This is a genomic window from Paraburkholderia sp. SEWSISQ10-3 4, assembly GCF_030464785.1.
Classification (GTDB): domain Bacteria; phylum Pseudomonadota; class Gammaproteobacteria; order Burkholderiales; family Burkholderiaceae; genus Paraburkholderia; species Paraburkholderia aspalathi.
In genome coordinates, this window is the sequence record NZ_JALPRI010000038.1 from 1 (window position 1) to 43,816 (window position 43,816).

Genomic DNA, 43,816 nt, shown 5'->3' on the forward strand with positions numbered 1-43,816 from the left:
GCTAATAGACCACTAACAATTCAAGGAAAGGCCAAAGCCCTAAGAACACAGACAATAAGCGCCGCGTAGGCAAAAAAACCATCAATCTATAGCCCTACCTGCAGTCTCCCTCATAAACGGCAACGGCAACAACGACACCACCCCACACCCAATCAAATACCAGGCAGGCGCCAAATTACTCCCCGACACCTGAATCAACCAGGTAGCAAAAAACTGCGCAAACCCACCAAAAATCGAAACCCCTAAACAATAAACAATCGACATCCCCGTAGCGCGAATCTCGCGCGGAAACATCTCCGGCAACATGACGATATTAGGCACCGCGGTAAACGCGACAAACACAGCCAGCACAGCAACAACAGACAACAAAACCGGCACCGTGGGCAAAGCATTAATAATCATGAAGGCCGGATACACGGCAACAATCAACATCACCCGCGAAATCCACAAAACGCGTTTGCGCCCCACGCGATCAGATAACGATCCCGCAAATGGCGAGCAAATCACCGTCACAATCGCCGCAGTCCAAGCGGCCCACAACGCCGACGACATCGGGAAATGCAAAATCCGAATCGCGTAGGTCGACAGATAAAACAGCACGATGTAGTTCGCGGCCGTGCCGCCAATCGTCGTCAACACACCCGTCGTGATCACGCGCGAATGCTCGCGGAACAACTTGCGAACCGGCTGCGCATCAGGCGCCTGGGCCGCAGAAACCGTACCGTCTTCCACGCCCGGCAAGGTTTCGTCCAGATGCCGCCGGATGTAAATGCCAATCGGACCCATCGCCATGCCGATCACAAACGGCACACGCCAGCCCCAGCTCTCCAACGCAGCAGTGGACAGCGCCGCCGCCAACGCAACACCCAGCAGCGAGCCACAAACCGTGTTCAAGCCTTGGCTCACGAACTGCCAGCTTCCGTAGAACCCCCGCGTCTTATCGCTGCCATATTCAAGCAACAACGATGTCGATGCACCAATCTCGCCGCCCAGCGCGAAGCCCTGAATCAAGCGCGCAAGGATCACCAGTAGCGGCGCGGCGATGCCGATCGCCGCGTACGTCGGTGCGAACGCGATGATCGCCGAGCCGAGTGTCATCAGCCACAGTGTGAGACTCATCGCGGCCTTGCGGCCGGCGCGGTCGGCATAGGCGCCGAGCACAATGCCGCCCACCGGACGCATGATGAATCCCACGCCGAACGTGCCGACCGCCAGCATCAGTTGCGCAAGCTGCCCTTCCACCGGGAAATACAGCTTGCCGATGATCGTCGCGAAGAAACTGTAGATCGTGAAATCGAAAAACTCGAGGCCGTTGCCAAGCGTGATCGCAGCAATCGCCTTGGCGTGACTCGTGCGTTTGGCCGGCGGCGTAGCCGATGCGTCACCGAGGTTCACAGCGTCGGTGCCTGCGGGTTGCGGTGTAGCGGAAATGTCCATCTGTCTCTCCATGGTGTCCTTCCTGCCAATGCGCGGACCTGCGGCCTTGTGCGCCTGAAAGCAATGGACGGTCTGACTGGCTCCAACACGGCCTTGATGGCCCCGCGGGTCTTCGTGACCCTCGGAGCCTTGCATGGCCTCAGTTCAACGCGATGCCGCCTGCCTCAGACGAGGAACGTCTGCGCAAGCCGCACCCAATACGCCGCGCCGGTAGCGAGGCAGTCGTCATTGAAGTCATAGCCCGGGTTGTGGACCATGCAACCGCCCTCGCCGTCGCCATTGCCGATGATCAGGTAGCTGCCAGGGCAACGCTCCAGCAGGAACGCGAAGTCTTCACTGCCGGTCAACGGTTGCATGTCGGCGATCAAGCCGTCTTCGCCGAGCCAGTCGAGCGCGACCTGCCGTGCGAGACCGGTCATCTGCGCATCGTTGACGAGCACCGGATAACGTCGTTGATAGTCGACGTGCGCACGCGCGCCGAACACCGCCGCCTGTCCGCAGGCGACCGCCGTGATGCGCTCCTGCAAATAGTTGCGAACCTCAGGCTTCAGCGCGCGCACGGACAGACGCATCTCCGCGGTTTCAGGAATCACGTTCGGTGCTTCGCCGGCGTGGATCGCGCCGACGGTGATGATCGCCATGTCGAGCGGCGCAATGTTGCGCGATACGATCGACTGCAAGGCCAGCACGATCTGCGCGCACACCACCACGGGATCGACCGCCTTGTGCGGCACCGCGCCATGACCGCCGCGGCCGGTCACCTTGATGATCACCGTATCGGACGAAGCCATGAACGAGCCCGGCAGGAAGCCGAACTTGCCGGTAGGGAAGCCCGGCATGTTGTGCATCGCGAAGACCGCGTCGCACGGGAATTTGTCGAACAGGCCGTCTTCGAGCATTTTCTTCGCGCCGGCCTGACCTTCTTCAGCGGGCTGGAAAATCAGGTTCAACGTGCCGTCGAAATTCTTTTCCTGCGCCAGATGCTTGGCGGCCGCCAGCAGGATCGCCGTGTGGCCGTCATGGCCGCATGCGTGCATCTTGCCGGGGACGGTGCTCGCGTACGGCAGGCCGGTGGTCTCGTGAATCGGCAGTGCGTCCATGTCGGCGCGCAGGCCGAGTTTGCGCGTGCCGCTGCCTACATTCAGTTGCCCTACAACACCGGTCTGACCCAGCCCGCGATGCACGGTGTAGCCCCACTCCTGCAAGCGCTCGGCGACAAGGTCACCAGTGGCGAACTCTTCGTAAGCCAGTTCGGGCTGCGCGTGAATGCGGCGGCGCAGCGCGATCATTTCGTCTTCGAGTTCGGCGATGCCCGCCGGGATGGCCATGGTGTTCACGATGTTGTCTCCGTCGATGAAAGCGTGAACCGAGCATAACCACGCCGATTTTCCAGCGGCAGGCGTAGAATCGTTGCGCCAGCAACCAGTGGTTGCCACCCATGTACGGGTTTTCCAGATGAAACTGCATCAACTCAGCACCTTAGCGGCCATTGCGGATACCGGCAGTATCCGGGCTGCCGCCCGTTCGCTCGACCTTTCGCCGGCCGCCGTGACCAAGGCCATGCGCGAACTGGAGGCCGATCTGCAAGCGCCATTGCTGGTGCGCGGCGCGAGCGGGGTCGCGTTCACGGAGTTCGGCCGCGCGCTGGTCGTGCATGCGCGGCTGGTGCTCGGCCAGTTGCAGCGCGCGGAAGCAGAGATCGAGGCGATGCGCGGCGCGGCGGCCGGCAAACTGTCGATCGGCGTCACGCCGTGGGTGGCGCTGACTTTTCTGCCGCCCACAGTGCAGCGGTTCCGGCAGCACATGCCGGAAGTCCAACTGGAATTTTTTGAGGGGCTGCTGGGCGTCGTGCAACCACGCCTGCGTGACGGCAGCCTCGACTTCTCGATCGGCCGTCCGCCGCCCGCTTCGCCGCAATCGGAGTTTCACAACGTACCGCTGTTTTCAACGCATTCGGCGGTGTGCGCGCGGCGCGATCATCCCAAGGCGGGTTGCCGCACGCTGCTCGAACTGGAAGACGCCGAATGGGTGCTGAACTGGGACCCGGCAAGCCGCGAGTCGATCTCGGACAATCTGTTTCGCAAGCGCGGCATGAAGGTGCCGCACACGATCCATCTTGCGCACTCGCTCTCGGTCGTGCTCGGCCTGCTCGCACGAACGGACATGGTCAGCATTTTCCCGTGGCCGCTCGTCGAAGTGCTCATCGCAAAGGAGAACCTGTGGGCGCTCCCCTTGCGCGAGACGGTGGATGAAACCATCGTCAGTATCACGTCACGCCGCGGCGCGCCGACGAGTCCGGCGGCCACGTGTTTTCTGGAGTGTTTGCGCGAAGTCGTCGACGAAGGCTCGCGCTCGCAAGACCCTGAACTGCGCCGCCTGTTTCATTCGATCGAACTGCTGCTGTAGTGATGTGGTGGGGGTGGCGGACCCGCGGCGCTGTAAGCTGAATCGCATGCATGCCCGCTATGCTTCGAGTGCGCAGCGGCGCGTCGCCCTGCCGTTATCCCGAGCGACCGTGATCCAGAATCCTGACAACGAAGCCGACCGCAAGGCACAGCCTCCGGGCACGTCAGCGGAGTATGCCGACGACAGCGCCTCGCTCGATCCGTCCCATCACCGCGCGCTCGCTGAAGCGCGACGCGCCGACGGCGACGAACTGGCCGCGGTCGCGCATCTGATCGCCGCCCACACGCTGGACGCCTACACCGCTGCGGCACCCAACGCCAGTGCCGCGAATCTCTGCGATGTCGCGACCGGATATTTCATGAAAAGCGATCATGAGATCGCCGAATACTGGTACCGCCTCGTTCTGAAGCTTGATCCGCATGTCGCCGTTGCTTGCCAGAATCTGGCCGCCATCCTCGCAGGCAGCGGACGCGCGAGCGAAGCCGCCGCATATCGGGAACGTGCCTACCGGATCCAGCGTGTCTTTATCGAGGGACGCGGCGCCGGGCAGCGCCGTGTGCTGATCCTCTGCGCGGCACACACCGCCGGCAATGTGCCGTTCGATGCTCTGCTGCCCAGCACGACCTGCTGCCGCATCAAATACGCTATCGACTACGCCGCCGACTCAGAAGACCAGCAGTTGCCGCCCTACGACCTCGTGTTCAACGCGATCGGCGATGCGGATATCGCCGCCCCGCTCTCCGGACGACTCGCGCGCTTCGTCTCGCGCTGTGCGCGGCCCGTGCTCAATCCGCCCGACGCTATCGCTCGGACCCAACGGCATCGTACCGCGAGCCTGTTCGACGGATTGCCGGACGTGCAGGCGGCACCTTGCGTACGCAGCGAAACCGCACCGGCTTCACGCAATGCGCTTGACGCGCTGCTCGCGGCGGCTAGCATCGACTTTCCGGTCCTCGCGCGTCCTGCCGCGACACACGGCGGCGAGGGGCTGACGCTATGCGAGAGTCCCACCGCGCTCGAATCATGGCGCTCGGCACAAACCGACGTTTGCTACCTCGCAGCGTTTCGCGACTATCGCAGCGCCGACGGCTTCTACCGCAAATACCGGATCATTTTTGTCGACCGGGAGCCGTTTCCGTACCATCTGGCGATTTCGCCGCACTGGATGGTGCACTACTACTCCGCCGACATGGAACAGCATCCGTGGAAGCTGGAGGAAGAGCGGCGCTTCCTCGACAATCCGCACGTCGCACTCGGCGAGCGCGTCATGAGTGCGATCGCGGCGATCGGCAGACGGCTCGATCTCGACTACGGCGGAATCGACTTCACGGTGCTGCCCGACGGACAGGTGCTGGTCTTCGAAGCGAACGCGACCATGCTGGCCCACTTCGAGCGCGCAACCGGCACCGTCGCCCACAAGAATCCGTACGTGCAGCGTATCGTCGATGCGTTCGAACGGATGATGTCGCGTCACTCCGCGATCTGAAGGTTCGTCCGAAGGTTAGTCCGTTATTGGCTGGATAGATGCTGCTGCAGATACGGCACGAAGCCGTTTTGCGTCGGCCCAATCTGCTTGACGCAATCATCGTAGTCAGAGCCCATCGCGCGATCCTGGCCGTACATGCCACGGCACTGCGCGTACAGCGTGATCGTCGCCCCGCTGCCCTTGGTCACGCGCGTGGCCGAATAGACCGCATGTCCCGAGCGGCTCGGCACGTCAGTCTCGATCGCCACCGCGTCCGCGCGGACGATCGACGTGTAAGAATGCGCCGCCACGTAGTCCTTCGTGAGCGACCAGGCCTTGTCACACTGCGCCTGATCCGCGCACCCGACAGCGGCGTTACGCTGGGCGCTATCAAGCAGGTTCTCTGAGCGGGTAAAGTCGCGCGCCTGCGCTTCCTGTTTTTCTGTGGATGAACAGCCGCCCAGGGCAAGCGCAGCAAGCGCAATAGCGATAGTCTTTTTCACTGGTTCAAGATCCGATGGCGAATTCCGGCAAAGATTATAGACGCCCGCCAACAGCGTTCGCAGATTGGAACCGCCATCGAAAAACTGCCGGCGCGGTGATGGTCCTCACCGCCCGGCCGTCGCGCAGTGTCAGCTCGCGTAACCCACCACGCCCTTGATCTCCAGAAAATCCTCAAGACCGAACTCGCCGTACTCACGGCCATTGCCCGATTGCTTGAAGCCGCCGAACGGCGCATCGGGGCTGTAGTCCGCGTAGTTCAGATAGATCGTGCCGGTACGCAGGCGCTTTGCCACGGCATGCGCATGCTCGATCGAGGCGGATTGCACATAGCCCGCGAGACCGTAGAGGCTGTCGTTGGCCATCGCGATCGCTTCATCTTCCGAGTCGTAGCCGAGGATCGACAGCACCGGTCCGAAGATCTCTTCGCGCGCGATCGTCATGGTCGGCGTGACATTGCCGAACACCGTCGGGCGCACGAAGTAACCATCCTTCAATCCCTCAGGCCGGCCCGGGCCGCCGGCCACCAGCGTGGCGCCCTCTTCGACGCCCACACCGATCAGCCGCTGGATCTTGTCGAACTGCTGCTCGCTGATGACCGGCCCGAGATCGATGCCCTTCGCATTCGCGGGACCGACGACCAGGGCTTCAGCCGCTTCTTTCGCATAGCCCAATGCCTCGGCGAGGCGTGCGCGCGGCACGAACATGCGCGTGGGCGCATCGCACGACTGGCCGCTGTTGTCGAAACATGCACGGGCGCCGCGCATCACCGCCTGCTTCAGATCGGCATCTTCGAGAATCAGGTTGGCCGATTTGCCGCCCAGCTCCTGGTGCACGCGCTTGACCGTATCCGCCGCGGCCTTCGCGACTTGCACGCCTGCACGCGTCGAGCCGGTGAACGACATCATGTCGATGTCCGGATGACGCGACATCGCCTCGCCCACCGTTGCGCCTTCACCGTTGACGAGGTTGAACACGCCGGCCGGCACACCCGCCTCGTCGAGGATCTCGGCGAAGATGATGCCGGAGAGCGGCGCCAGTTCCGAAGGCTTGAGCACCATCGTGCAGCCGGCCGCGAGCGCGGGCACGACCTTGGTGGCGATCTGCAAGGCCGGCCAGTTCCACGGCGTAATCAGCCCGCACACACCGACCGCTTCCTTGCGAATCAGAATGCTGCTCTTCACGTACTCGAATTCGAACGTGTCGAGCGTGCGGATCATCGTTTCCAGATGCGCGACGCCGGTCCATGCCTGAGCATCGTTCGCATACTGCAGCGGTGCGCCCATCTCGCGGCTGATCGCGTGCACCATGTCGTCGTAGCGCTTGCGGTAGACGTCGAGAATCGCTTGCAGCAAATCGATTCGCTGCGCGATCGTGGTCTCGCTGTAGGCCGGAAAGGCACGCTTCGCCGCAGCCACGGCACGGTCGACATCGGCCGCGCTGCCGAGCGAAATCTGCGCGAACGCGGTAGCCGTGGACGGGTCGATCACGTCGAGCGTGGCAGCGCCTGCCGGGTTTTGCGGATCGACCCATTGTCCGTCGATATAAAACTGTTTGGCGTGTTGCATGGGCTTGTCCTTTACATGAATGGTTGGGTCAGACCTTGGGCCGAGAAAGCGCCCGGGAGCGGTATCGAATGCTTTACATCGACGCCGCTCAATCTGAATGTCTTCAAATCGAAATTCATCGCTACGCAGCTTTGGCTCAGACTCCGGTTCTGCTTCGATTCCGTCTTCGAATCACTTGTTTTCGACCACATAACCAGGAGAGACACATGAGCACCATCACTTTCACCCGCATCGACGCTAAAGGCCCCGGCGCTTCCGGCCTGAACCCCGCCCTGCACGATCCCGCCGACGTCATTCTCGAAGGCGCCAAAGCACCGCACGCCCTCAACGCCTTCTCCGACGCGGGCAACATGCTGTCCGCCGGAGTGTGGCAATGCGATGCGGGCACGCTGAAGCTGGCCGACCTGCCGATCCACGAAGTCTGCGTGCTGATCGAAGGCGAAGTCGTCATTACCAGCGACGACGGCCGCAGCGAACGCTATGCCGCCGGCGACGCCTTCATCCTGCACAAGGGCTTCTCGGGCACGTGGCATATGCCGGTGGCGACCAAGAAGTACAGCATCGTCTACTGCGGTTGATTCATACTGCATCGCAGCGTTGCTTCAACAAGAACCGCACCCCTTAAGGTGCGGTTTTTTTATTCTGGCGGCAATCAAAAAAAACCGCCGGACACATCGACACCTACCGCAGCAACTACATCGGGAAGCCCAGCGCCTTGATCGAATTGATCCAGAGACGCCGCCAGCCACCGCGATCGTCGGCCCCGTCGAATGCGTTGAAGGTAATCTTCGCGGCGATCCAGCGCAATGGTTCCGGCGGAATATACGACGGCCCCTTGCGCGAAATATCCAGCGACGTAATCAACGTCTCGCGATTCCACAGCATGTCGAGCCCCATCTTCGCACCAAAGCGGCTGCCCGCCACGCCGAACCCCGTATAGCCCGCGACGAACACGCTCTTGCCACCGTGATAGCGGCGCGCGAACACGGCGCCACGCGAGCAGTAGTCGATCGGACCACCCCATGCATGGGTGAAGCGCACGTCGTCCAGTTGCGGGAACGTACGGTAGAAGGCTTCGGCGAGCTTGTAGTATGTGCTCTCGTCACGATCCGCGGCCGGATTTGGATCGCCGCCGAAGTGATAGCTCACACGGCCGCCGAAAATGATCCGGTTGTCTTTGGTGAGACGGAAATAATTGAGCTGCGTGCGCGTATCGTAGATGCCCTGGCGATTGTTCCAGCCGATCCGTGCCATCTGCTCGTCGCTCAACGGCGCAGTCGCGATGATGTGATCGCGCACCTGCATCACGCGGCGCTTGATGTCGGTCACGCCCACATCCGCCGTGCCGGTGCCAAGCAGCACGCGTGGCGTTTCGATGCTGCCCGCCTGGGTGTGCACCATCATCGTTGCGCCGCGATCTTCCATGCGCGTGATCGGCGAGTGTTCGTGCAAACGCACACCGAGTTTCAGCGCGGCGGCCTTAAGGCCCCACGCGAGTTTCGCCGGATGAATCGTGCCGCTGCGATTGCGCGACCACATCGCGCCTGCGAACAGCGGTGAATCGAGTTGTTCGCGCGCGCCTTTGCTGTCGAGCAAAACGACATCATGCCCGTGGGCTACGTGCAGTTCGTAATCGCCCTTCAGATGATCGAGGTGGCCCGGATCGACGGCAACCGTCATCTCCCCATTCCATTCGACGTCTGCCTCAATGCCGTAACGCGTCAACGACTCCTTGAAGCCGTCGAGATTCTCCTGGCCCAGCTTTTCCAGCACGTCGAGGTCCTGCGGGAAGACGCGCGTCGCATTCGGCAGACCATGCATCACCGACGTGGAAATGATCCCGCCCGGGCGGCCCGATGCGCCGTAGGCCACCTTCCCTGCTTCGACCAGCACGACGTCGAGTGACGGGTCTGCTTCTTTCGCCTGAATCGCGGCCCACAAACCGGTGAACCCACCGCCGACGATCACCAGATCCGCGGAAGTCGGACCGATCAATTCCCGTTCGACAGCCGGTGCACGCGGATTGTCCAGCCAGAACGGAAACAGCTTTACACCTTCAAACGCGCGCTTTACTGACTCGCTCATTTTGTTTGCCTACTCAACTTGAATACCATTGCATTTACTGCGCGACTGTTGCTTCGGTGCGGTCTTGGTGACACTTGAACGCAGCTTCTAATGCCACCTCGATGCTGCGTTCGGCGCCGTGTCCCTGCGCCTTGCATTGAACACCTCGAACCGCACGATTCAACCCGCGTCCTGCGTGTCCAGCACTTCTTCGCGTTCACGTCGTACGGCGTGCTGCTGCGGTTGCGTCTTCATTTGCGCGCCGCCGGCCTTAAGCCTGGTCACCGGCACCACCGGATGCACCGTCGCATTGGGCTGCGGACCGCTACGCAACCAACGTCGGCCAAGCGGCCCATACACGCCATCCGGTTCAGGAAAGCACTGCAGCAACGCGATGTACAACGCGCAGGCCAGCGTCAGCGAAACCGGCATGCTGATGTCGAGACCACCGGCGAGCTGCCCGAGTGGACCGACGAACTGATCCGGCAAATTGACGAAGCACAGGCCGACCACCGCGCTCGGAATCCACGCGCCCATCGCGCGCCAGTTCCAGCCGTGCGTGAACCAGTAGTGACCGCCACGGCCGCCGCGATTGAATACCTGCAGATCGTCGGACAGATAGAAACCGCGTCGCGTCACGAAGCCGATGATCATGATCACCATCCACGGGCAACTGCAGACGTTGATCAGCACCGAGAACGTCGACACGCTTTCGACCAGATTGAAGGCGAAACGGCCGAGAAAAATGAAGCCGATGGCGAGGCTGCCGATCAGCAGCGTGGCGCGCACGCGGTTCAGAAACTTGGGGAACATGCTCGACATATCGAGCCCGGTGCCGTACAGCGCGGTGGTGCCCGTCGACATCCCGCCGATGATCGCAATCAGACACACCGGCAGAAAGAACCAGTTCGGCGAGATCGCCAGCAACCCGCCCACGTAGTTATTCGAGGCGATAAAATCCGGCGCCTTACTGGCAATGATTGTCGCCGTGGCGAGGCCGAAGAAGAACGGCACGAAGGTGGCCAGTTGCGCGAGCATCACCGCGAGGATCGTGCGCTTCTTCGGCGTGTTCTGCGGAATATAACGAGCCCAGTCGCCGAGCGTGCAGGCGAACGACACCGGATTGCTCATCGCAACCAGCACGGCGCTCACGAACGCCGGCCAGAAACCCACCGAGCCGAGCGCCACCTTGCCGGCGTACGCGCTATTGAACGGCCCGGCGAACGCCACGATGCCGACCACGAACAGCAGACTCGCGGCCCACACGGCGATCTTGTTGACCCACAACATGAAGCGGAAACCGTAGACGCAAACGGTCAGTACCAGCACCGCAAAGAGACCGTACGCGAAGCTCAGCGTCATCCAGTTGACCGGCAGGCCGAGCAGATGATTCGCGCCGCCCACGAGCGCGTCGCCCGAACTCCACACCGCCAGCGAGAAGAACGCGACGGCGGTCAACACCGCCAGAAAGGAGCCGACGATCCGGCCATGAATGCCGAAATGCGCCCCCGACGAAACCGGATCGCTCGTACCGTTGCGCGGACCGAACAGGCCCATCGGCGCAAGAATGCACGAACCGATCACCACGCCAAGCACGATCGAATAAACGCCCGCCTTGAACGACAGACCGAGCAGCACGGGAAAACTGCCGAGCACCGAGGTGGAAAAGGTATTGCAACCGCCGAACAGCAAGCGGAACAGATCGATCGGCCGCGCATAACGCGAGCGATCCGGAATGCGTTCAAAACCGAATGTTTCGACTTGAGTGATGCTGTTGCTGCTCATTGTCTCCAACTCCTGTAACGGCCAGGTCAATCACAATGGCTCGCCACGAGGATGCGGCGTCCACTTTTCTCGGATATCTGGACGTCACTGTAAAGACAATCGGCGCGGGCAAAAATATCGCCCGCCCAACCTTTACTTCGATCGCGGGCGATGTAAGCTGAAATGCCCGTCCTATAAGGCTCTACGAATGCAACTGGAGACCGCGCGAGGACCTCCTCCGGGCTTGCTCTAACGCAAACGTCGAAGCGAATAGCGAGAATCCGCGCCTCAAATCGGGCTCGCTTCGCGCGCATCACGCGCCTGGCGGCGCCGTTTCGCGGCGGCGACAGTCGGCAGCGGGATCGGCACCGCGCCTGACATACCGTGCTCGATCAGAAAATCGCGGAACAGGCCGGCGACATGCGGCAGGCGTTTGTCGGACACATGCATCACGTACCAATCGCGCTCGATTGGATTCGCGGGCAAAGGCAATAACGCCAGCAGACCCGCCTGAAATTCCAGCGAACACGCATGCAGCGACAGAAACGCGATGCCCAGCCCCGCCTCGACCAGTTGCTTGATCGCTTCGTTGCTCGAGAGCTCAGACCCGATATGCAGCTTGTGACCGGCGAGCCGAAACAGATTCTCGACCGTCGAGCGCGTGCCGGAGCCCCGCTCCCGCACGAACAGATTCGCGGTTTGCAGATCGTCCAGCGACAAGCGCTTTTTCTTCATCAACACGTGGGCAGGCGAGGCGACGAACGCCATCGGATGCTTGGCGAACGCCGTGGCCACTGTGCGCAATTCACGCGGCGCGCTACCCATCACCGCAAGATCGATCTCGTGCGTGGCCAGCATGCGGATGATGTCGGCGCGATTGCCGACCTTGAATTGCACCTTCACTTGCGGGCGCGATTCCGTGAAGCGCACCAGAAAAGGCGGGATCAGATATTCGGCGGTGGTGATCGCGCCAATGCGCAGTGTGCCGCCCTGCTCGCCATGCAAGGCGGCGAGATCATCCGCCGCGCCGTTCCACAGATCGAGGATTTCCAGCGCATAGCGCGCGAGGATTTCGCCCGCTGCAGTCAACTGCACGCCACGGCCCACCCGCTGCAATAGCGGCGCACCCGCTGCCTCTTCGAGCAGGCGCACCTGAAGCGACACCGCCGGCTGCGTGAGCTTCAATTCTTCCGCTGCGCGCGACACGCTGCCGAGCTTCGCGACCGTATGCAAGGCTTTCAATTGACGAAACGTGGCGGCTTTTAACATAAGTGAAAACCTATATGTTGTGCAGAAACATTAAATTGTGCTGCGGTTTCAGCCGATTCTATACTGGCCCTGACAGATGAGGCGAACGAATACCGGACATAGCCCCGAGACGCCTTCGCCGGCTCGGCACAGATAACCTCAGGAGGATACGGATCATGGCTGCAATCGATCAGCAGGGAGCCTCTACCGCGCAACGCAGGGAGCAAGGGCAACAAGCGGCGCAAGCGGCAGCGCATCGCGTCGTGATCGTCGGCGGTGGGGTCGGCGGCCTTGGGCTCGCTACGCGACTCTCAGAAACGCTCGGACGCGCCGGTCTCGCACAGATCGTGCTGGTGGATCGTTGGCCGACGCATTTCTGGAAGCCCTTGCTGCACGAAGCCGCGTCGGGCCAACTCGACCCGGCCACGCATCAATTGCAATACGCCGTGCAGGCGCAACGGCACGGCTTCGAATTCGAACAGGGCGAACTCGCCGCGCTCGATCGCACGAACCGGCACATCACACTGAATGCGCTCCACGACGCCGACGGCCGCGAAATCCTGCCATCACGGCAACTTGCATTCGATACGCTGGTGCTGGCCATGGGCAGCGTCACGCAATATTTCGGCGTGCCCGGCGCGGCCGAACACGCGTTGCCGCTCGAATCGGTCGCACATGCGGAAGCGTTTCGCCGCAAGCTGCTCGACGCCTGTCTGCGTGCGAATCATGCGCGACGCGCACGGACCGCGCAGGCGGACACGCCGGTGTCGATCAACATCATCGGTGCTGGAGCAACGGGCGTTGAACTCGCCGCTGCGTTGCGCGATACGGTGCGCCTGCTCAATCGCTATAGCCCCTTTTCGCTCGACCCCGTGCGCGACTTCCGCATCCGTCTGATCGAAAGCAGCGAGCGCGTGCTGCCTGCCCTCTCCGAAACGATCTCGGCGCGTGCACAAAAGATGCTCGGCAATCTCGGTGTCGACGTGTTGAACGCCACGCGTGTCACCGAAGTGCGCGCCGACGCCGTGCTGACGAATGAAGGCGCGCCGCTCGCCAGCGACATCGCGATCTGGACAGCCGGCATCGCCGGGCCGCCGGTGTTGCGCACGCTGGACGGCATCGCGGTAAATCGCAACGCACAGGTGCAGGTGAACCGCACGCTGCAATGCACGAACGACGCGAACATATTTGGACTCGGCGACTGCGCGGCCTGCCCTTCTTCGGAAAACGCGGACGCGTTCCTGGCGCCGCGCGCTCAGGTCGCGCACCAACAGGCGCAGTTTCTGGCGCGTGCGCTGAAGTGCAGAATCGAAGGCGAGCCTTTACCGGAGTTCGTCTATCGCGACGCGGGCACGTTAGTCGGCTTCGGCCGTGAAGGCACGATCGGCAGCCTGAGCAACAGCTTGCTGACGCAGCCGGTGTTCGTCGACGGCTGGCTGGCCACTGCCGTCTACAAGCTCATCTATCGTCGTCACGTGATGACATTGACGGGCTTCGCACGCATGGCGCTCGATTCGGCGAGCCACTGGTTGCGGCGACGCGTGCATCCGGTGATCCGGCTGCATTGAAATTGGCAAGCGCGGGCGGCGTTTTTCAGATTCTCAGATTCAGAAAAACACCGCCCGCGCGACGCTCAATCGAGAAACTCCGTCGCCCGCTTGCGCAGCATCGCGCCGAAATCGTCGAGCCAGCCGATCGACAGGCGCCAGCTCTGCCAGTACAAATCCACATCGAGATGCTTGCCAGGCGCCACCTCGACTAACTCGCCGCTGGCCAGATGCGGTGCAATCATCCGTTCGGGACACATGCCCCAGCCCATTCCCGTCACGCAGGCGCGCAAAAAACCGGCGACGTGCGGAATCCAGTGCAAGGGCGGATCCAGGTCGGCCCGCGTGATGCGGCGCATGAAGCGCTTCTGCAACTGATCCTTCGGGTTGAAATCGACGCACGGCGCGCGCCGTAACGACTCGCGCGTGACACCGTCGGCAAAATGACGCTCGCGAAACGCCGGCGTGCAGACCGCCAGATAGCGCATCCGGCCGAGGCGGGTCGAGCGGCAGCCCTGCACGGGCTCGGCTTGCGTGGTGACCGCGCCTTGCACGCTGCCGTCGCGAATCCGCTCTGCGGTGTGATCCTGATCGTCGATCACCAGATCGAGCAGCATCTCCCGTTCCACGCAGAACTGGGCCACCGCGTCGATGAACCAGGTGCCTACGCTGTCGTCGTTGACAGCCACGCGCAGCGCCGGCCACGGTTCGACCAGCGCGCCGGGCAGCGCCGGCAGCCGGCCGCTCAGCTCCGCTTCCAGCAATAGCACGCGTTCGGTATGGCGGCACAGCAGCGCCCCCGAGGTGGTCGCGATACACGGCTGGCCGCGCTTCACGAGCACGCTCCCCACTCGCTCCTCCAGCAGCTTGACCCGCTGGGAGACCGCCGAGGGCGTCACATTCAGTTCGCTGGCCGCACGGTCGAACGAGCCGTGCCGCACCACGGCGGCTAGCGCATCGAGCAACGCATAGTCGAGCATTAGCGTTCCTTAATCGGCATTAAGTAAATTAGCTTCTCTTATGAGTAGCAAAACCGCAGACTAGCCTTGTTCGCTTTCCCCGTCTACTGGATCGATTATGAATTGGCTGTCTTTTTCCCACGGTGCTGCCCTGTGCGCGTCGCTGATCGTGACGATCGGCGCCCAGAATGCGTTCGTGCTGCGTCAGGGCATCATGCGCTCGCACGTCGGCAAGATCGTCGCTCTGTGTGCGCTGTCGGATTGCATCCTGATCGGCGCGGGTGTCGGTGGTGCATCGGTTCTGGTGGAGCGCTATCCGGTGTTCGTCCACACGATGCTGTATGTCGGGCTCGCTTATCTGGCGTGGTTCGGCATCAACGCGCTGCGCCGTGCGGTGCGCCCGGGCCATGCGGTACTGGACGCCAATGCGGACGGTACGAGCGCAGCAGCACCCGTGCAACGCGCACTGCCGATCATCCTGATGACGCTGGCCTTCACGTGGCTCAATCCGCACGTATATCTCGACACCTTCCTGCTGATCGGCACGGCCGGTGCGCGCGAACCGGACGGCGCACGGGTGGCGTTCGCGCTCGGCGCGATGGCGGTGAGCGGAATCTGGTTTATCGGCTTGGGTTATGGCGCCCGCGCGTTGGCACCGCTGTTTCGCCGTGCGACGGCGTGGCGCGTGCTGGATGGCGCAATCGGCAGCATGGTGCTGCTGCTGGCGGTGACGCAGTTGCGGTGATTGCCGGGGGGCGCCCTATTTCTGCACCTGCTGCATGCCGAGCAGGTCCTGCACGAGTTGCGGCGACACGTAATGCGGCCCGTCGAAGAGATAGGTCCGGTAGCCGCGATACGCGAGCAATTGCGGCGACAGTTCAGCAGCCGTCGCCGCGCGGAATGCACCACTCTGGGCCGGACGAAATGCCTCGGCGATGATTCGCACACGGTCCTTGCCGAGCCGCGCCGCCAACGCATCCGCATACTCACGCGCAGCCGCTGGGCCGCGCGCATAGACACCGCAGCCATCCTGCAGAAACACGCCGACATCGCGCGGCAGCCAGCCGTCCAGCCACGCTGCCAGCGCCGTGCCGCCGATATTCGCGTTGTCGTAGACACTGATCCACAGCGGCCGTGGCAGCTTGTTTAGCAAGGGCGCGAGCGCGGCGGCATCCTTCCAGGTCGGGTCGACCTCCACCGGAAAGTAATAGCCATCGATGTGAACCGCAGGCCGCACGGCCGCCAGCTGCCTCGATTGCTCGACCAGTTGCGCCAACTGCGCACGGGCCGTGGTCTCGTCGAAACGTCCGGCGAGACCGACGATCACATTGCGCGCCCACGGTTCGCCGGCAATCCGTGTCCAGTCCGGCAGACGTCGAACCGTTTGCATGGCGGTGCCGGGCAGAAACGACATGCCGTCCACCGCCGTCCATTGCACCAGCAGATCCGTCACGCCGAGGCGATTCCAGTCTCCGCGCGGGTCGACATGATCATCGTCGAGTTGCCACACCACGCCCTGCGCCAACGCGCCGGCGTCGCCCGCACCCGGCGCCGAGCAGCCGTACACGAGCGCGGCGCACGCACTCGCCGCCAGCAGCGCGCGGCGGCGTGGGGAGACCGGCTCGCCCTCTCGAGTCTGAACGTCGTGTGGATTACGCATTGTGCTGGCGCTGTGCTTTGAAATGAACGTCACGATAATCCTGAACAAGTTGCGCGCGATCGATCTTGAAGTTGACCGATACCGGCAAGGACCGGCACGCGAGCAATTCTGACGGGATCATATACGACGGCAGGCGCGCGACATCGTCCTGAGTCAATACGAGTAGATCGCGCCGAAGAACACGCCACGCGCGCGTTCGTCACCCGTGATTTTCAGGCGGTACTGCACCGACAGATCGACATACGAGCGCGGTGCGTCGTATTTGCTGTCGCGAAACCAGTAACGCGTCGAAATCCCTACACCGGCTCCGAGCGGAATGCTGTGATTGACGCTCGAGTCGTAGTCCGCGCCGATCACGGCATACGGGAACACGGTCCACTTCGGGCTGTAACGGTCCATGCGGAAGGTGCGGCCCAGTTCGAGATTGGTGGTCGCATAGACCGATCCCGCGTTCAGATAGGCGCCCGTTTCGGCGTAGACCTGCGCGGTCCACCACGACGGCACGTCCACCCGGCGCTCGATGCCATAACCGCCTGAATACGCGAGCCGCGCGAGCCAGTCGGCATTGACCCGCGAGCCGATCGGAATGATCCGTTCGAAAGCGACGATCGCGTCGATCTGCGAGAACGGCTTGGCGCGCGCGCCGACGGTGGCCTGCAAGGTATCAATGCCGCTCGCGCCGCCGTTCTTCACGCCGAAGCTTTCGTAGCCGCGCGCGTAGAGTTCGAACATCCGGTCGCCGAGACTGCCGAACGGACGCCAGTAGGCTTCCACGCCGGCCTGCCAGTTGTTCGACGTGCCCGGCGTCGGCGACGACGCATAGCCCGGCTGCATGCCCGCGCCGCGATAGTTGAGCGATGTGTCGAAGCCCCAGTTGCGCGTGGCCTCGGCGTGCGCGCTGCGCATCTCGTTCAGTTGCGCCGGTGTGGCCGGCGGCGTGTCGTCCATTGGCGTGGCGCTTGCGTCGATCGCGCGCTCGAAGTACTGCGCCGCTTCGCGATTGCGGTGTGCCTGGACGGCCGCATAGCCCGCGTCAGCATACGCTCTGGCCGGCATGGTGCCGGCCTTGTCGGCCATGGTGAAGCGTTGGTACGCGACGCGGTTGTTGCCGGCCCGTCGCGCGATGTACGCGGCGGCCATGTCGGGCATCGCGTCGAGCATGCCGGCATCGACCATCTGCTGCGCTTCGCTCGCCGCGGCGCGGTCGTCGCCGGCGGCGCTCAGCGCATTGATCAGTTCAACGCGATGCTGTGGATCGTCAGGCGCGGCCTTCACGGCTTCGCGCGCATAGCCGACCGCGCCGGGTTTGTCGTTCGCGGCCGCCGCCGTCGCTGCTGCACGCGCCGCCGCGAAGCCGGGATCGGCAGCGTACACGTCGCAGCTCGCGCCGAACTGATCGACGACGCAGTCGAAGACCGGACGGCGTGCGGGATCAATCGGTGTGGTGGGGACGGGCGACATAGACGAAGCGGTCATGGCGGCCGTCGTGCTCGCGGCGCTGATCGCATCAGACGCGCTCGCAGCATGCGCTCCAACCGCCGGCGCTTGCGTCAACAACCGTCGTGCCTGCGCGCGGCGCAACGCAATCGGCGCATCAGTGTCATCGCCATTCGTCTTCAGCGGCGCGAGCAGATCGAGCGCGCGCTGCGGCTGCCCTTCCGCGATCCACACATCGGCGATGATCACGCGCGCCACGCGTTTGTTGCGCTGGGTCGCAGCGTTGGCGTGCAGCGCTTTGGCGAAGTCCGCCTCGGCTTCTGCCGTCTTGCCCTGCGCGGCCAGCGTATAACCACGCAGCGTAAGCGGCATGATTTCCGTATCGTCGGCGACAATGGCCGCACTCGCCGCCGCTTGCACGCCAGGCAGATCGTTCGCGGCGAACAGCGCGTCGATCAGCTGGATGCGGTAGCCGACCAAGTCCGGCGCATAGGCGACCGCCTCACGCGCGAGCGCGGCGGCTTCCACGTAGTCGCCCTTCTTGCGCGCCGCGAACGACGCACTCGACGACTTCGGCGCCAGACGGCTGCCGATAAAGCTGCGCCTCACGCGCAGTTCGTCGTTGTCGCCGAAGCGTTTGCTTGCATCGAGATCGGCGTTCCATGCATCGGTGTCCTGACCGGCCGCGCTCGCCGCGTCGATCAGCAGCAAGCGCAGGCGCAGCAGATCGGGACGCAATGCGATCGCCTCGTTCGCGTACCGGACCGTGCCGGAAAAATCCTTCGCTGCGTACGCCTTGTAGGCATGCTGCGCGGCCGTCAACGCGGCGCCGGTCAGCGCGTCCGGGTCGCCCGGTTGCTGACGGCCGGCGCGTGAGGCCGCGCGGGTCGACACGTTTAACGCGTCGATCTGCTTGCGACGCGAGACCAGCGCCGGATCGCGGCCGATCTGCGCGATCGCGTCGCCGAGCGAGCGGCTTGCTTCGCCATAACGACGTTGCGCGGCAAGCGCGTTAGCAAGCAGCACGCGCAGCGACACGACATCGGGGCGCTGGCGAATCGCCTCGCGCGCCCGCGCGATCGCGCCGCTGTAGTCGCCGCGCCCATAGGCGGCATAGGCGTCCTGCGCCACCCGATACGCTGCGCCGCTCAACGGCAGCGCATTGTGTTCGGATGAGACCACCGCTGCGCTCTGCGCAAACGCCGCGGCGCTGCTCAAGCACAACGCGCCGGCCACCATTGCAGCGGTGACGCCACGCAACGTGAATGCGGAAGCCGCAATCGAAGCCGTAGTTAAAGTTGCCGTTGAAGCTGTCGTTGCAACGCACGAGGAAGCGGAAGCCACCGTTGAACCAGAAGCCGAAGCCCCCAAAGAAGCACGCGCCATCCACGCACGCCGGAAGAAAAAAGAATCGCTCATTCGGATGCCGCCAGAGCGCCCTGAAGGCGGCGCTGTTGCTCAATTACGTTCTCGAGTGCGGCACGCGAGATCACACCGCGCGCCACCATGTAGTCGCCGATGCGGCCATGGCGATCCGGGCGGTAGTCCTGCATCGCCGCTTCGAAGGCCTCGCGGCGCACGTGGCCGTGCTCGATCAGCAGATCGCCGATCAGCGGCACGCTACGTGCCGGCACGGGTTCGGCGCCCCCGGCCGACGATGCGCCCGCTGCCCCACCTTCCACGGCACCCGTACCCACCTGCCCGCTCTCGCCCGCCGGCGCCGCGATCTCGACGCCGCGCAACACGCGCAGCCCCGCGGCGATCTCGCCCTCACGAACGATCTCCTGAGAGACCGTTCCACCGGCCAGCGCGCCCAGTTCCGCGAACACCGGTTCGGCGAGCGGACTCGCAGTCAGCAGAATCGTCCGGCGACCTGCAGCGTCGGCCTGCGGCAACACGCGATGGCGCACGATCGCTTCGAGCGGCAAGCGCTTTGCATCGTCCTTGATGCGTTCGAGCGCCACGTGGCCACGCGGCAAGTCAGACTGGAAGGCAATGGCTTCCGCGAGGGTTTCCTCGTCGAGCCAGCCCTTGGCCATCAGCACGCGGCCGAGCGGCGCCTCACGCGCATGGCTTTCACCGAGCGCCTGTTCGAGCTTGTCCGGATCGATGGCCTGCCACGACAGCAGCAATTCCCCAAGACGCTGACGGCGATTGTTAAAGCCGTCGGCGGACGGGAAGTCATGCATGGTCTTGTCCCATGCCAGCCGCTTGCCGGTCACGAGGTGCGTGAGGAACATCTTCCACGCCCGCGAGACAGCCATGAAGTTGATGAAGTTGCCCACCACCATGCGCGGCACGGACAGCACCCCGTGCTCCCAGCCGTAGAGACGGGTCACGAAATAGATCCGCTGCCCCACGCGCAACAGCAACGCGCAACCGTTGGCCCACAGCAGCGCTTGCAGCCATGGCGAATCGGCGAACGGCGAAGCGATCAGCTCCGGCATCAAGCCGAGCAGATCCGCGCCGGCGAAGAGCAGAAACTGGATCACCAGCGCATACGCAATGATGCCGACGAACGCGGTAACGATGCCTTTGCGGTCACGGAACAGCAGATAGCGATTGGCGAACGAGCCGCTCCAGCCGGTCTGCTTCCACCCTTGCAAGCCGATGCCGAGCGTCCAGCGCGCGCGCTGCCGATAGGCGGTGCGAAACGTATCCGGGAAGAATTCGCGCACGCAGAGCGGCATCGTCACGGTGATGTCGCGTTCGCGGCCAAGACCGAACCACGCCTTGCGGCGCGTGGCGAATTGCACCGGAAAGCGCGCGAAGATCGACTGCATGCCCATCTTGCCGAGGCGCGCACCGACGTCGTAGTCCTCGGTGAGGCTCTCGGTGTTAAACGGCTGGTTGTCGGTTTCAGCGTTCAGCGCGAGTAGCGCGCGCCGTGAAAAACACGTGCCGACACCCGCTGAAGGCACCGAGCCGACCAGGCTCTCGCGCACCACCAGATCTTTCGCGTGCCATTCGGCGAACTCGTCCATATAGGTGCCGGCCACGAGTTCGAACCAGTTGCGCTCGAGCGAAGCCACCGGCAACTGGATCATGTCCTTGCGCGGCAGCAGATAGTTGAAAAAGCGCAGCTCGACCGGATGCAGCACATCCTCGCTGTCGTGCAGCACCACGCCGGCGAATTCGACGCCCGCTTCTGCCTCGTACTTAAAGATTGCCTGGATCACCCAGTTCAGACAGTCGGCCTTGCAGGTCGGACCGTCGTGCGGCACTTCCACGCGGCGCAGCTGCTTATAGCGGCGGCGCATCCGTTCGACTTCGGCGATGGTCTGCGGGTCGTTCTGATAGGTGCCGACAAACACCACATAGTTGCGGTAATCCAGCACCCGCACCAGGTCTTCGATCATTGCCGCGACCACGTCGTACTCGTGCCACGCGGGCACCATGATCGCGATCGGCTGCTCGTCTCGCTGATACAGCTGCGCGCTGGTAAGCGGCTTGTAGGCGCGCTGCACCGTGAAGTGACGATAGAGCGTGCGGGTCCAGTACCAGAGGTCGATGAACAGATCGTCGAGGCTGGACAGCAGGATAACGAACGCCACCAGCGCCGCGACGTATTCGAGCCCCTGGTAATAGTGGGCTACCGCGTAGCCCGCATACCATTTGATTAGCGCGAAGCTCACGACTTGTCCTGATTCCTGCGACGCGCCACGCCGGCCACCAGCAGCAACACGATCAGCAAGCCGACGAGGCCGGCCGGGATGCCCCAACGCACCCAGCTCTGCATGAACCACGGGCCTTCAACGTCGTCTGCGCCAACCACTTCGCCCGGATGACGCGTATCGAACTGGCGCAACGTGCCGCTGCCGTCGACGATCGCGACGTCGCCGCGCGACAGTTGCAGCGAGGCAGGCAGAATCGCCGCCGTATCGCCCGCCGTGCGATACACGATGCCCGATACGCTGCCCGACTTGACCGCTTCGATCACGCCGACGCGGTTCAAACCCGAAATATCCGCCAGCATCTTGCCGGATGCATCGGTGAGCGACAGACGGTCTTTCGACAGATGGGCGAGGCTCTTCTCATCGGCGAGCGTGACGTCGGCTGCGAGGAAGGCGCCCTTCGGGCTCGCCGCTTCGCCGTCACGTGTAACGCTGAAGGTCGCACGGGTCGGCGCGATGCCGCTCGCGTTCACCAGTCGCGCGACGCGCGGCAGCACTCGTGTGGCGTCGTTCAGATACGAGGCCGGCACGATCACATTCGCTTCCGACGCGAAGCGCGCCACCATGCCGGTGAAGTCGTCGCCGACTTTCGCATCGGTGAGCGTGAGATGGCTGCTCGGCAGAACGGCAATCGGATGACCTTGGCCGCGCGCCTGGCAGCCGCCTTCCGGTTGACGCTGGAACTCCACGCGCAGCACGTTGTTCGGGGCGAGCGCGTAATGCGGCACGCGCGCAGTGATGCGCTGCGGTCTGCCGTTGGCGGTCAGCAATTGCGAGCCGATCAGCACGTCGTTGAAATAGATCGAGGCGGTTTGCGCGGTGTTGTTCAGCGTCGGCGACGCAGCCACGTCGAGCACCACGGTGCCCGGCAACTTGCCGTTGCCCGACGCCGCACCCAGATCGAAACTCGCGTCCCAGGTGGCGCGGCCCTGCACGTCGAGCGTGCGCGGCTGGCCGCCCAGCAGCGATAGCGCGATTTCGTCGCCGCGCGTGTTCGGCGCGGTGTCGATCTGATGGACCACAAGACGGCTCGTCACGTCGATCGGACGCCACGAGCGCGCGAGGACCGCCACGCCGTCGTTATCGCCGATCACGATCGCGGTCTGGCCGCCGAGGTGAGCAAGGCGCACTTCGCCCGCGGCGAGCGGCTTGGCGATCGGATCGATCGCGCGAGCACGCCATGCATCGAATGCCTCGCTTGCACCCGGCGCGGCGCTGACGACCTGTTCGCGCAAGGCATCGAGGGAAGTCTTCAGCGTGTTGCGCACCGTGTCGTCGGCGACGATCACGTCCGGCGCGAACGCCGGGCGCGGCGTGAGTGCGATCAAGGCGCCCGCTTCCGCCGGGTTCGCCAGCTTGTGCGAACCGCCCGCAGCCAGCGCCGCAAAAGCCGGAATCGCGCGCAGCGGCGCCGGCACTTCGGTGTCACCGAGATCGACCGTGTCGCCCACCGCCGGCCACGTCCGCGTTGCCGGCGTGCGGCCTTCGCGTTGAAGCAGCGCTTCGACGCGCCAGCCTGCATCGAACGCCGGCGCCGCGAGCGTGTTCGCGCCGAGCATTACCACCGGCTTTTGCGGCAAGGCGCTCCACGCGCTGCGCAGATCGACGATCGCGTCCGGATCGTAGCGATAGGTCAGCCGCGAAGTCGGCGCGATGCGCCAGACGTTGCCGATCGCGGTCTGATCGGTACAGACGTTATCGCTGAGCACCGACGACCAGTCGAGGCCCACGCGCACGAAGCCGCCCGGCCGCGCCGCGCCATCCACGCCGAGACTCGCCGACGCGTCGCCCTGGTCCTGCGTCGGACTGCGCGAGAGCACCGGTGCGCCGTCGAGCGATACCAGCATGGTCGTGCGGCCGCCATTGCCGCGCAGATAGCTGCCGTCGATCTGCAAGGCCGCGTCGCTCAATGGCACACCGGCCGGCACGGGCAGATACAGTTCCTGACGGCCGTCCGGCGCGCGCAACACGACCGGATCACGCATTCCCAGTTCGGCCAGCGACACCGTACGCGTGGCGAGACGGCCGCTGCCGAGTTGCGCGAAGCTGCCGGCGACGTCGGCCGGCTGTTGAGCATGGGCCGTCGCGGCAAGCAGCAGCACGGCAAGTGCATTCAGGCGGGAGCGCGCGAGGCGGCGCATTGGCGTATGGGAGGTCACGTTGTCTTTTCTCTTAGTTAGCGCGCAAACAGTGAAGCTGATTCGCACTGCATGGATTGTCTGGAACTGCGGCCCGCGCGGCGCTATTGCACGGCTTTTGCGCATTGTGTGTGCGGAACCTGCCCCGTCCCATCGATGCCGCCACTCACGAACTCGTCAAACGGACGCCCGGTCAACGCCGCGACAATCCGTTGGGATGCATGGCCGTCGCCGTATGGGTTGACGCGATGCGCGAAATCGTCGCGCTCGCCTGCGTCGTCAAGTAAGCCCGTCACCGCGCGGACGATCGCTTCGCGCTCCGTGCCGACGAGGCGTACCGTGCCGGCCGCCACCGCTTCCGGACGCTCAGTCACGTCGCGCATCACCAGCACCGGTTTGCCGAGCGCGGGCGCTTCTTCCTGCACGCCGCCAGAATCGGTGAGAATGATCGAGGCGCGCTGCATCAGACGCACAAAACCCAGATAGTCGAGCGGATCGATCAGATGCACGTTGCGCGCCGTGCCGAGGGTTTCCTGCACCGGCCCGCGCACGTTCGGATTCAAATGCACCGGATAGACGATCTGGACCTTGTTAGTCTTCGCCAGATCCGCGAGTGCCGCGCAGATATTCGCGAAGCCCGCACCGAAGCTCTCGCGGCGATGGCCCGTGACGAGCAACACCGGCAGCGCGCCGTCGAGGAACGGCAAGCGCGCGTCCAGCTCGGCGCGCAGCGCCGCGTCATTGTCGATGCGCGCGGTGGTGAGGTTCAGTGCGTCGATCACCGTATTGCCGGTTACGATGATCCTGCCATGCAGCGCTTCGTGCGCGAGGTTCGCTTTCGAGCTCGCGGTGGGCGCGAACATCAGATCGCTCATGACATCGACCACGCGGCGGTTCATTTCTTCCGGCCAAGGCTGCATCAGGTTGCCGGTCCGCAGGCCCGCTTCGACATGACCGATCGGAATCCGCCGATGAAACGAGGCCAGCGCCGCCGCGGACGCGGTGGTCGTATCGCCGTGCACCAGCACACGATCCGGTTGAACGCTTGCGAGCACGTCGTCGAGCGACGCGATGAGGCGCGAAGCCAGACCGTTGAGCGTCTGGTTGCCGGTCATCAGGGCGAGGTTGTGATGCGGTTTGATCTGGAACAGATCGAGTACCTGATCGAGCATCTGCTGATGCTGGCCTGTGACGCAGACCACCGACTCGACGCCGGCATCGGCTTCCAGTTGTTTGAGCAGCGGCGCCATTTTGATGGCTTCCGGCCGCGTGCCGAAAATCGACAGAACCCTCGTTGGCATATGCCCTCGATCTTTATTTGAATGTTTTATTGGCGACAGGTAATGCGAAGCACGCGTTAACATCGCACCCCGATATTTACAGATCCGATTTGCCCATCGCCGATAATTACTGGCAGTTCCCATATGCGCCGGGAACGATTCGATCGGATGCAATAACTGCCGACTGGATTCACGTGAGCGTCGTTTGAGCGAGCGGCCATTGATGGTGAATCGACGCGCATTCTAACGCGTATTTCACCTTATCTCACAATGGATTTTCCCCTATGTGGCGGCTCCGCGGCGGCCGTGGCAACCGCGAAGCGGGGTTGTTGCCGCCCAAGCCGGGGGATTAAACCGGCGCAAACGTTTTCCGAATGTTTATGAAAGCGTTAAATTTGAGCCAATCATTTTTAAAATCTGTAAATGTTAAATTATAATTAACATTTTCCCTGCTTCATTCGCTCAAGTGGCATAGCCCGCAGATTAAGGCCGCGCAAACGTTATCGGTGGATTCGACGTGGTGCGGGCAATATCATGAACTACCCGTTCAAATTGACTGTGTATGTCTGCCTTGCTGGATTGGGGTTTCGATTTCCGTGATCAGTCCGGCGTTCTGCGACTCTGCGGATACGCGGATGCCGCGTTGTTGCAGCAACGCGACAGTGACGCCGGTGGCGGGATGGGTTTCGTCGTGGAGCGTGCCCGTTCAACGCACGCTGAATTCCCCAGATCAAGCCAATCACGAGCCAAACGAATCGGCATCGATCAATCGCTTTATAAGGGTTCCGAATTATATGAGGCGGCGGCACGACGAAGCGCGTTTCCAGAACGCGTTCGAAGATCATCAGCTGATTGAGTTCCAGCTCGCGGATCAGGAGCGGCCCTGTTCCTCCTGCTGCTGGGCACACCTATTGCTGTATATCGCTCGCCGGCAACAACCCGTCAAAGCACGCAGTGCCCACAACGAGTAGCCGTTTTCAACTTCGATCCAGCAATCCATCGGTGGGAGGCCCCATGCTTCGATACGCTGTAATCTTCTTCATCATCGCGATCATCGCCGCGGTATTCGGCTTCGGCGGCATTGCCGCAGGCGCGACGGAAATCGCCAAGGTCCTGTTCTTCATCTTCGTGGTGATCTTCCTCGTCACCTTGCTGATGGGCGTGATGCGACGCTGACCTCCGCATCGAACAGGTAAGAAGAAACACCCGCCCCGGTGCGTGGATCAGCAGCGCGTTGCAATACTTGCCACACGGTATTGCAATAGTTGCTGCCCGCACCGGGGTTTTTATCGCCAGCGCACCTTCATCATGCCGCGCGCGCGATCCTCGTCGGTACGGTCAATCTGTGCGACCAGTTCGCGAGCGTGCGCGTCGCTACCGGCGGCTTGCTCAAGATCGCGCTGTCGTAGTGCTTGCCGTCAAAGCGTACGAAATCGACAATGCGAAACCCCTGCCCTCTGTAAAACGTAATGAGATGTGCAGCCGGCTGCGGCGTATCGAGCGCGAGCTCCGCGTAGCCGCGCGTCGCGGCCCAGTGATCGGCGAAAGCGATCAACAGCGTACCGATGCCACGCGCCTGCCATACCGGCTCCACGCCGAACTGGCGCAAGCTGGCAATATCGTCGCGCCTGTATAGATCGCACAACGACTCACGGTCCGGTGCATACAGCGTCATCGTGCCGACAATGCGTCCTTCGCAGACCGCCACATAGCAATCGCCCCGCGTCGCGCGAGAGCGTGTCGTCTCCACCGTTTGATCCACACAGGTGCAATTCAGCCCCATCGAACCGAGTCGGGTGAAAGCACGATGCAGCAGCGCGGTCAATGCAACATACGAATCGCGCGACGGATCGAAGCGGCGCAGTTCGACACGGCCTACGCCGTGACATACGTAATCGATACGGACGGATTGCTGCGTCGTTGCACGTCGCTTCACGTTGAGCACCTCGCGCTATCAAGATGCACGAAGTGTAGATTTCACGCGTAGGCGTCTCAAGAAAAAATGTCGTAAAAACTCACATGGGATGTGCCTGCCGACCTGCGTGCCAGCATGTTGTCGACGCAGCTTGTCCGCGCTCTAACCCACCGGAGCCACAAGCGGCTCGCTCTCGCGCAAGCCAAGATGCAATTCCTCGCACAGGAACGTCTGCAATGTCTGCACAGCGGCCGCCTGCGCACCGGAAACCGGTCGCATGAAGAGTCCGAAATCGGCCGTCGGCGCATCGGGCAATCCATCGGCCTGACCGAGCACGCGCATCGACTCCGAGCGGATATTGCCGTCGAGCAGCACGGACACACCGAGCCCCGCTTCCACGGCCGACTGCACCGCCGGCAAACTGGTGCTGGTGCACACAATGCGCCATGCAATCCCCGCGCGCCGCAGCGCCGTCAACACCTGTTGCTGCCACAGACACGCGCCGCCGAACGCAACCACCGGAAGCACGGCGTCACCGTCGCGGCTGAACCCGCGCGCGCCGACCCAGAAGAGCGGCTGCGTCCACGTCAGCAGCGGTACCGACTCGACGAGCGCGGGGTCTCCCACCACCACGTCGAGGCCACCGTCCGCAAGCCGGTTCGACAACGCCGAACTGGTATCGACCACGATCTCCAGCGCCACCCGCGGATAAGCGATCGAAAAGCGCCGCAACGCGCGCGGCAGCCGACCAACCGCGATGTCTTCCAGCATGCCGAGCCGCACCGTGCCGGACACCTGCCCCGCGCTCAGGGCCCGCCGCGCATCGGCGCCCGCGCCGAGGATCGTATGCGCGAACGGCAGCAGCAGATGCCCTGCTTCGGTGAGTTGCACGCCACGCGGCGAGCGGTCGAGCAAACGCTGCCCCAACTCTTCTTCGAGCCGGCGCAATTGCATGCTCACCGCCGCCTGGGTGCGGGCCAGGCGGGCCGCCGCCACACCCACGGCGCCGGCTTCCGCCACGGTGACGAACGCGCGCAGGAGACTGCTGTCGAGATCTCGGGTCATCACGTTTCTTGAAGTGGTCATAAGAAATATCAACTTATCTTAATACCGCCTGCACCGATAAGATAGCTGCCACCCCATCCGAAGAGCGGTAACGAGGCCAAGATGCAGGACACCACCATCAAACCGGCGCTGAATCCTGTGCCAACATCAGCATCCGTGAAGCCCGCCAGTGCCGCAGCCGGCGCAGCCCTCCTGTGCGTGCTGTCCATGTCGAGCGTGCAGTTCGGCGCCGCGCTCTCCGCGCCGACGATGGCCGAGTACGGCTCGCTCAGCACCACCTGGTTGCGTCTTTGCTGGGCGGCCGTCGTGCTTGCGTTGCTGGTGCGCCCGCGTTTCTTCACCTACTCGCGCTCGCATTGGCTCGCGGCCGGTGCGTTGGGCGCCGCGATGGCCGGCATGACGCTGTGCTTTTTCGCGGCGCTTCAGCGGATTCCATTGGGGCTCGCCGTCGCGATCGATTTTCTCGGGCCGCTCGCCGTAGCGACTTTCGCGGTACGCCGCGCGCGAGCGTTACTGTGGCCGGTGCTGGCGATTGCCGGCGTGCTGCTGCTCTCACGGGATCGCGCGGGCTGGATCGGCGAGCCGCTCGGCGTATTGCTCGCGCTCGGGGCCGCGCTCGGCTGGGGCAGCTATATCGTGTTGATGAAAAAGACCGGCACGCTGTTCGCCGGACTCGAAGGATTATCGGTGTCGCTGATCGCAGCGGCGCTGGTTGCCACGCCGTTTGGCTTCGCGCAAAGCGGCATACACATCGCCGCAGGACAGATCGCCGCAACCGCGGGCTTAGCATTGCTGGTCCCGCTGCTACCCTACGCGCTGGAAATGGTGGCATTAAGGCACATGCCGGCCGCATCGTTCGGGATACTGATGAGTGTCGAACCGGCGATCGGTGCGCTGGCCGGCTTCGTGGTCCTGCATCAACCGATGGGAGTGTTGCAGATCGCAGGCACGCTGCTGGTGGTTACGGCGAGCGTGGGCGCCGTGGTGGCGACACGCTGAACAAGGCGTTGAACCGCTGCGTGCGCATGTCAATGAGCATGCGCAGCGCTCAGGCGATATTTTCCGCCTCGTAAAGACGCCGGCCCGCTGCGTCCTTCGCGCCGAGGATCGGCTCGATTTCAATTGGCCAGTCGATACCGATGTCAGGATCGCTCCACAAGATGCAGCGCTCGAGTTCGGGGAACCAGTATTCGGTGGTCTTCCACAGGCATTCGGCGACGTCGGACAGCACGACGAAACCGTGTGCGAAGCCCGGCGGCACCCATACCTGCCGATGATTGGCCGCGCTCAGATATGCGCCGCTCCATTTGCCGAAGGTCGGCGAATTGAGCCGCACGTCCACGGCGACGTCGAACACCTCTCCCACCACCACGCGCACGAGCCGACCTTGCGGCCGATGCACCTGATAGTGCAAGCCGCGCAACACGCCACGCACTGCCCGCAAATGACGGTCTTGCACGAAATTGAAACCTTGCGAGACGTCGTCGGTAAACTCATCCGCGCTGAAGCTCTCGAAACAGAAGCCAAATTCGTCGCAAAACACCTCGGGCTCGATGAGTTTCACCTCCGGCAATGCTGTCGCCATTACCTTGTTGCCCATGGCCACTATGCTCGTAAGAAGCCCGCCAGCAGAAAAGACGACCGCCGACGCACGCACCGGTGCACGCACGGCTACACACGCCGCAGCGCACGCCGTTGCACACGCGCCCGTCAGCTCCAGGTCGCACCCTGAGTTGCGCCGTCTGCACGGCGCCTGCTCAAGCTTACGCCTCTGTCGCCACCCGGCTGCGTGCGCGATATTCGGTGGGCGACAGCGCCATACGCTTGCGGAAAATCTTCGCGAGGCGATCGCCGTTGCCGGTGCCGCTGCGGCGCGCGATCTTGTCGACCGGTAATTCGGTTTCGGTCAGGAAGTTGCAGGCAATACGCAGCCTCACCTGCAGCAGATAATCAGACGGCGTGACCTGCATTTCATGCTTGAAGCGCCGCAAAAAATTGCGCTCGCTCATCGCCGCCACTTGCGCTGCGTCGGCAACCGACACCGGACGATCGCAATTCGCCTCCATCCAGCGCGCGGCGGCACGGATTTTCTCAGCGACGCTAAGCGTGCCGCCCTCAGCCGGTAGTGGCACCCAGGTCGCGGCCATACCCGGCATCACCCGATCGGCAACGCTGCGCGCCAGCTCCGCGCCAAGATCGCGCTTGATGAACATCAGCGCGCTGCGTGCGCAGTCGTTACGATCGTTGGCGGCGCTTCGCACAGCGTCGGCCGCGGCGCTGCCCAGGTAGCGATTCACCTGCAGACCATCATGCTCAGCGGGCCCCGCTGCTTCCAGCACGAGACGGCCCTCGCCGATCGTCTCGATCGCACGGGTTCGCGTTTGCACCGATCGCAACCAGCCCAGCAAGCGTTCGTCGAGCGCGGCCTCGTGCGCGCCGTAGCCCCCTGCGATGAACAGCACGTCGAAACCGCTGCCATAACGTGTGTCGATACGATCGGTCCAGATCCGCGCCGACGAGGAACTCGCGACGCTGCCCCCGTCCATCGACAGAAACTGCACTTCGTAAGGCGGCTCTTCGCCAGCCCGCGAGCCCGAGAGTTCGTTGGCGGTCTGGAACATCTCGACTACCGTGCCTGGCCCGAGCAGCCAGAAGCCGTCGAACAGCAACACGCCGATTCGCCGCGCTGCACTACGCACGTTTAGCGTCGGCGTATGTAACCAGGTAATCCTCGCAGTATCCAGATGCAAGTGCGGCATGATCTTCCCCAAGCTGTCGTACATTGTGGACCCCGCTGCCCCGTCGGCCGGACGATATGGACGAATTGAATTACGGCGGATGAAAACCACCGGCAACGCCGCTTAACGGATTATGCGTGATGTTAGCTGAATGCCGCCCTATAGTAAATTTGAAAAACAAATCCGTATTGAGAAATTAGATGTACGACGAAATCCATTATTGTGTGTTTCATATGACCGTCGGCATATGAGTCGGCATAGCAACGGGCCGCAGCAGCCTGTCTGACCATCAGCAGGTCGAAGAACCTTGCACAGAGCCACGCTCAAGGCTTCTACTCGGGCTCGCCGACGCAGCACGGCTTGCCGGATTCGCGATGGCGATTCATCGAAATCACATACAGAAATGTTTCAAACGTGAAATCGAAACCTCGCAAATAATGAACATTCAATCAGGCTTTTATTCGCAAATCGGGAATTTATCGGCAGTGCCAATGCGGCAAACCGCACACTTATCGAAACATTCCCGATTAAGCATTTCGACACTAATTTCCCACACGACTAAAAATGTTTCTATATTGAAACATCCGGCCTCTTTTACATATGACCAATGCACCGGTCATTGACCTGCGCGCAGGGAAAAACGTCAGACAATTGTCCGCAGCGGCGGAAATCGTGCCAGGCGGTCTCCTTAAACAAAGTTTCATCCCTTGATCGTGCTCTTTAAGACTTGGTTAAGAGAGGCGGCGCCATAATTTGCTCACCGTAAGAGCAGCAAGGAGCAGAGATATGTCGCGCCCCATGAGCATCGAGAGAGTCAACGAATACGGACAGAACGCGGTTCGCATCGCCATCGAGGACCGTGCGGTACTGCTCGAAACGGCCGATCTGGATGCCGTGATCGAGCACCTCAGCGCGCTGCGCGCCACGATGCGCCCGGAAGTACCGAAGGAACCCCTGCGCGCCCATCAGTACGTGATTGAAATCGATCCGTGCTGGCACGCCGAAAAACATCCGCTGCACGACGGCGCCGTGCTGTTCCTGCGGCATTCCGGCCTGGGCTGGGCCGGTTTTGCACTCCCCACCGAGAGCCTTGCCAGACTGCATCACGCGTTGACCCAGCAGCTGGAAGCCTCGCTCGAAGTACACGGCATGCTCAATTGAATCGGCTGAACCGGCTGGATCAGTTGATTCAGCCGGTTCGCGAATGGCTACCGCTTGTTGCGTTTCGCGTAGCACTGCGTTTCAGAGAGCGCATGCACCTCGCGGCGCTCCGCATCTATACTTCCCCCACCGCCCCATAGCGGTTACTTTCATTCAGGTCTCTTTCCGAAGCGCGGCTCTGGCCGCGCTCTTTTTTTGCGCGTCGCTTAGTCTTGCTGATCGTTCACGAACGCACCGGGATGCAGCTTTGCCCGCGCAGTTCATGAACATTGCACAAAATTAAAAAAGACTTAATCCACCTGGGCGTGCCGTTTTATCCGCGATCGCCGATGATGCAGCCATCGTCCTTCTCTACTGTTCCAACATGAACCAGCTACAAGCGATGCGTGTCTTCACACGGGTGGTCGATCTTGCCAGCTTCAATCTTGCGGCGAGACAGTTAGGCATGTCGGCGGCGGCGGTCACTCGCAGCGTCGGCACATTGGAAGCGCATCTGAACATGCGCCTGCTAAACCGCACCACGCGCAGTCTTTCGCTGACCGATGTGGGCCGCGAGTATCTCGACGGCTGCCGCACGATCATCGAGAAGCTCGACGAGATGGAATCGAACCTGCTGGAGACCACACGCGATCCGCAGGGCACGTTGCGCATCGCGACGCCGATGACGTTCGCGACCGCCGGGCTGGGCACATTGCTGGCTGCGTATCGCACGCTGCATCCACGCGTGGATTTCGATGTGACAACGTTTGATACGCATATCGATCTCGTGGAGGGCGGTTTCGACGTGTGTTTCTCCGACGACCGCAGGCTCGCCAATTCTTCACTGGTGAGCCGCATGCTGACCAGCGTCGATGAAATGACAGTCGCCTCCCCCGCGTATCTGGCGCGTCACGGCACCCCTCGCGATCCGTCGGCGTTGAACCGCCACGGCTTGTTGACGGTCTCCGACGGTTCGTCGCGTGCCTGGGAGTTCGCCGACGCCGACGGCATCTATCGCGTCAACACCGGCAGCGCGCTCACCGCCACCAGCAGCGCGATGGTGCGCGTGGCCGCGCTCAACCATATGGGTATCGCCTTGCTGCCGCTGCCGATCATCGCCGACGATCTTGCGCAAGGTTCGCTCGTCCCCGTGCTCGAACAGTTCGAAATCAACGGCGGCCCGCGCCAGGTGTCGATCCTCTACTCCGGCCGCAATTACCTGTCGATGCGTGTGCGCAGTTTCATCGACTTCGCGGTCAGCCAGTATCGCGCGCCGGACCGCCCGGTTGCCTTGCGGGCGGTGGCCTGAACCGGGCCCGCGCATCATGCCCAAAATACTGACGATCGAAGACGACGAGTTGATCGCCCACGACATCGTGCGCACGCTCAGCGCAAGCGGCTTCTCTGTTGACGTGGCGCGCACCGGCCGCGAAGGCATGGCGAAAGTGATGGCGGGCGACTACGACGTCGTCACACTCGACCGCATGCTCCCCGATCTCGACGGCCTGACCATCGTGGCGACGATGCGTGGCGTCGGCATGGAAACGCCAGTGCTCGTGATGAGTGCGATGTCCGACGTCGATCAACGCATTCAAGGTCTGCGCGCCGGCGGCGACGACTATCTGACCAAGCCATTCTCGCCCGAAGAAATGTTCGCGCGCGTGGAGGTGCTGTTGCGCCGCCGCCCACGTCATGCCAAAGCTGAAACGCTGCTGCGCAACGGTGCACTGGAACTCGATCTCGTGCGCCGCAAAGTCACCTACCGACAGCGCGAACTCGATCTGCAACCCACCGAATTCCGCGTGCTCGAATTCATGATGCGCCACGCCGGCCAGGTGCTCACGCGCACGATGATTTTCGAAGCCGTGTGGGGCTGCCGCTTCGATCCCGGCACCAACCTGATCGACGTACACGTAGGCCGTCTGCGCAAGAAAGTCGAGACGCCCGGCGAGCGGCCGTTGATCCGCACCATTCGAGGCTCAGGCTATCTGTTCGGCTGACGCCGCCTCATTCACAGGTTTTCTGACGGAGCTCTAGCGCTGCATGCAGCGCTAGAGCCGTTGCGACGCGGCTTTCGATGCAATCGCGCACGTCCTCCAGGCTTCCTAAAACTAGTTTCATTTGTTTAGTCCGCGCCTGTTAGGACCCGCTCTCCAGAATGCCGTTACCGAGCCGCGCCATTGGTGCGAGCCCTAACCGCCACACGCCCGCGCAGATTCAATCGCGCCTCTGAACGGAGCAGCCTTCGATGTTAAAAATAGTCCGGTTGGCTTTGACCCGGCCCTACACGTTCATCGTGCTTGCGATGCTGATCCTGTTGATCGGCCCGCTTGCCGCGTTGCGCACGCCGACGGATATCTTTCCCGACATCCGCATTCCCGTGATCAGTGTGGTCTGGAACTACGCCGGCCTGCAACCGGACGACATGTCCGGACGCGTCGTCACCTACTACGAACGCACGCTCGGCACGACCGTCAACGACATCGAGCATATCGAGTCACAATCGTTTCGCGGCTACGGCATCGTCAAGATCTTCTTTCAGCCGACCGTGGATATCCGCACCGCCACCGCGCAGGTGACCTCGGTTTCACAGACGGTGCTCAAGCAGATGCCGCCCGGCACCACGCCGCCGCAGATTCTCAACTACAACGCGTCCACGGTGCCGGTGCTGCAACTGGCGCTGACCAGCAATACACTTGACGAGCAGAAACTCGCCGACTACGCGACCAACTTCATTCGCCCGCAATTGCTGAGCGTGCCTGGCGTGGCGATTCCGACGCCGTATGGCGGCAAGACCCGCGAAGTACAGATCGATCTCGATCCGCAAGCCTTGCAGGCAAAAAAGCTCTCGGCCAACGACGTCGCCACCGCCCTCGCCCAGCAGAATCAGATCATTCCGGCGGGTACCGAAAAGATCGGCCGCTTCGAATACAACATCAAGCTGAACAACAGCCCGCTCGCGCTCGACGAACTGAACGCGCTGCCGATCAAAACGGTGGACGGCGCGACGATCTATATCCGCGACGTAGCTCACGTGCGCGACGGCTATCCGCCGCAAGGCAACGTAGTGCGCGTGGATGGTCATCGTGCGGTGCTGATGAGTATTCTGAAGAACGGCTCCGCGTCGACGCTCGACATCATCTCCGGCGTGAAGGCGCAACTACCCCGCATCGAGGCAACGCTGCCGCCCGGACTGAAGCTCGTGACGATGGGGGATCAATCGACCTTCGTGAAAGGCGCGGTGAGTGGAGTGGCACGCGAAGGCGTGATCGCCGCCGCCCTTACTTCACTGATGATTCTTCTGTTCCTCGGCAGTTGGCGCTCGACACTGATCATCGCGGCGTCGATTCCGCTGGCGGTGCTGGCTGCGATTGCGGGCCTTGCCGCCATGGGCGAAACGCTCAACGTGATGACGCTCGGCGGTCTCGCGCTCGCGGTGGGGATTCTGGTCGACGACGCCACCGTCACGATCGAAAACATCAACTGGCATCTCGAACAGGGCAAGGACGTGCGCAGCGCGATCATGGACGGCGCCGCGCAAATCGTTGCGCCCGCCTTCGTTTCGCTGCTTTGCATCTGCATCGTGTTCGTACCGATGCTGCTGCTCGACGGCATCGCGCGCTTCCTGTTCGTTCCGATGGCCGAAGCGGTGATCTTCGCGATGATCGCGTCGTTCATCCTCTCGCGCACCTTCGTGCCGATGCTGGCGCAATACCTGTTGCGTCCGCATGCATCGGGCGGTCACGCCTCCGGCGAACTGGCCGCGGTGATGGACACGCATGGCGGCCACTCTCATCCGGCGCCGTCGCGCAATCCGCTGGTGCGCTTTCAACGCGGCTTCGAGCATCGTTTCGAGCGCGTGCGCAGCGTGTACCGGATCGTACTCGGCCTTGCGCTCACGCATCGCAAGCGTTTCGTCGCGGGCTTCCTGATCGTCGTGGGCGCGTCGTTCCTGCTCGCACCGTGGCTGGGACGCAATTTCTTCCCCGATATCGACTCCGGCGAAATTGCGATCCATGTGCGCGCACCGATCGGCACGCGGATCGAAGATACCGCCGCGCAGTTCGATCTGATCGAGAACGCGGTGCGCCGCGCGATTCCGCCAGACCAGTTGCGCAGTATCGTCGACAACATCGGCCTGCCCAATAGCGGCATCAACCTGACCTACAACAACAGCGGCACGACCGGACCGCAAGACGGCGACATTCTGATCTCGCTAAACGAGAACCACGCCCCCACCGCCGGCTTCGTGCACACACTGCGCGAAACGCTGCCGCGTCAATTCCCGGGAACGACCTTCGCGTTCCTGCCGGCCGATATCGTCAGTCAGATTCTGAATTTCGGTGCCCCCGCGCCAATCGATTTGCAGGTGGCGGGGCCGAACCAGGCGGCCAATCATCGCTACGCCAGCGAAGTGATGCGACGCATGCGCATGATTCCCGGCATTGCCGATACGCGCATCCAGCAGGCGTCGACGTATCCGCAGTTCACCGTGTCGGTAGACCGCTCGCGCGCCGATCAACTCGGCATTACCGAACAGGACGTGACCAATTCCGTGGTAGCGAGTCTTTCCGGCACGAGCCAGGTATCGCCGACGTATTGGCTGAATCCGAAGAACGGCGTGTCGTATCCGATCGTCGCGCAGACCCCGCAATACCGCATGACGTCCCTGTCGAATCTCAACAACCTGCCCGTGACCGGCAAGAGCGACCAGGCGCAGATTCTCGGCGGCATTGCGACCATTTCGCGCGGCGTCGGCAATGCGGTGGTGTCGCACTACAACATCGAACCGCTCTACGACGTGTTCGCGACCACTCAAGGTCAGGATCTCGGCGCCGTCGCGGCGAAGATTCAGAACATCGTCCATGCAACCGCGAAAGATGTGCCGAAGGGCTCGATCGTCACGCTGCGCGGCCAGGTGCAAACGATGAACAGCGCGTTCCTCGGTTTGTCGCTAGGTCTGGTCGGCGCGATTCTGCTGATCTATCTGCTGATTGTCGTGAATTTCCATTCGTGGAGCGACGCGTTCGTAATCGTCACGGCGTTGCCCGCGGCGTTAGCCGGCATCGTGTGGATGCTGTTCACCACGCACACACCGCTCTCCGTGCCCGCGCTGACCGGTGCGATTCTCTGCATGGGCGTCGCGACCGCCAACAGCATTCTGGTGGTGAGCTTCGCCCGCGAACGGCTGGCGGTGACCGGCAATGCGCTGGTCGCCGCGATGGAGGCCGGCTTCACGCGCTTTCGGCCGGTGCTGATGACAGCGCTCGCGATGATTATCGGCATGGCGCCGATGGCGCTCGGCCTCGGCGACGGCGGCGAGCAGAACGCGCCGCTCGGCCGCGCGGTGATCGGCGGCCTGATCTGCGCGACGTTCGCCACGCTGCTGTTCGTACCGGTCGTGTTCAGCCTCGTGCATCGGCGCGATGCCGCTGGTCACGATCCATCGCACGGCCCGTCGCGCAACTCATCCAACGACCCCTCGCACGATCACTCATCATCCGAACCCGGAGTCCATCATGTCCACTGAGATCGAGATCAATTCGCCCAAGCGGCTGCGTCATCTGAAGCTGGTCGGCATCGTCGCGCTGCTGGTGGCAGCGGGCATTGTGACGAGCGGCATTGCCAGCCGCGTGCATGCGAAGCAGGAACTCACCACCTGGTCAGCCCAGCAAGCCGTGCCCACGGTGATTGCATACACACCCAAACACGACCTCGATGCGCAGGCGCTGGTGTTGCCCGGACGGCTGTCCGCCTTCGTCAACGCGCCGATTTACGCACGCGTGTCGGGTTATCTGCATGCGTGGTACGCCGATATCGGCACGCACGTCAAAGCCGGCCAGTTGCTTGGGGTGATCGACACGCCCGACCTCGATCAGCAATTGCTGCAGGCTCGCGCCGATTTGCAGAACTCGGTGGCTAACGAAAAACTCGCGGCCTCCACGGCAACCCGCTGGACCAGGATGCTGCAACAGGATTCGGTCTCGCAGCAGGACGCCGATGAAAAGACCAGCGACCTCGTGGCCAAGCAGGCAACCGTAGCTGCGGCGGAAGCCAATGTACGGCGTCTCGAAGCGCTCGAATCGTTCAAGCGCATCACTGCCCCATTCGACGGCATCGTCACCGCGCGCACCACCGATATCGGCGCGCTCATCAATGCGGGCGGCGGCAATGGGCCCGAACTGTTTTCCGTGTCGGACGCACGTCAATTGCGCGTCTACGTGAGCGTGCCGCAGGACGAGGCGGCCGCCATCAAACCCGGCATGACCGCCACGCTCACCGTGCCCGAACGCCCCGGCGTGAAGTTCAACGCCAAACTCGTCGACACCGACGACGCGATCACGCCCTCCTCCGGCACGCTGCTGGTGCAACTCGCGGTCGACAATCAAAACGGTTTGCTGATCCCCGGCGAATACACCGAGGTGCATTTTGCGCTGCCGACCAACTCGCATGCCTTGTCGATCCCGGCCAGCTCGCTCATCTTCCGGCAGAACGGTTTGCAGGTCGCCGTGGTCGGCCACGACAACCGCGCGGTGCTCAAATCGGTATCGATCGCCACCGATCTCGGTACGCACGTCGAGATCGCCTCAGGTCTGAATCCAGCCGACCGTGTCATCGACAATCCGCCCGACTCGCTTGACTCGGGCGATGAAGTGCGGCTCGCGGGCAATCCGGCCGGTGCGACGGACACGTCGCTCGCCGCGCGTCGGCCGGCGGAGAGCGCTCATGGATAAACGCCGCATCTGCATCGCGTTGGCGGCCGCGGCGCTGATGAGCGGCTGCTCGTTCGCGCCGACCTACCAGGCGCCGGCCACCAGCATCCCAACGACGTTCAAGGAAGGTGGCGCATGGCAGCTCGCCCGACCCGCCGACCGCGTGCCGCGCGACGCGTGGTGGACGGTGTATCGCGATCCGGTACTCGACCATCTCGAGGTTAAGGTGGCCGCCGCCAACCCGGACGTGGCCGCGGCGATGGCGCGCCACGACGAGGCCACCGCCTATCTGTCGCAAGCCCGCTCGGGCTTGTTTCCGACCATCGGCGCCGAAGTGTCGGTCGAACGCCAAAGGCAATCGGACAACCGCCCGCTGCGTGGCGTGGGTCAGCCCGCGGTGTACGGCGCGAATACGGTCGACGTCGGCATCGGTTATGACCTCGACCTGTGGGGCAAGATCCGCAACGAGGTGTCGGCGGGCCGCTCGGCGCTGCAGGCGAGCGAGGCCGATCTCGAGTCGGTACGTTTGAGCCTGCAGGCGAATCTGGCAAGCGCGTACTTCAATCTGCGCGGGCTGGACGAACAGCAGCAACTGCTCAACGATACGATCGACACCTACCAGCACGCGCTCAAACTCACGTTAAGCCGTCACGCGGGCGGCATTGCATCCGACCTCGACGTCTCGCGTGCGCAGACGCAGCTCGACACCGCACGCGCTTCCGCCGACGACATCGCCGCACGCCGCGCGCTGTACGAGCATGCGATCGCCAGCCTGACCGGCGCGCCCGCGTCGAATTTCACACTCGCGCCGGAGATCGAAACGACGTACCTGCCGTCGATTCCAACCGGCGTACCCGCAGCACTGCTGCAACGGCGTCCCGACATCGCGGCGGCCGAGCGGCGCGTTGCCGAGGCCAATGCGCAAATCGGCGTGGCCAAGGCCGCCTTCTTCCCGGACATTTCGCTCGGCCTCGACGGTGGCTATCAGAGCGACACGCTTTCGCCGTGGCTGATGGCGCCGAACGAAATCTGGTCGGTCGGACCGAGCCTGATGCTCACGCTATTCGACGGCGGCCGCCGTGAGGCAATCACGCAGCAGGCGCGCGCGAAGCTCGCCGAGAACGGCGCGAAGTACAAGGCCGCCGTGCTGCTCGCCTTCCAGCAGGTCGAAGACAACCTCGCGCAATTGCATCATCTCGGCGACGAAGCCACGCAGCAGAACGAGGCGCTGGTCGCCGCGCAACGCACGTTGACACTCTCGATGTCGCGCTATCGCGACGGCGTGGTCAGCTATCTGGATGTCGTGACCGCGCAGACTACCGAACTCACGACCCAGATCGACGCATTGAACCTCAATACGCGGCGCCTGCTGGCCTCGGTGGGGCTGATTGAGGCCTTGGGCGGCGGTTGGTCGGCAGACGGCGCTACGGGCTCGCCTGCCGTTCAGGCGGCAAGTGCGCAAGCGGTGCATCCGAAGGTGCTCGCGTCCGCAGATTGAAACTGCGGGTTGAATCTGTCAGTTGAATCCACCCATGCCGTTAAAAAACGTCGCCGGTTCTTCACCGGCGGCGTTTGCCTTCCATATACGCTTACGACACCCTTTCAACGCACGTGCCGAGCTCAGAACTTATGCCGTATCCCCACCGCCACAACCGCCTGCCGATCGCTCGACGAAGCCGCTAGCGAATAGATCGACGCATTGCCGAGCACCGCAATACCGTCCGCCCCCGACACATGTTGATAGACACCCTCCAGATACAGATCGGTTCGGCGTGACAGGGCGTAATCCGCCTGCAGCATGAACTGATTCCACTTCGGTGCGACGCTCCTGCCGTCGTCGCTGAAATGTCCGTCGGTGAACGTGTACGAGCCGCCCAGCGTGAACGCCGGCGTGATGGCATAGCGCGCGTTCAGTTCGTAGTTATTGAAGGTCAGCATATCGCCGTTGAGCGTGGAATACGCGCCACCCTGCGTGATCTGATGCGGGTCGTCGAGCATGGTCCGCGTGAAAACTAGACCGACGGTCGCCGCGCCGAACGTGTAGCGCCCTGCCGCGCCGAGGATGCGCTGGCGTGCACCGGTGAAGGTCGCGTCGCCATCGCTGCTGCTCACCGCGCCGCCGGTGTTGGCAGGTTGATTGACGCCGCCCGGCTGGTTCACCTGCAGGTACGCGAGCGCCAGATTGAACGGACCGCCCGCCCATTGCGCACCGAGGCTATAGGCGTTGTTATTGCTGAAGCCACCGGCCGCATTGCTGAACGCATAAGCGCCGCCGACTGTGAAGCCGTCATAAGTCGCGCTGCGGAATTTCAGCGCGTTGTTCATGCGCAGATCGTTGTTGAGGTTGTCGTTATCGAACGGATGATCGGCGATATTGCCGCCGAAGCCCGAACCTGTGGCCGAAAGCGGCGCGACGAAATCGACCAGGAAGTCGTATTGCCGCCCCATGGTCACCGTGCCCCACTGCTTACTCGCGATGCCGACCCATGCCTGCCGGCCGAATTCATCGCCGCCGTTGGAAAATTTGCCGCTGTCGATATTAAAGCCGTTCTCCAGATCGAAGACCGCGCTTAAGCCCCCGCCCAGGTCCTCGTTACCGCGCAGACCCCAGCGGTCGGTGCTGATATTGCCGCTTTCCATCATCCAGTTGCTTTTGCCGCCTGAAGCCGTTTTCTGATTGCTGATGTAGTCGATGCCGGTATCGAGTGTGCCGTAGAGCGTGACGCTGCTTTGTGCGTGCGCCGCCGCGCCGAAGGTGCCGGCCAGCGCGACGAGTGTGGTTGCCAATGCTTTGTTCATGTTTGATTCCGGGTAAGAGAAGGCGCCGATCCGCGCATTGACGGACCGATCCCGCACACCGTGCGGGTAGCCGCAATGTAGATTTGCGTGGTGACATACCCGTGATCAAAACCGGTCGATTCATGAAACGTTTTTTATGTTCATGACATGTACCGGACAAGCCCAAGAATCATCGGATCGCCGGCGCTCCAACGGATAAATATCTTTTCATGCGCACACCGCCGATCCGCTAACGCCAGGTCACTATCCTTCTTATCAACCGATCCACGAATGCATTGCGGTTCGCGCATCGGTTCCATCCAATTTGATTTGTGAGGATTACGAACATGAAATCTCTGACGCTCGCCATCGCTTTCATCGGTGCAACCGCAACGGCCTCCGCTTTCGCTCAATCGACCACGGCGCCTTCGCCGGCGCAACAGAACGCCGCACCGACCATGCAGGTAGCAGCGACCAGCACCGCCGCGGTCAACGCGGCTGGGTCGTGGGTGCCGCCTTACGGTCAGGCGACCGGCGAGAAGACGCGTGCGCAGGTTTATCAGGAACTCGTTCATGCGGAGAAGGACGGACAGCTCGCCTATCTGAACTCGACGCTTTACGCACACTGAGATCTATCACTAAACGCAACACGCTGCATTTCTCGCCCTGACATCAATGACTCTTCGCACCGCGATCAAACGAACGGCCTCGTTTGCCGTTGCCGCTGCTGCATCCGGATTCCTGTTATCCGGATGCGCGACAACGTCGCCCTCCACCAGCGCCGACAACTGTGTCGGTCCACCGAGTTACTGCAATATCTATTTTGGTTCGTGAACAAAAAAGAGCGCGCTACCCCTTCGGGCAGCGCGCTCTTTCATCTGATTCTGATGCTTTAGAACGAGTGTCGAATGCCCACGCGTCCCACTACCTGCTTGCCGTCAGACGACGGATCGAAGCCGGCAATCTGCGCGACGGCGCCGCCACTGGCTTTCTGTAGTGCGGCGAGCGCATAGACCGCCGTGCGCTTCGACAGTTCGTACTCTGCGCTCAGGTTGAGCTGCTGATACTTCGGTTCCTGATTGGTCGCGTGATCGCGGCCATCCGTGTAGGTGTAGCCTGCAGCGAGATTCAGCTGACCGGTTGCCGCGAAGGTACCGGCAATTTCATAGTTCTGGAATTTGACGCCCTGTCCTGCATCGCCCTGCTGGAAATTGACGTTCGTGAAGTTGCCCATCACCTTGAACTTGCCGATCTGATAAGACGCACCCGCAGCAAAGATGCCTTGACTGCGGGCATTGGCCAGATAGTTGCCGTACACCGCGTTGGTAAAGCCCGAGCCGTTCTGATAGCTCTGGATTGCCGTTTCCGGATCGTTGACGCGCAGATAGCCCGCCCCCATCGAAAACTGTCCGTTCGTATACGACGCTGCCGCGCTATAGGCGGAGTCATTCGAGAACTGCCCGGCCTGGCCGCCGAACGAATAAAGGGCTTCGCCCGTAAAGCCCCCGATGGTGGGGCTCGTGTACTTCACCGAATTACTGATGGCGAAGCCGTTATCGAGGTTGTCCATGTCATTGGGGTGGGAAAAATACCAGCCGCCGTAGCTATCGTTGAGCGAGAACGGCTCGATGAGATCGACGATCGGATCCCACTGCCGCCCGAGAGTGACCGTACCGGCCGTCTGACTGGCGAGGCCAACGTACGCATTACGGGAAAAAGCCAGACCACTTCCCAAGCTGCCGTTAGTCGAATTGAAGCCGCTTTCCAGGTCGAACACAGCGGAGAGCCCGGCGCCGAGATATTCCTTGCCTCTGAGGCCCCAGCGACTACCTGCGCTGACGCCGCTGGCCATTTGATAGAGATGGTTGCCGTTCACGTTACTGGCGAAGTCGATACCCGTGTCGAGCAGCCCGTAGAGGGTGACGCTGCTTTGCGCATGGGCGGTGGAGACTGCGCCGACGCACAGTAGTGCCACGACCAAGTGGGTCAGCTTCATCTTCTGATTCATGAATCACCTTTCATTTAATTGAGGATGCCTGATAGCTGTGGAGACTTTTTATGCAGTGTGACCACTGGACGAATATATCGAGGTCAGAAATCGCCGCGTCTGCAATACAGACTTTCAGTTTTTTTGTAGGGTTTTCATGAGCGAGCCGTTGACCTGACTTGCGGAGCGGGGTGTTGTCTGTTTGTCTACGGTGTTGGGATTTGCTTGAGTTTTTTTTGCCTGCGCGGCGCTTTTTGTCAGTGTTCCTGGGGCTTTGGCCTTTCCTTGCATTGTTAGTGGTCTATTAGCGTTGCCCCTGTGCGGGGCGGCAC

At 62.6% G+C, this 43,816-nt stretch carries 34 protein-coding genes; 14 read left to right on the forward strand and 20 right to left on the reverse strand.

Annotated elements, in window-relative coordinates:
* Positions 1 to 81: 81 nt before the first annotated feature.
* Positions 82 to 1,437 (reverse strand): MFS transporter, encoded by a 1,356-nt coding sequence (locus M0D68_RS35720; protein WP_211704027.1) that lies wholly within the window; start codon positions 1,435 to 1,437, stop codon positions 82 to 84.
* A 164-nt stretch (positions 1,438 to 1,601) separates the two neighbouring features.
* Positions 1,602 to 2,774 carry a M20 aminoacylase family protein gene (locus M0D68_RS35725; protein ID WP_200621577.1) on the reverse strand — a complete coding sequence of 391 codons (1,173 nt, stop codon included), beginning with the start codon at positions 2,772 to 2,774 and terminating at the stop codon, positions 1,602 to 1,604.
* A gap of 118 nt (positions 2,775 to 2,892) precedes the next feature.
* On the opposite strand from M0D68_RS35725, the gene M0D68_RS35730 reads away from it, so the two are divergent.
* The gene (locus M0D68_RS35730) at positions 2,893 to 3,843 is read left to right on the forward strand and encodes a LysR family transcriptional regulator (RefSeq protein ID WP_093647062.1); all 951 of its coding nucleotides are present in this window, start codon (positions 2,893 to 2,895) and stop codon (positions 3,841 to 3,843) included.
* Between the two features lie 109 nt (positions 3,844 to 3,952).
* A complete protein-coding gene (locus M0D68_RS35735) occupies positions 3,953 to 5,329 on the forward strand; it encodes a hypothetical protein (protein ID WP_266226813.1) in 1,377 nt (458 codons plus the stop codon).
* A 23-nt stretch (positions 5,330 to 5,352) separates the two neighbouring features.
* Here M0D68_RS35735 and M0D68_RS35740 read toward each other — a convergent pair whose 3' ends face one another.
* Entirely contained in the window at positions 5,353 to 5,811 is a 459-nt protein-coding gene (locus M0D68_RS35740) for a hypothetical protein (RefSeq protein ID WP_266226814.1), read from the reverse strand.
* Between the two features lie 129 nt (positions 5,812 to 5,940).
* On the reverse strand, positions 5,941 to 7,377 hold the full coding sequence (locus M0D68_RS35745) for an aldehyde dehydrogenase family protein (protein WP_211704030.1): 1,437 nt from the start codon (positions 7,375 to 7,377) through the stop codon (positions 5,941 to 5,943).
* Between the two features lie 206 nt (positions 7,378 to 7,583).
* Between M0D68_RS35745 and M0D68_RS35750 the strand changes: the two genes are divergently transcribed.
* Complete coding sequence (locus M0D68_RS35750) at positions 7,584 to 7,955, forward strand: cupin domain-containing protein (protein ID WP_200621573.1); 372 nt, start codon at positions 7,584 to 7,586, stop codon at positions 7,953 to 7,955.
* Positions 7,956 to 8,070: 115 nt separating this feature from the next.
* Here the strand turns inward: M0D68_RS35750 and M0D68_RS35755 are convergent, their stop codons facing one another.
* The 3 genes from M0D68_RS35755 to M0D68_RS35765 all read right to left on the reverse strand — a co-directional run bounded on the left by M0D68_RS35755 (position 8,071) and on the right by M0D68_RS35765 (position 12,474).
* Positions 8,071 to 9,462: an FAD-binding oxidoreductase gene (locus M0D68_RS35755; protein WP_200652169.1), complete on the reverse strand. Its 1,392-nt coding sequence runs from the start codon at positions 9,460 to 9,462 to the stop codon at positions 8,071 to 8,073.
* 159 nt (positions 9,463 to 9,621) lie between these two features.
* Positions 9,622 to 11,226 (reverse strand): cytosine permease, encoded by a 1,605-nt coding sequence (locus M0D68_RS35760; protein ID WP_266226817.1) that lies wholly within the window; start codon positions 11,224 to 11,226, stop codon positions 9,622 to 9,624.
* 267 nt (positions 11,227 to 11,493) lie between these two features.
* Positions 11,494 to 12,474 carry a LysR family transcriptional regulator gene (locus tag M0D68_RS35765; RefSeq protein WP_093647048.1) on the reverse strand — a complete coding sequence of 327 codons (981 nt, stop codon included), beginning with the start codon at positions 12,472 to 12,474 and terminating at the stop codon, positions 11,494 to 11,496.
* A gap of 155 nt (positions 12,475 to 12,629) precedes the next feature.
* Between M0D68_RS35765 and M0D68_RS35770 the strand changes: the two genes are divergently transcribed.
* Positions 12,630 to 14,021 carry an NAD(P)/FAD-dependent oxidoreductase gene (locus tag M0D68_RS35770; RefSeq protein WP_234487044.1) on the forward strand — a complete coding sequence of 464 codons (1,392 nt, stop codon included), beginning with the start codon at positions 12,630 to 12,632 and terminating at the stop codon, positions 14,019 to 14,021.
* A gap of 65 nt (positions 14,022 to 14,086) precedes the next feature.
* Here M0D68_RS35770 and M0D68_RS35775 read toward each other — a convergent pair whose 3' ends face one another.
* A complete protein-coding gene (locus M0D68_RS35775; RefSeq protein WP_266226819.1) occupies positions 14,087 to 14,980 on the reverse strand; it encodes a LysR family transcriptional regulator ArgP in 894 nt (297 codons plus the stop codon).
* 97 nt (positions 14,981 to 15,077) lie between these two features.
* Between M0D68_RS35775 and M0D68_RS35780 the strand changes: the two genes are divergently transcribed.
* On the forward strand, positions 15,078 to 15,704 hold the full coding sequence (locus M0D68_RS35780; protein WP_266226820.1) for a LysE/ArgO family amino acid transporter: 627 nt from the start codon (positions 15,078 to 15,080) through the stop codon (positions 15,702 to 15,704).
* A gap of 15 nt (positions 15,705 to 15,719) precedes the next feature.
* Here M0D68_RS35780 and M0D68_RS35785 read toward each other — a convergent pair whose 3' ends face one another.
* From M0D68_RS35785 to wecB, 5 genes are all read right to left on the reverse strand, one after another.
* Entirely contained in the window at positions 15,720 to 16,619 is a 900-nt protein-coding gene (locus tag M0D68_RS35785) for a hypothetical protein (protein ID WP_200621580.1), read from the reverse strand.
* Between the two features lie 153 nt (positions 16,620 to 16,772).
* Positions 16,773 to 19,475: a tetratricopeptide repeat protein gene (locus tag M0D68_RS35790; protein WP_266226821.1), complete on the reverse strand. Its 2,703-nt coding sequence runs from the start codon at positions 19,473 to 19,475 to the stop codon at positions 16,773 to 16,775.
* Positions 19,472 to 21,691 carry a glycosyl transferase family protein gene (locus M0D68_RS35795; protein ID WP_266226822.1) on the reverse strand — a complete coding sequence of 740 codons (2,220 nt, stop codon included), beginning with the start codon at positions 21,689 to 21,691 and terminating at the stop codon, positions 19,472 to 19,474. The genes M0D68_RS35790 and M0D68_RS35795 overlap by 4 nt, the downstream gene beginning before the upstream one ends.
* Complete coding sequence (locus M0D68_RS35800; RefSeq protein ID WP_266226823.1) at positions 21,688 to 23,889, reverse strand: cellulose biosynthesis cyclic di-GMP-binding regulatory protein BcsB; 2,202 nt, start codon at positions 23,887 to 23,889, stop codon at positions 21,688 to 21,690. Before M0D68_RS35800 ends, M0D68_RS35795 begins: the two co-directional genes overlap by 4 nt.
* Before the next feature lie 83 nt (positions 23,890 to 23,972).
* A complete protein-coding gene (gene wecB / locus M0D68_RS35805; RefSeq protein WP_266226824.1) occupies positions 23,973 to 25,169 on the reverse strand; it encodes a non-hydrolyzing UDP-N-acetylglucosamine 2-epimerase in 1,197 nt (398 codons plus the stop codon).
* 993 nt (positions 25,170 to 26,162) lie between these two features.
* On the opposite strand from wecB, the gene M0D68_RS35810 reads away from it, so the two are divergent.
* Positions 26,163 to 26,324: a DUF1328 domain-containing protein gene (locus M0D68_RS35810; protein WP_035551387.1), complete on the forward strand. Its 162-nt coding sequence runs from the start codon at positions 26,163 to 26,165 to the stop codon at positions 26,322 to 26,324.
* A 130-nt stretch (positions 26,325 to 26,454) separates the two neighbouring features.
* Here the strand turns inward: M0D68_RS35810 and M0D68_RS35815 are convergent, their stop codons facing one another.
* Together M0D68_RS35815 and M0D68_RS35820 are read right to left on the reverse strand one after the other, a co-directional pair.
* Positions 26,455 to 27,084 (reverse strand): GNAT family N-acetyltransferase, encoded by a 630-nt coding sequence (locus M0D68_RS35815; protein ID WP_093647072.1) that lies wholly within the window; start codon positions 27,082 to 27,084, stop codon positions 26,455 to 26,457.
* A 141-nt stretch (positions 27,085 to 27,225) separates the two neighbouring features.
* Positions 27,226 to 28,128, reverse strand: coding sequence for a LysR substrate-binding domain-containing protein (locus tag M0D68_RS35820; protein WP_266226828.1), 903 nt, complete (start codon positions 28,126 to 28,128; stop codon positions 27,226 to 27,228).
* A 102-nt stretch (positions 28,129 to 28,230) separates the two neighbouring features.
* Between M0D68_RS35820 and M0D68_RS35825 the strand changes: the two genes are divergently transcribed.
* Positions 28,231 to 29,127, forward strand: coding sequence for a DMT family transporter (locus M0D68_RS35825; RefSeq protein WP_266226829.1), 897 nt, complete (start codon positions 28,231 to 28,233; stop codon positions 29,125 to 29,127).
* 49 nt (positions 29,128 to 29,176) lie between these two features.
* Here M0D68_RS35825 and rfbC read toward each other — a convergent pair whose 3' ends face one another.
* Both rfbC and M0D68_RS35835 read right to left on the reverse strand, forming a co-directional pair.
* Positions 29,177 to 29,728, reverse strand: coding sequence for a dTDP-4-dehydrorhamnose 3,5-epimerase (gene rfbC / locus M0D68_RS35830; protein WP_093647023.1), 552 nt, complete (start codon positions 29,726 to 29,728; stop codon positions 29,177 to 29,179).
* Between the two features lie 163 nt (positions 29,729 to 29,891).
* Positions 29,892 to 30,887, reverse strand: coding sequence for a GlxA family transcriptional regulator (locus M0D68_RS35835; protein WP_093647069.1), 996 nt, complete (start codon positions 30,885 to 30,887; stop codon positions 29,892 to 29,894).
* Between the two features lie 765 nt (positions 30,888 to 31,652).
* On the opposite strand from M0D68_RS35835, the gene M0D68_RS35840 reads away from it, so the two are divergent.
* The 6 genes from M0D68_RS35840 (at position 31,653) to M0D68_RS35865 (ending at position 40,217) form a co-directional block, all read left to right on the forward strand.
* A complete protein-coding gene (locus M0D68_RS35840; RefSeq protein ID WP_093647021.1) occupies positions 31,653 to 32,027 on the forward strand; it encodes a hypothetical protein in 375 nt (124 codons plus the stop codon).
* A 364-nt stretch (positions 32,028 to 32,391) separates the two neighbouring features.
* The gene (locus tag M0D68_RS35845; RefSeq protein ID WP_266226830.1) at positions 32,392 to 33,315 is read left to right on the forward strand and encodes a LysR family transcriptional regulator; all 924 of its coding nucleotides are present in this window, start codon (positions 32,392 to 32,394) and stop codon (positions 33,313 to 33,315) included.
* A gap of 16 nt (positions 33,316 to 33,331) precedes the next feature.
* Positions 33,332 to 34,006, forward strand: coding sequence for a response regulator transcription factor (locus M0D68_RS35850; RefSeq protein WP_093647016.1), 675 nt, complete (start codon positions 33,332 to 33,334; stop codon positions 34,004 to 34,006).
* A gap of 248 nt (positions 34,007 to 34,254) precedes the next feature.
* Positions 34,255 to 37,536 (forward strand): efflux RND transporter permease subunit, encoded by a 3,282-nt coding sequence (locus tag M0D68_RS35855; RefSeq protein WP_266226831.1) that lies wholly within the window; start codon positions 34,255 to 34,257, stop codon positions 37,534 to 37,536.
* Positions 37,526 to 38,740 carry an efflux RND transporter periplasmic adaptor subunit gene (locus tag M0D68_RS35860; protein WP_266226832.1) on the forward strand — a complete coding sequence of 405 codons (1,215 nt, stop codon included), beginning with the start codon at positions 37,526 to 37,528 and terminating at the stop codon, positions 38,738 to 38,740. Before M0D68_RS35855 ends, M0D68_RS35860 begins: the two co-directional genes overlap by 11 nt.
* Positions 38,733 to 40,217, forward strand: a complete 1,485-nt coding sequence (locus M0D68_RS35865; RefSeq protein WP_266226834.1) for an efflux transporter outer membrane subunit — start codon at positions 38,733 to 38,735, stop codon at positions 40,215 to 40,217. The genes M0D68_RS35860 and M0D68_RS35865 overlap by 8 nt, the downstream gene beginning before the upstream one ends.
* Positions 40,218 to 40,339: 122 nt before the next feature.
* Here M0D68_RS35865 and M0D68_RS35870 read toward each other — a convergent pair whose 3' ends face one another.
* Entirely contained in the window at positions 40,340 to 41,518 is a 1,179-nt protein-coding gene (locus tag M0D68_RS35870; RefSeq protein ID WP_266226835.1) for a porin, read from the reverse strand.
* Positions 41,519 to 41,844: 326 nt separating this feature from the next.
* Here M0D68_RS35870 and M0D68_RS35875 point away from each other — a divergent pair, with 326 nt between their 5' ends.
* Positions 41,845 to 42,126: a DUF4148 domain-containing protein gene (locus M0D68_RS35875; protein ID WP_093647004.1), complete on the forward strand. Its 282-nt coding sequence runs from the start codon at positions 41,845 to 41,847 to the stop codon at positions 42,124 to 42,126.
* A 263-nt stretch (positions 42,127 to 42,389) separates the two neighbouring features.
* Here M0D68_RS35875 and M0D68_RS35880 read toward each other — a convergent pair whose 3' ends face one another.
* Positions 42,390 to 43,487, reverse strand: a complete 1,098-nt coding sequence (locus tag M0D68_RS35880; RefSeq protein ID WP_266226838.1) for a porin — start codon at positions 43,485 to 43,487, stop codon at positions 42,390 to 42,392.
* 132 nt (positions 43,488 to 43,619) lie between these two features.
* A partial coding sequence (locus tag M0D68_RS35885; RefSeq protein WP_266226837.1) for a hypothetical protein occupies positions 43,620 to 43,816 on the reverse strand: 197 nt, incomplete at its 5' end.

What these genes read in the sequence shown, in the direction of transcription:
- M0D68_RS35820 (WP_266226828.1), bottom strand. Translation starts at nt 28,128, where the DNA reads ATGACCCGAGATCTCGACAGCAGTCTCCTGCGCGCGTTCGTCACCGTG.
- M0D68_RS35855 (WP_266226831.1), top strand. Translation starts at nt 34,255, where the DNA reads ATGTTAAAAATAGTCCGGTTGGCTTTGACCCGGCCCTACACGTTCATC.
- M0D68_RS35860 (WP_266226832.1), top strand. Translation starts at nt 37,526, where the DNA reads ATGTCCACTGAGATCGAGATCAATTCGCCCAAGCGGCTGCGTCATCTG.
- M0D68_RS35790 (WP_266226821.1), bottom strand. Translation starts at nt 19,475, where the DNA reads ATGAGCGATTCTTTTTTCTTCCGGCGTGCGTGGATGGCGCGTGCTTCT.
- rfbC (WP_093647023.1), bottom strand. Translation starts at nt 29,728, where the DNA reads ATGGGCAACAAGGTAATGGCGACAGCATTGCCGGAGGTGAAACTCATC.
- M0D68_RS35825 (WP_266226829.1), top strand. Translation starts at nt 28,231, where the DNA reads ATGCAGGACACCACCATCAAACCGGCGCTGAATCCTGTGCCAACATCA.
- M0D68_RS35835 (WP_093647069.1), bottom strand. Translation starts at nt 30,887, where the DNA reads ATGCCGCACTTGCATCTGGATACTGCGAGGATTACCTGGTTACATACG.
- M0D68_RS35850 (WP_093647016.1), top strand. Translation starts at nt 33,332, where the DNA reads ATGCCCAAAATACTGACGATCGAAGACGACGAGTTGATCGCCCACGAC.
- wecB (WP_266226824.1), bottom strand. Translation starts at nt 25,169, where the DNA reads ATGCCAACGAGGGTTCTGTCGATTTTCGGCACGCGGCCGGAAGCCATC.
- M0D68_RS35775 (WP_266226819.1), bottom strand. Translation starts at nt 14,980, where the DNA reads ATGCTCGACTATGCGTTGCTCGATGCGCTAGCCGCCGTGGTGCGGCAC.
- M0D68_RS35745 (WP_211704030.1), bottom strand. Translation starts at nt 7,377, where the DNA reads ATGCAACACGCCAAACAGTTTTATATCGACGGACAATGGGTCGATCCG.
- M0D68_RS35840 (WP_093647021.1), top strand. Translation starts at nt 31,653, where the DNA reads ATGTCGCGCCCCATGAGCATCGAGAGAGTCAACGAATACGGACAGAAC.
- M0D68_RS35875 (WP_093647004.1), top strand. Translation starts at nt 41,845, where the DNA reads ATGAAATCTCTGACGCTCGCCATCGCTTTCATCGGTGCAACCGCAACG.
- M0D68_RS35785 (WP_200621580.1), bottom strand. Translation starts at nt 16,619, where the DNA reads ATGCGTAATCCACACGACGTTCAGACTCGAGAGGGCGAGCCGGTCTCC.
- M0D68_RS35750 (WP_200621573.1), top strand. Translation starts at nt 7,584, where the DNA reads ATGAGCACCATCACTTTCACCCGCATCGACGCTAAAGGCCCCGGCGCT.
- M0D68_RS35770 (WP_234487044.1), top strand. Translation starts at nt 12,630, where the DNA reads ATGGCTGCAATCGATCAGCAGGGAGCCTCTACCGCGCAACGCAGGGAG.
- M0D68_RS35760 (WP_266226817.1), bottom strand. Translation starts at nt 11,226, where the DNA reads ATGAGCAGCAACAGCATCACTCAAGTCGAAACATTCGGTTTTGAACGC.
- M0D68_RS35810 (WP_035551387.1), top strand. Translation starts at nt 26,163, where the DNA reads ATGCTTCGATACGCTGTAATCTTCTTCATCATCGCGATCATCGCCGCG.
- M0D68_RS35755 (WP_200652169.1), bottom strand. Translation starts at nt 9,462, where the DNA reads ATGAGCGAGTCAGTAAAGCGCGCGTTTGAAGGTGTAAAGCTGTTTCCG.
- M0D68_RS35865 (WP_266226834.1), top strand. Translation starts at nt 38,733, where the DNA reads ATGGATAAACGCCGCATCTGCATCGCGTTGGCGGCCGCGGCGCTGATG.
- M0D68_RS35780 (WP_266226820.1), top strand. Translation starts at nt 15,078, where the DNA reads ATGAATTGGCTGTCTTTTTCCCACGGTGCTGCCCTGTGCGCGTCGCTG.
- M0D68_RS35765 (WP_093647048.1), bottom strand. Translation starts at nt 12,474, where the DNA reads ATGTTAAAAGCCGCCACGTTTCGTCAATTGAAAGCCTTGCATACGGTC.
- M0D68_RS35720 (WP_211704027.1), bottom strand. Translation starts at nt 1,437, where the DNA reads ATGGACATTTCCGCTACACCGCAACCCGCAGGCACCGACGCTGTGAAC.
- M0D68_RS35730 (WP_093647062.1), top strand. Translation starts at nt 2,893, where the DNA reads ATGAAACTGCATCAACTCAGCACCTTAGCGGCCATTGCGGATACCGGC.
- M0D68_RS35870 (WP_266226835.1), bottom strand. Translation starts at nt 41,518, where the DNA reads ATGAACAAAGCATTGGCAACCACACTCGTCGCGCTGGCCGGCACCTTC.
- M0D68_RS35845 (WP_266226830.1), top strand. Translation starts at nt 32,392, where the DNA reads ATGAACCAGCTACAAGCGATGCGTGTCTTCACACGGGTGGTCGATCTT.